The following is a 57,671-nucleotide window of genomic DNA, read 5'->3' on the forward strand; positions in this document are numbered from 1 at the left end:
CTGAACATTGTCAGGACGCTCCTCACGGCTGGATAGTAGTCAAAGACAGACATATGCACCTAAATTTTTAGGCCAATTAGTCATAATTATTACATTGGTTAGAAAGTTTTTTCTCAGTTTACCAAGATGATTATTAAAAAGTTACGGCAATTGCCGTAATACGGCCGGTTAATTCACTTTTGAAATAACGATCAATCAAATCAAAACCAAGTAAAGCAAAGTGTTTATCAACATTTGAACTCCAACTTAGCCGTTAGTGGTGGTCTGACAACGCTCAGGCATGAAATTACACTTAGCTGAGTGGTTTGCTCAGGTTAGTGTAAGGCCGAGTTTTGAGATTGCCAGCGGGTTCGGCTGGTGAGCTCAAAAGCGTGCCCATGGCGTTCCAGCGTTGTCAGACCACCCCGGTAGGCGGAAAAAGCAGCACATAGAGCAATGTAATTAGGATGAAATTTCAACTAGCATAATACGTAGTTATACAGATGGCCGAAACGTGATCCAGCAGGCAAAGACCTCCGCTTAGCTACGGCACGGTAACGATGGCAAAACACACCATCATCACCGTGCCTAGGCTATGCTCGGTCTCTGACCGCCTGCTGGCCCACTCTTATTTAAATCACCATATAAAAGTAGTAAGTCACGAACACACAGATCACCATACAGATTAAGTTCAGTGGAATCCCGACTTTGAAATAATCCGTAAACTTGTAATGGCCTGGTCCATAGACAATCAGGTTGGTTTGATAACCAATTGGCGTTGAAAAGTCCGCCGTCGCCGCAATTGTAATCAACATTACTAGCATCATGACGGGTAAATTCTCTAACTTAGCCGCCGAAACCACGATTGGGAACATCAAGGACAACGCTGCCGCATTGGATAAGATCGCCGTTAAGAAGTTGGTGACGAAATAAATCAAGAACATGTAGATCAACGGTGACGCATCACCCGTAATTGCGACCAGCGATTTGGCGATAAACTTATCCGCCCCAACGTTTGACATTGCCAGTCCCAGTGCGTAACTACTTGCAACTAAGAATAAGACGTTCATATCAACCGCTTTGACAATATCGCTGACCGAAACACACTTCGTTAAGAACAATACGACACATGAAGCAGCTAGTCCGACAAATAAATCAAGGATGCCCATCGTTGAAACAACAATCGTTGCTACCAACAAGAAAATAGGTAGAAAATCCTTATAAGTATGTTTACGTGTCTGCACATTTTGAACATTGAAAACGTGTAAGTCCTTTAACGTGTCCAACTCATCCGCTTCACCAGTTGTAAGCATGACGAGATTATCGCCACCCTTTAGCCGGATACTGCCTAAACGGTTTTCCAGATTTTCACCGTTACGACGAATCGCAACAACGACGCTACCAAAAACATTCCGAAAACGTGACGACTTAATCGTTTGGTTAACTAAACTTGAAGTATCAGGAACGGAGACTTCAACTAACCGAGCGCCTTCGCTAGTAATATCCGCCATATCAATCTTCTGCGTACTAGGCACTAAGCCCTTGATGCGCATCAAATCATTGATACAATCGAACGTTCCAGTAAAGTATAACCGGTCACCCAATCGCAAGACGGTGCTCTCCACTACGGGTACGATGGCCTGACCGCCACGATTGATTGCAACTAGAAACGAACGGGATAAGTTTTGAATCTTAGCTTCCGCAACCGTCGCATCAAGGTACTCAAAATCTGGTCCTAACGTCATTTCAATCATGTAGTCATTTGGATCAGCGACCACATCATCAACACTGCTACCATAATACGTTGGCAATAGCCGGTAACCGATTGTTAGCAGATAAACTAAGCCGACAATCGTAATGGGAATCCCGACAATCGCCAAATCAAACGTCCCAAATTTTTGTAAGTCATATTTTGACAGTAACCCTTGGGCCACTAGGTTGGTTGAAGTTCCTAAAACTGTCAACAATCCACTTAAAATGGTGGCATACGACAATGGAATCAAGAATTTTGAAACGGCCAGTCCCTTTTGCTTACACCATCGTTGAACCATCGGCGTTAAGGTTGACACGATCGGTGTATTATTCATGAAAGGTGAAATCAGACTGACACTTGCTAACAATCTGAACAGTGACCGCTTCTCACTTTTACCATCGCCTAGAATTCGATCAAACAGACGAGTAATTAGGTTACTCTTGGCGATTGCATAAGCAATGATATACATCAACGCAATCGTGGCTAAGCCATCGTTGGCAAATCCAGACAACGCATCACTTGGCGACAGAATCCCAACAAACATCAAAAATGCCAGTGCACAGAGGATGACTGCATTCGGCGTGGTGATTTCCATCGCCATTAAAACAAATGAAACTAGTAAGGTGATTAATACAATTGCAATATTCAGGGTCATAATCATCGCTCCGCTTCGACTAATTTCTAATTTGGTCCCGTTGAAGGTTCCTACTAAAGATTCTTGCTGAAAAGGCCTATTGAAATCTGCTTCTCCGTTAGCGATCTCGTCTGGTACTTGTCAGCTCCGTTCAACATAACCATAATTGTAAACTTGGAATGTGAACATAAATCCGACAGGGTATGAAATTATTTGTCAGTTAACAAGCTTTGATTGAAGAAAATTAGACCTTTTCATTAAGTTATTTATATTAAGTTAAAGTTCGTCGGAGCACTACAGCCATAAAGCTTTTAACCGATTTTTGGTCTAAGCCAACCGACTCCAAGCTTGTATCAAAGCGGCATTTTCTAAGCCGGCAATGCTTCAACAACCAACCTCAATCAGGACACAAAAAAACAGCTTAGCAATTGCTAAACTGTTCATAAACCAGTAACCTATTTAATTACTTTTTAGTCTCAAATTTCATATATGCGGCCTTAACATACTCCGTTTTACCATCTTTTTCATGAATGGCGACAAATCCCTTGTCATCTGGAAAGTCAATTTTAAGAATCTTTTTTCCATCCACCTTATATTCACAAATTGCTGCATCTAAAGCTTTGGCGCTAGTTGAATATTCAAATGATACGATTTCTTCCATATTTATCAATCCCCTTTTAAGGTCACTATAGACTCATCCACAGGTTATCTCAATCCCTAATTGGTTTCGTTAGGTTAACGTTTATTATATTAATATTGGTTGTTTTAAAATTACGATCAAGGCATCGTTCCAACAGCTGAACTAGTACTGACCATCGTGGCGAAGCTTGTAACTAGTTTTTTTGTTGTTAACCAATATATTATCAAAAAAAACAGTCTAGCATCTGCCAGACTGTTTAATCATTACCTATTCATCAATACCGTAGCTGTGCTTAGTTGGGTACAACGAGAACCGTTCTGCCCGGTAAACATAACCACCACTACCAAGATTGGATAACTCAACGTTATAGACTTCTTGCTTCGTCTTCGTATCGTATTCAATAATATTGGCAGACTTACCGTTATTCAACCAGCCAAAGTCAATGAGGCGATTAGAAGAACTCAAGTAGCGGTTAGAACCAATGATATTGGCAAAATTACTCTTACCTAGCGATTTACCGTAGCTACCTACTTGGGAAATCGTCTTAGTCTTTTCATTAATGTGGTATTCCACGCCTTCTGAATACTTACCAGAAGAATTTTGTAAGGACTTCTTAGTCGTCCCAACGGCCACGTTGTTGTTGAAAATCAACACGTTCAGTGAACCTTTATTGCCTAACGTTGAAGGATCAACGATGGCAGCGTGTTGCCCACCCGGCCATGAGATTTTACCACTAGATTTCAACAGATACTTCCTGTAAGCTTTCGGCCAAGCTGAAACCTTCTTGCTGGATAGAATCCATTTGATCTTTTCAGTCTTGTAATCGATCTTCATAACCAAGTTCTGATTACGACTAGAGATAATCAAACTCTTGTCCGTTGAATCATAGTAGACGGAGTTCTGATGGAACCAGTCCTTCTTACCCATGTATTTGTTGGACTTAGTTGCATTATATTCCGTGTAGAATTTCGATGGCAGGATATTCTTCATGTTGATGACTTTGGTGATTTTACCCGTCTTGTGCGAGATGACAATCATCGTATCTTCAACATAAGTCCGACCACCATCAGAAACGGTCGCAATCAGATCACCATTAGCCATTTCTGTTACATCATGATGGACTTGGTTATGGTTCTGCTTCTTAGACCCCTTCGCCTTACCCAAAGCTGTATGGTTAAACTTATAAGTCTTATAGACCTTACCGGTATAATCCATTTTAACTAACTCGTCAAAATACGAATTCTTACTATTAGATTTAGTCCAAATCAGTAAGTGCCCGTTAGTCAACTGCTTGAAGATATGCGAAGTTGGTCGTGTGGTATACCAACGAATATTACCGTCAGCATCCAAGCCAAACGACAAGTTCTTCGATTGCTTACTACCAGAGATCGTCGTCCGCACCATAAACGTTAACTTCGCGTTACCAGTACCTAAGACCATCTTTTGTTTGTTAGCTTTCTTAACGTTAATCTTAAAACTTGTGAGTGAAGCAGGTAATTTTTCCGTTTGTAAACGAATCGTCTTCGTAACAGATTTACCGCTCTTATACGTCACCGTAATCTTAACCTGGTTATTAGTGCCCGCGTACAGTCCTAAGACCGTCAGATCATGGTTAGTCGTATACGACTTAACCGTATTAGAAATTGACGTCTTGCTACTCTTACCAACGACCGTATAACTGACCTTAGCGGCCTGGCTCGTGTGGAAGATGACCTTAGCTGACAATGGTGAAGTCCCATATGGGTTCACCTTGGTATACATCTTATCAACCGTATAGTCCTTGTTAGCGACCGCTTTTTTCAACGTTGACGTTTCACTAGACTGCGCCTTAATCTCCGTCTGTACTAAACGGGTATTAATATCCTTTTTGACCGCACTATCCGACCGGACGTTACTAGTCGTTTTCGTCGTTGACGTTTGCTGATAATGATAATAACCCCAGCCACCACCAACGGCAACCACGATGACCACAACTAGTGCGATCAACCAATTTCTTTTTCGCATCCTGTTCACAACCCTCATTCATTTAATAACTCAATTATACCGAAGAAACCACCGTTTTTGCTACCACTTGTGCTCGCATTCGCTGAACGACTCGTTCAATTGTAGCAATATCCGGAACAAACGCTCCACTAGCTAACGGATGCCCACCACCATCAAAGACTTTGGCGACATCATTCACTGGAATGGCTCGTGAACGGAAATGGACACGATAGTTGCCTTCAGGAGTTTCAATGAACCACAACCACACTTTAGCGGTCGTTTGGTTACCTAAGAGCGGAACAAGAACATCTTCTTCACCGTACTGAAGCCCTAATTGTTCAAAATGCGTTTGCGAAATAATCACGTGCACCAAACCATCACCGTCATCAACCTGATGACTTAACGCATAGCCAGAAAGTTTACTTAAGGCTGGCGTCAAATCCATCTCATGATGACTGATAGCTGCAATATCGATTTCTTCGGTCGCAAGACTAGCCGCAATCGTTAGCGTTCGACTAGACGTTTCTGGCGTGGAGAACCGGACCGTATCACCAATAATACCGGCATACAAAGCAGTCGCTACCGCTGCCGTCATTGTCAATTGGCCGGTCGTATAGGCGTACAAGTCATAGATCATCTCTGAACAGCTGCTGTAACTTTCATCAACCCAGTTCAGTTGCCCGTATGGATCTCGATTTGGATGATGATCAATCTTAATAATCAATGCATCCGCGGGAAGCTGACCTTCTAAGCGCTCGGCATTAGCGCAATCCACTGCAATGACTAAATCAGTTGCTTGTGGTGTCACTGATTGTTCATCCGTCACACCCAACCAAGCCAAGCGTTGCGGAACTGCTGCCATTGCCACCACCGTTTTACTAGGAAAAGCCGTTGCCAATAGTTGGACCAAGCCCATCTGAGCACCGATGGCATCCGGATCAGGATTAGTATGTCGATAGACTAGGATGCGATCCGCATCAGTAATCCGACTCATAATCGTGTTTAAAACTAAGTTATCCTTCATTGGCAGTAGCCAATTGAACGTAGCCATGATCAGCCAAATAAGTTAAGACTTGATCGACGGACGTTGCTAGTGATTGACTCGATGTATCAATCGTGATTTCTGGATCTTCAGGTGCTTCGTACGGTGCGTCAATACCCGTAAAGCCCTTGATTTCACCACGACGAGCTTTAGCATAGAGCTGCTTCACATCCCGTTCTTCACACACGGCCAATGGCGTATCCACAAACACTTCAATGAATTCATCCGCTTCAACGTTAGCTCGTACTTGGTCACGATCAGCCCGGTATGGCGAGATAAAGGCGGTCAGCGTAACGACACCCGCATCCACAAACAACTTGGCAACTTCACCAATGCGGCGAATATTTTCTTCGCGATCCTCAGCTGAAAAACCAAGATTCTTATTGAGGCCAAACCGCATATTGTCGCCATCTAAGACGTAGCTGTGCACCTGTTGATCGAACAAGGCTTTTTCAACCGCATTAGCGATTGTAGATTTTCCAGAGCCGGATAATCCCGTAAACCATAGAACAACACTCTTATGGTCATTGACCGTCTGGCGCTGTTCCTTGCTAACTTGTGAATGGTGCCACGTTATATTGTCTGATTTCACCATCGTTAAACCTCCTGTTCGCGTTTACGCTTCAAGCCATCAATGAGAACTTGAGCAACTTCTGGACGAGAAACTTCCTTAGGTGGCACGATGCCGTCTGCTAACATCTGACGAACCTTGGTCCCACTGAGTGAAATATGATCTTCTTCACCATGAGGACAGGTCTTCTGAGTCCCCATTGACCCACATTTCTTACAATAGAAGGAATTATCAAACTTAAAGAAGTGCATGCCCATCTCTTCTTCAACTGAAGAGATTAATTCTTGGGCTTCATAAGTGCCATAATAGTCGCCAACACCCGCGTGGTCACGGCCAACGATGAAATCGGTACAGCCGTAGTTTTTCCGAACAATCGCGTGCAGGATGGCTTCCTTAGGCCCTGCATAACGCATAGCCGCTGGATAGATTACTAATCGAACCCGTTCTTCAGGATAGTAGTTTTTCAAAATTGCTTTGTAACTGTCCATCCGTACATCAGCTGGAATATCATCTGCCTTTGTCTCACCCACCAATGGGTTCAAGAACAAGCCATCAACATTTTCCAATGCTAATTTTTGAATATATTCGTGAGCTCGGTGAATTGGATTCCGGGTTTGGAACCCAACGATTCGTTGCCAACCAAGATCGTGGAACATTTTACGCGTTTCGGTTGGTTCCATGTAGTAGTCACTAAAGGCACCATGGTCAGGTTTTTGCAATAACTTGATTGCGCCACCTAAGTAAACGTCACCGTTTTCATAGAGTCGTTTAACCCCTGGGTGAGCTTCATCGGTGGTCTTATAGACGTTCTGAGCTTCTAACTGCTTGTCAGGAACGAACTTATCTTCGACTACCATCGTGCCGTAAATAGTACCGTCCGCACCCTTTAACGCAATCTCTGAATTCAGTTCAATCTGATCAGCATCCTTTTGACTGACACCTAACGTGATGGGAACACTCCAGATCACACCGCTCTTCAAGTGCATCGTATTAACAACGGAATGGTAATCATCACTGGTCATAAAGCCAGTTAATGGACTAAAACCGCCAATACCGATCAGTTCCAAGTCAGAAATATTCCAGTTATTGATCGTTAAACTAGGAAGTTGTTCGGCTGCCTGCCGGGTTGCTTCACTGAAGTCTTCTAAGTTAACTAACTTACCACCATGGGCTTTAATTCCGTATACTGTTTGCATATTGATCACCTTTCATCGTTGCGATTTCATCATAATTAACATTAACAAAATGGTTCAGTGCGACTTGTTGCTCAGGATCTTCACTAGCTGCCTGACAGAGTGCGGTCAACGTGGCCGCCACTTCTTGCCAATCTAACGGTGTCCGTAATTGCAACGCTTCATCCGGTTGCGTATCTGCAGCCAGCGTTTCTTTGGTCGGTTGTTCAGCAATAAATTCAGTAATCGCCGTTTGTGTGGCAACTTGATCCAATTGATCCGCCATTACAACTAGGTAAGGCGGTTGCTCGACGGCTCGAAGCGTGCGCATCAACTGTTGTACCGTTGTCTGTAACACGCGTTGATCCGTAATCGCTGTTAAGTCTTGGGCAATCACGATATTGTGTGTATCAGCGTTTAACTCCGCGCTGACCGTTGTAAGTATCTCCGCAATTTCACTATTCAAAACATCACCAACGCCCCAGAGCGCTTCACGTTTTGCATTTTTACGTAAATAATTATTCAGCTCTTCTTTTTGTTCAACAACTAAGAAGTCTCGTGAATAAGTCTTGGGATCTAAGACACCGTTATGCAGGCGCTCACTGAGATCAGCCGCTACTTCATGAATCGGTGTTTTTTGAGCGACCATCTTAACGTCATTAGCTGTTAAAACGTCGTTCACTTGATCAATCTCACTCTGATCAGTTCCAAATACATAGAAAGTTTTGCTGTTGATTTTGACATTGAAGTCCCGGTACAAGGCACCGTACTTTTGAAGGTAAGTCGTCGTCATCTCATCAATTTTTTGTTGGAATTCGGTTGAAGCAAAGAATTGGGGATCAGCCGCCGCTTGTCGTCCTAACAGGTAAAGTGCTTTGACGTCAGGATCAACATCGGTGCGAGCCTCAAAACCGGCTAAGCTTTCACCACTGTCACTCTTCTGTAATTCAGGATCGATAAAGTTATTAATCTGAACTTGAAGAGTAGTCTCATCTTCCGTCCATGGTAAGCCGAATTTAGTGGCGATACGTTTCAACGTGTTCAACGTTTGACCAAATAAATCTTCATAAGTGACTAAGATTCGTTGTTCAGGATCACTATCACGTAATGATAGTAAAGTCCGGACTTGCCACTGACGCATGGCTAAAGTCGTATCCCGTTTCCACGCTCGCGCATTAGAGTCGACAACGTCTAGTGGATTACGTAGGAGCACAATTTCAGCCGGCTTCACGTCGACGTCCGCCAAGACGTGTTGCCACAACTCAATGTAGTCATTCATCCGTGGATCTTTAATTGCCAGATATTGTTCATTTTCAAAAGTCTGTTTTAAATATTTAGTCAGTGCGCTACGGTCATTCTTGATCTTGGGACTATCATAGTAGCCCGTGAAAGCTGGACGATACCGCAGCTTGCCGCCAAGTGACTTATGAATCTTGATCACGTCTTTATTTTCAAAGTACCCTTTTGGATTAATTCGTTTGCTAGGCGCTAACAAATTATCCGTTCCGAGGGAAACTCCCATAAGATTGATACACTTCGTCATTACTGAAGTGCCCGACCGACCGCTACCAAGAATTAACACGGCCTGCTTGGGACGTTGGTGGTTAAATATTCGTTGCCATAAAGTTTGACTCATCTGCCATCATCCTAAACATAATTTATTTTTTATTCCGATACTTCGTTAGTGGGCTCGAGATATATCCTAGCAAGAATCTCGTACTAATTGATAACCACAACCTGAAAAATATGTGATGATTTCATGAAATCCGATTATAATTTGCGGTATAACGCTGGCAATCAGTTGGCTAATTTCGGCCGCTATCCTAAAGTGTTCTCAAAAATTTCACAGTTCTGAAACCCACTAGTTCCAGTGATTCATGCACTCACACTTGACCCATTGAAGGCTCTTTTCAACACAAGTGATACTGGTCATTAATCAACCAATGAATCGCTATTTTAGACACATACTGTGCTAATCTTCTATTCAAATAACAATCAGTCAATTCAAATTCAGATCAACTAGTATCAATATTCTAAATTCTAATTGGCACAACACATTTCAGACATCATGACATTTATATTTAGTCAACTCTCATAAACTAATCATTTAAACACCAGCTAATTGACAAAATAAATGGCATAAAGATTAAAATTAAATTTGACTAAATTAGAAAACGGTGGTATTTTCTAATCAACAGAAAAAAACAGAACGTTTTGACGAGGAAAGTAATCATCGCACGCCGCCCAGTGAGTTTGGATCAGTGAGAACCAAACCGGTAACCGATGCTGAAAAATGGCCTCCAAACGGCACCACTGAGCAATTGCTAGGTGATGACAGTTAGCTACCGTTAACCAGCCACCGTATAAGTTATACGGGTTAAGGTCATTATTGCGAGGTAATGACAAACTAAGGTGGTACCACGAACGGCAGCTTCGTCCTTTAATTAGGATGAAGCTGCCGTTTTTTATGATTTATTAATTTAAAGGAGTGGTCATGATGACAATTATTAATAGTAGCTTAGGATACCCAAGATTAGGTGAACATCGCGAATGGAAACACTTATTGGAACATTTCTGGAAGGGCCAGTTAGATAGTACGACCTTCCATGCAACGGCTAAGCAATTACGATTAGCTAACTTGAAAAAGCAGCAGTCACTGGGTATCGACTACATCCCCGTCGCTGACAATTCCGACTACGACCACGTCCTAGATACCTTAGTTGCATTCGGTGCCATTCCAACCCGCTTCGGTCATTTCGATCATCAATTAGACCTCAATGATTACTATGCGATTGCTCGTGGAACCGATACGGCCGTGGCCGCTGAAATGACGAAGTGGTTCAACATCAACTACCATTACATCGTTCCTGAATTCGACGACATCACATTTAAACTACTGGACAATCGTTGGTTACGTTATTACCAAGAAGCTAAGGATGAGCTTGGCATTGACGGCAAACCCGTTATCTTAGGTCCCGTTTCTTTCTTGAAGCTTGGCAAACGCAATGGTCAATACTTAGACGACGCTGGCGTTGCCGAACTATTACCCCAACTCCTACCACTCTACCAACAAGTCTTGACAGAACTGGCTGCCGCTGATGTTAAATGGATTCAGCTTGATGAACCTACTCTGGTGAAGACGACGGCTGCCAGTGAATTAGCCCCCTATCGTCAAGCTTTAACTACTCTGCACGAAGCAGTACCAGCACTCAATATTGAACTCCAAACTTATTTTGACAGCTTGGATCTGTATGACCAGATTGTCGACTTGCCCGTTCAAGCAATCGGTTTAGACCTCGTTCACGATCACGGTGAGAATTTAGATCACTTACTAACGCGTGGCTTTCCCGCTGACAAGATCTTGGCTGCCGGGATTATCGACGGTCATAACGTTTGGGCCAGTGATTTACAAACTAAACTAGCCCTAGTTCAGCAGCTACAAACGGTCGTTGACGATAACCATCTCTGGTTACAACCGGCTAACTCACTGTTACACGTTCCCATTACGACCGTCAATGAAACCAAGGCCGACCCGATTCTACTCGGTGGTTTAGCTTTCGCTGATCAAAAACTACAGGAATTACACACGTTGACAATTGCAGCTAACCAAGGTGTTGCGGCGGTCCAATCCGCTTTTGACACTAACCAGGCTAACTTAGCCGCACTAAACCAGTCTAGTCACCGAAACAATCAACGTGTCAGAGAAGCCGAAGCCCACTTAGCCGACCAGACTTTTGAACGCCAAGCACCATTTGCCACTCGGATCAAAACACAACACGAGCGCTTAAACCTACCATTACTACCAACTACCACGATTGGCAGCTTTCCACAGAGTCCCACTGTTCGTGCTAAGCGTGCGGCTTGGCGGAAAGGTAACCTTTCCGATGAAGACTACCAGACCTTCTTGCACGCTGAAACTAAACGCTGGATCAAACTCCAAGAAAAACTCGGTATCGACGTCTTAGTGCATGGTGAATTTGAACGTACTGACATGGTCGAATACTTCGGTCAAAAACTAACGGGCTTCTATGCGACCCAGAATGGATGGGTTCAATCATATGGTTCCCGTGGTGTGCGGCCACCCGTGATTTTTGGGGACGTTGACTACACCGAACCAATTACCGTAGCTGAATCCGTTTACGCCCAAAGTTTAACGGATAAACCGGTCAAAGGGATGCTGACGGCACCCTTAACGATTATCAACTGGAGCTTTGTTCGTGATGACATCCCTAGGGCACAGGTCCAAAACCAAATCGCCCTCGCCCTACGTCAAGAAGTCCAAAACTTAGAAAAAGCCGGCATTAAGATTATTCAAGTGGACGAGCCCGCTTTAAGAGAAGGCTTACCACTCAAACAACGTCATTGGCAGGCCTACTTGGATGAAGCAGTCTACTCATTTAAGATCACGACAACTGGCGTTCAAAATGATACTCAGATTCACACCCATATGTGCTACTCGAACTTTGCCGATATTATTGACACGATCAAAGCGTTAGACGCCGATGTCATTTCGATTGAAACCTCACGCAGTCACGGTGAAATCATCAGTGCTTTTGAACAGACCGGCTACGATCAAGAAATTGGCTTAGGCGTTTACGACATTCACAGTCCCCGCGTTCCAAGTGTTGACGAGATTGAAGCCAATATTCAACGAGCCCTACGCGTCATCGACGTCCACCAATTCTGGATCAATCCAGACTGTGGTTTAAAGACCCGCCAAGAACCTGAAGCATTGGCCGCTTTGAAGAACATGGTCGCCGCTCGCAACGCCATCCAAGCACAATTAGCAACTAAGAATTAGGAGGCACCGCGATGGATTTACGACAAGCTTTACAACAACGCGTCCTCGTTGCGGATGGTGCCATGGGAACGCTGCTATATGGTAACTATGGCATCAACTCCGCTTTTGAAAATTTGAATTTAACGGATCCTGCAACAATTCTACGGGTCCACCAGTCCTACATTCAAGCTGGTGCCGATATTATTCAGACCAACACTTACGCAGCAAACCGCTTGAAGTTGACTCGTTATGACTTGCAGGATCAAGTCACGACTATCAATCAGGCCGCGGTCAAACTGGCCGTTCAGGCTCGACAGCACGCTGATCATCCCGTCTACATTCTCGGTACAATTGGTGGACTAGCCGGTGATACCGACGCGACTGTTCAACGAGCAACTAAAACTGAAATCGCTGCTAGTGTTACCGAACAGTTGACAGCCTTACTGGCAACGAATCAGCTTGACGGGATTCTACTGGAAACTTACTATGATCTCAACGAGTTACTTGCAGCGCTAGCCATTGTCAAAGCCCACACGGATCTGCCCGTGATTACGAATGTCTCTATGCTTGCTGCTGGCGTGTTACGTGACGGGACCAGCTTCACCGATGCCATCGTTCAACTCAATGCAGCGGGCGCTGACGTCATCGGAACCAATTGTCGCTTAGGGCCTTACTACTTAGCCCAGTCGTTTGAGAATTTGGCGATTCCGGCTAACGTTAAACTAGCCGTTTATCCCAACGCTGGCCTTCCCGGCACTGATCAAGACGGTACCGTCGTCTACGATGGTGAACCGGATTACTTTGAAGAGTACGCTGAACGCTTTCGTCAGTTAGGATTAAACATTATCGGTGGCTGTTGCGGGACCACTCCCTTACACACCAGCGCGACTGTTCGTGGCTTGAGTAGTCGAGCCATTATTGCTCATAGCACCCCGGCGCGCCAGCCACTAACACCGACGCTCGTCTCCACTAAGAGTCAACATCGCTTCCTGCAAAAAGTTGCGACGCAAAAGACAGCGCTGGTTGAATTAGACCCACCGCGAGATTTTGATACGACTAAATTCTTTCATGGAGCAGAACGTTTGAAAGCCGCTGGGGTTGACGGGATCACGCTATCTGATAATTCGTTAGCGACCGTTCGAATTGCTAACGCGACGATTGCCGCTCAACTCAAGCTCAGTTATGGGATTACACCGATCGTTCATTTGACGACTCGCGACCATAATCTGATTGGGTTACAATCCGAAATCATGGGCTTACACAGTCTAGGCATCGAAGACATCCTTGCTGTTACTGGTGATCCAGCCAAGCTTGGTGATTTTCCCGGAGCGACTTCAGTCGGTGATGTTCGCTCGGTTGAACTCATCAAACTGATCAAACAGTTCAACAGTGGCATCGGTCCGACGGGGAAATCGTTGAAGGAAGCTAGTGACTTCCGGGTCGCCGGCGCTTTCAATCCCAATGCCTATCGGACAGACGTTTCAACCAAGTCGATTGAACGTAAAATCAGTTACGGCTGTGATTACATCATTACCCAGCCCGTTTACGATCTCGATAACGTCACTGCTCTAGCCGAAGCTTTAAAAGCCAATCACGTGGACATACCAGTATTTGTGGGCGTAATGCCCTTAGTCTCCAAACGCAACGCTGATTTTCTACATCACGAAGTCCACGGCATCCGGTTACCTCAGGCCGTTCGTGATCGGATGGCCCAGGCCGAGTTAGATGGCAACGAGCACGACATCGGTATTCAGATTGCCAAAGAATTGATCGATGGCATCTGTGACGTCTTCAACGGTGTTCACATCGTCACCCCATTCAACCGCTTCAAAACCGTGATTGAACTGGTTAATTACGTCCAACAGAAAAACTTAATCAACACCAAATAAAACAAACCGCCTCCACCCTGGTAATTCATGCTAAAATGAGACATGAATTACTCGCGTGGAGGCGGTTATATGTTTTTATTGGGACACATTATCGGTTGGATATGGTTATTAATCACGGTGATTGCGGGACTTACTCGCAAATCAGCTAAAGCAGCCAACCGCTTTTTAATTTTGAGTCGGATCGGTTACGTCTTAATCATCATTACTGGCGTCTACTTAGCCACGAAGACGTTCAGTGGTAACTGGTGGCTCACACTGATCAAGGCCATCTTAGGCGTTGGCATGATTGGTATTATTGAAATCGCATTTGCACGCCAGCAGGAAAGCCATCTTAACCGGCAAGTATTAGTTTTACTCGGCGTTGTTATGGTCGCTACCGTTATTTGTGGCACCCTACTTCATTGGCAATTAACTGGTAATTGGGTTTAAAAATTCAATTGCAAAACGCTAAATTAGCACTAAGCTAAAAATACTGAATTTAGGTTCTATTTCAACTAATTCTAATGATATTAAAAAAACGTGCTTGCGAATTCGCAGCACGTTTACTAAGTTTTGTTTAATTATTGCGATTACTAAGTCGTTTCATCAAATTACGTCGCATCCGCATCTTCTGGTTACGTTCCATGAAGATTAACCGGGATGTGCCATAATTAAAAATACCCACTAGGATTTGATCAATAATTTTGACTAACATTGGTCCCCAGAACAAGAGGGAAATCCCCAAGAACATCAGAAAAGTATCAAAAAAGTAAGATAGTCCCCGGGCCAGCATGAAACCCGTAAATTCCCGGCACCAGTGCCAGAAACTCTGTGATTTAGACTTAAACACAACTGCTTTGTTGGTAAAAAAGCTAAACAAAGTTGCGATAATCCACGCGATCGTATTTGAAAATAAATAATGTTCTGCTAGAACTGAGTGCAAGACCCAGAACGCTACAACGTTCATTAACGCTGCCATGAAGCCAAACACAGCGTATTTCCAAAAATAGCGATATCGCTGGTAGACCTTTGTCAACCACTGCACTGCCGTTCGCCACCGTTTCTTCAAACTGAAAGTTATTATACAATAGCAATATCATACCCTATTAACGGGACTACTGACAAGCACAGCCGTAAAAGTGGCGCTTAACTGGCCAGTCATCTATACTTAAACTAATCTGCAATTATTTTTGGAGTGAATACTTATGAGAACCTATCTATTTGTCGCTGGGCTGATCATGGCCTGCCTTATTTTAATCATTATTTTAATTGCGGTGCTAGTTCATCTTCATCACGTTAAACAGGAAGCTGTACAGCAGGATGAAGTTCTAAAATCCGTTCGAAAGCGTCTGGTCCACCAGACGTTAGCGACTCAGGAACAAGACCGTCAGATCATCAAATTGCAGACGCAAAATGACGGTTTTCGTACCCGCCTCAACCAGGCAACACCACATCCAGTTGAGGTGCCGCATGCACGCCGCATCAAAGCTAATTCACGAGCAATTTTCCGTTCATACGTGATTGGCCTTGACTACTATCAAAAAGAATTCGAAGCTGCTCTAGCCGATGCAAGTGATCGGGGTTACTTTAAACCCTATGGCAACTACAATGATTCCGGTCTAAAGGCCGATTACCTCTACGCCAAGAAGTATCGCGTCGATGGCAATGCTAATGTCGGTGAGATCCAATTGGTTGAAGAAGTCGATGGTGCCCAACGCTCCGTTCGCGTGGAACTAAAGGTCGCCGATCATGGTTATACCATTGGTTACCTACCTAAGAAACAAGTTGACGAGGCCTTTAACGTCATCGACATCTATGCTAATTCAGTGATGACATTGTCCTCAAAAACCAATATGACTGGTGGCGAGTGGAAAATGGCGATCGATGCGGTTGATGAGATGCAGTATCTCAACGATCCTAACGCACAACACCGGGCTTTACCGGATTACGGTGCCATTGATACCCCATTGAAGATCAAAACTGGTAAAAAGTCTTACTTTCTCCAGTTTACACTCTACGAAATGGATATCAGTAACAACGAGATTCCGCTCTACAGTTTAGTCGATACCAATGACGGCCAACGCGGTTCCATCGTTGAAGTCGATGCCGGACCAGTCTCATACGTCATCTCAGTTGAAGCGGGTTCTAAGATTGGCACTAAGATTCGCGTCATCCCTGAACAAATCGACCGGGTTATCTGGGTCCCTAACTGGAAATAACGAGGTTAATCAATGAAAAAATTAGTATTGTCTATCCTACTCTTATTCTCGATTGGCGTTATGGCCTACACCGATATGCAGTTCATTCAACGGTCACCCTACACCAGTCTGTCACAAACGCAAACTAAGTAAGGAGCTTACTTATGAAACGGCTAATGATGATTAGTCTCAGCAGCCTCTTATTACTAGCAGGCTGTACGTCACAAGCCGAACCAAGTGTCTCCACCAAACAGGCCAGCTCAATTGCCGCAATGAACCGTGCGGATGAAACGAGCCGGAAAAATAAGGCGGCGGATGCCAGCGCAACTAAATCAGATGGTCAACAGTATCGAGCTACTGATGATCACATCACCAGCGCTGATAAGGCGGCCCAGGCCGTAAAGCAAGTCTTGAAGAACCCGCAGCAACAGATCTTCGTTGCGGTGCCAACGGTTAATCTGGATGCCCAGAACCACCATTACTATCAGGTTGATGCCTTTGCTAAGACCAGTTCTGGTAATCGTGGACACTATTTAGCCAGCTACTTTGTCTATCTTGATGGGAACATCACAACTAAACAAGTTAACTAAACCGCTCACTGGTTGAGCGGTTTTTGTTTGAATTAAACTACTGACATGGTACGGAACCTATACTTACTAAATGATTGCAGTTACTGAAACTTTCCTGTAAATTATAATTAAAACCAAATACTACTATTACTTGAATTCAAAGTAGCTAGATATTTACTGAAATAGGCTCAAGCATCTAATTATTATTTGGGAGGAACCACCATGAAAAAAATCAACATGCTGATACTGGGGAGTGTCATCTTACCAAGTTTGCTGCTAACTGCCTGCACTAATCACACTCAACAAACGGCTAATTCAAAGACTAGTGCATCGATTGCTAAAAAAACGGCTAAAGAAGTCGCTTCTACCAAACCCAGTACGGCGGCTGCTAGCAGTACCTCAAACACTGATACTGACAGCACTTCTCAGTCAAGTACGGTACAAGCAGAAAGTACTGATTCTGATGATCACCTACAACTAGTTCAAGATTATTTATTAGGCAAAAGCTTTACTATCTTTCCAACTCAATATGATGGTGAAGATGTCGGCAAGGCTATGGACGAACAGAAAGCTCCTCAGAGCACCGTTCACGATGGTGGCACCTACTTATACTTTGAAGAGGCTTCACGCGTCCATGAAACTGGTAGTATGATGTCTGATAATGCTTGGTATGAAAACTATACGATTACTGATGATGCCGTTCAAATTGGTTCGAAAGTTACGATTCCTTATGTGATTAACGATAACACTGTTAACTTCCAAGATTGGACAACCACTACTGATGATGGTCACACGCTCACTTGGCGGCTCAACTTAGATGATAGCGCTAAAGGTATCATTACATCTAAAGCTAACCAAGATTGGCACCCTTCTAATTAAACAAAGCAATCTTTTTAGTCTTCATCCCTTAAAATATTACACACTGATAGAAAAGGCTTTATTTTTAGCCCACTCTTCGCTATAATAAATAATGTTGTTAAAACACCACTTGCCCTAGTGGCGGAACTGGCAGACGCGCAGCGTTCAGGTCGCTGTATTGGCAACAATGTACAGGTTCGAATCCTGCCTGGGGCACTTTTTAGCACATTAGACAAAGCAAGAATCTCGTTAAACGTTGGTTTAATAAGGTTCTTGTTTTTTTGTATGTACTACGAAACACTAGTTTTAGGAGGACAATACCGTTTGAAATATGCACACAAGACTTATGAACTACTAATTGGAATATTAGCCTTATTTTCTGTAGCAATTACCATATTTGACTTTTCAGGCGCAATCAATCTATATAGCAAGCCTTGGATCATTGTTAATAATGGAATACTAATAATTTTTACACTGGACTATGTCACTAGATTTATAGGTGCCACGGATAAAAAATATTTCTTTAAACACAATATTTTTGATTTGTTAGCAATCATCCCCTTCAGTTCAATCTTCAGTCTATTCAGATTTTCGAGAATATTTAGCGTGTTACGCCTGTTTAAACTATTTAAATTTGTGAGACTTGTCGGTTTTATTGGTACGGCTCAAGCTAAGCTTAAAAAATTTTCAAGGATCAATGGCTTCATTTATCTACTTTGGGTATGCCTAGCGATCCTATTTATCTCTGCAACCTTATATTCAATAGCAGAAAATGTTTCGTGGGGTGAAGCTATGTGGTGGGCAATCGTGACCTCTACAACTGTTGGGTACGGTGATATTTCACCGCATACATTAGTTGGAAGATTTGCAGCTGTATTATTAATGCTAATTGGGATTGGTTTCATCGGTATCCTAACTAGTACAATCACTAGTTACTTTTCGCAAGAAGATACTTCAAAATTCGACAAATTATATGCTGAAATCAAAAAATTAGAAGCACAAAACGAAATCATCAACGCTAAGCTTTCAAAGCTAGAAAATAAACAGGAGAATAAATAATGGCTTTGTTTGGATTTACAATCATTGGTATCTGGTTAGTATATAAGTTCTTCACCAAGTGGCTGTGGTGGTGTATTGGCTTTGGGATCCTAGTCAATGTCATTGCATGGTTTATGACGTTTGGCTGGGCCATAGTTATGTTAGACACTTTTGCAGCAGCAATTGGACTGTTTGCCCTAGCTATTCGCAACTATCGGAGTCAACATCAAAGTAAATAAAAGGATGACCAAATTCTGATGTCTTTAAAAGCTGAAACGTTAGCGGGGTCAAAATGAAAAAGATTGTTATGTTTAGCACTGTAGTTCTAGGGGGGAATATTGCTTGCGGGATGTGGTAATTCTAATAAAAATACTGCGTCCAGTTCAAGTAGTAGTGTTATAAAAGAAACTACATCACAACTAAACAAATTTAATACTTTTAGCCTTAATTATGCTATTATCTAGTGATGCGTATTTAGTATAAGCATAATTCATCTATGCGTTAGGAGTTTTACAACTATGAACAATGGTATCCCCGCCAATCTGGTTTTGATCATCAGGTTTTTTGAGATGCTGACCACTTTCTTAATTATGATATCGTTCACGAAACCATTACGGTCTAAACGTAATTATTTGCGTGTGACATTCTTCAGTCTGGCTGTATTTGCCATTGCTTGGCTATTTGTTACCTCAATTAATTTCGATATTCCACGTGTTTTTATTGATATTATCTTTATCATTTTTTGTATCAATGGTCCCAACATCACTATTTTAAAAAAGGTTGCTATCTACCTAACCGTCTTCTTTGTTGACGCACTTGCAGAAGGCATTGCCAAAGCGATTACTTTTAAACTAATCAATATTGACCACATTACGAGTACGACGAACGGAACACTCTTTTTAGTCGTCAACTTGACTATCTTTAGTCTCATTCTGCTTGGATTCGTTGCCGCCAGCTATTATGCATTGCGTTGGTTACAAAGCCATCTTGACTTTAATGATTCAAAAATCAGTAATGTTTTTTCGATTAGTGCCATCTTATTAGTGACTTTATTTCTCGTCATTGTCTTTCTCTCAACCTTTCTCACGAAAGAACCCATGATTCTAACAATTGATCTGCTCATTACCCTCAGTGTTGCCCTTCTCATCAGCATAACAGTTTATTTTTACGTTTCAAAATATTTGAAACAACTAAAAATAACCCAACAACTCGCTCAAGCTGAGAATAACGCACTCTACCTAACCGAACTTCAAAAAAATTATAATGAGCTGCGGGCCTTTAAGCATGACTATAATAATCTGCTACTAACCTTAACAGTCCTGCTCAAAAATCAGCAGACAGACGAAGCTACTAAGTTAGTTTCTAAATTTATGGAGACTGATGAACAAAGTACCCAGCGGATCGGCATCTATAATACTGACTTGACTAAAATCACTGATCCTATTATCCGCGGCTTAGTGCTTTCCAAAATAATTGCGCTGCAAAATGCTCAGATTGTTTTTGACTTAGAAGTTTCTCAACGAATCGACGAATTGGGAACAGAAGTCACCGACTTAATTCGTATCTTAGGAATCTTATTCGACAACGCGATTGAAGCCGCTACTAAATCTGAACACCCTACTATTCGTTTAATTATTTTTAAAACAACTATCGGGACTGATATTACACTAGTCAATTCCATTGCAGACGAATCGATTAACTTATCCCAGATTACAAAGTGGGGCTATTCAACTAAAGCTGATCACACTGGTTTAGGTTTAGCGACCGTCCAAAAACTCTGTCATCAGAATAAGTTTGCGATTCGGTATCAATTAAAAAACACCGAATTCATTGCAACCTTAAGCTTACCGAAAGACCTTTAGTCTTTTCCAAAAATTAAAAACAACTTCTGATTGATGAAGTGAACCCCCAAGGTTGGACACCAAATCCAACCTTGGGGGTTTTACTATGTCCAGATTTAATTTTGAATTTCGTACCGAAGTTGTTTCCGCCTATCTTGCTGGAAAAGGTTCAACCACTTTAGCCAAGGAATACGGCGTCAGCAATGCCTCACTAATCCTTAATTGGGCTCACCGATTTGAAAGATTTGGCATTGAAGGTTTAAAATATCGTGCCATGGATCAAGATTATTCTAGCCAGTTCAAAAGCGCTGTATTAAACTGGAGAAAACAGAATCAAGCTTCGCTTCCAGTCACTGCACTACAGTTCAATCTGCCGTCTCCCAGTACTATTTGGCAGTGGGAACAGCGGTTTGAGAAGCTAGGAATTGCGGGCCTTGAACGAAAACGAGGAAATCCAAAAACGATGGCAAAGCATAAAAACAAACCGGCTGCGAGCAAGTCAGTATCAGCTTCAGATGATGCCCAAGCACAGCTGAAACAACTAGAAAAAGAGAATGAAATGTTAAAAATCGAGAATCGTTTCCTAAAAAAACTCGATGCCTTAGCACGGAAAAAATCAGCACAAAAGAACTCACGGGACTAGTCACCGAGTTAAGGCAAGAATTTCAGGTTTCAACCAAACTGATTCTCAAAATCATTAAGATCCCGCGTAGTACGTATTATTATGCGAAAAGCCATGTTGGACGTCAATTTGATGATGATCAAGTCATTGAAGCTATCGATGAGATCCGGCAGCAAGATTCCAAGTATACGCAAAAATATGGGTATCGTAGATTAACTAGTGCGTTACAAGAACTAGGTTTTAAAGTTAATCATAAACGGGTCTTACGTCTCATGCACGACCATGACTGGTTATGTCGGGCTTTTAATCGTCAAAAGCGTAAATATAACTCTTATAAAGGAACTGTTGGCAGAATTGCAGCAAACCGACTTCACCGACGTTTTAAAACAGATCGTCCGTACCAAAAGCTGGTCGCCGATGTCAGTGAGTTTAGATACGGTAGCATGAGTCAGAGCGAACGGGTCTATTTAGAACCAATTTTAGATTTATTTTCAGGTGAGGTTTTAGCCTTTAACATTAGTAATCACCCAACTGTCGAGTTCGTCGTAAAGCCACTCAAAGAAGCCATTAAACGACTACCGAATCTTAAGTACCGAACCACCGTCCATACGGATCAAGGATTTCAATATCAGCATCAGAATTGGCAGCAAGTGCTTAAAGATCATCGTATCTTTCAAAGTATGTCTCGTAAGGCGACCTGCCTTGATAATGCCGTAATCGAATCATTTTTTCACATCATGAAGGTGGAAGTTATGGATGAGCATTTTGAAGATAAGGATTCACTAGTACAAGCCATGACTGACTGGATTGATTTCTATAACAAACGACGGATCAAAACAAAACTGAACGGCAAGTCCCCGAAAAAACACCGGGAACTCACCGTTCAGAAAGTAGCTTAAATATATTTGTCCAACTTTAAGGGTTCACTTCATGATAATAAATAATCAGAAGTTGTTTTTAATTGGAAGCTTTATTAGCAGCGCTATAACTGCATTTCAACACCAAATTTCCGAAGTAATAATCGTCTTTCACTAATTATTTTCATGAAACTTCTAATTTACCTTTTACAAACGGCCAAACTGGTGTATAGTAATGTATGTTGATGAAAAGTTAACGTGATGGCGGTATTGGCGAAGTGGTTAACGCACCGGATTGTGGTTCCGGCACGCGTGGGTTCGATTCCCACATACCGCCCTTCTAAAAAAAGACTCGCAACTTGCGGGTCTTTTTTCGTATCTAGCTATTGCTAAAATTCGTCATAACAGTCTAACTTAGCCATCGTCTATACGGACTCATCCACTAATTTAACAACGGTTCCGTAGCCAGTGACTACCAAGAAACGTGGCGCTACACTCATCTGCGCCACTTCCGTATTAAAGTTCACGTAGATCAAACCGTCACCGTCTTGCTCTTCTGCCTTTTTTAACAATAATGGTTTGACTTGTTCAATCAAATCATCAAAACGTTCAAATTGATCGATCCCATCTGATTCAAACATCAGGTGTTGTGTAACCGAAACCACACCTTTAATCATGTGGGAGCGCTGTAAATCGCCAGTCGTCATAAACATTTCATTAACCCCCTATTTATGTCTCTAATTTTACTTGAATTGACACTGACTAGCAAATACACTCAACTATATTATGCCTAACTTAGACTTCTCCACTTTAGAATAAGTTCATCCTAATCGCGCGTCATCCATCAACAGCTTCTGTAGCAAAACACTAATAAATAATTCAATAACGTCATTTTATAAATATTGATATTTAAAATATAAAACAGCGTTATATTAATTGCATTTCGCCAATTAATTGCGTACAATATACTAAATAGATAATAAAAGGAGGCACTTTAATGGCTACACCAACCAAACCAATTTTACTTGATGAACAGCTTTGCTTCGCGCTCTACACTGCTAGCAAACGCTTCAATCATTTTTACGCGGAAGCCTTAGCGCCATTCAAGCTGACCTATCCACAATTCATCACGTTACTCGCATTGTGGGAAACTAGCCCGATGACCGTACGTGAGCTGGGCTCACACGTTAATCTTGATAGTGGTACCTTGACACCATTGCTCAAACGGATGCAGACACAGGGCTGGGTCGAACGTAAACGTGACGTTAATGACGAACGCCAAGTCAACATCTCTTTGTCCCAAAAAGCAATCGATGCTAAACCAGAAATCTTTGCCCACGTTAATACCTGTATGGAATTACTTGGTATGGACGAAGAAACTTACAAACAGACTCGCGATACGGTCAAGTTTGCTTCTGAACGCATTAATGCCGCCGATCCCGAAAAGATCGACTACACGGGTAATACGTTCTAACTTAATAGCAACACTTTGAGGTTAGGACTATTGCCCTGACCTTTTTTAGTGTCATCATAAATTCATTTTATACAAAAAGCAGATTCCTAATATGAAACTAGGAATCTGCTTAATTACGATTCAACTTAGCTTATAAAATTACTGTTTGCGCATCCAAACATATCCAAGACCAAATAACATCACACTACCAATCAACACTGCGTACCACGGCTCTGATTGCTCATCAGTCTGTGGCAAAGTCGCACTTCCTGAATTGGCCCCCGTGGGTGTTTTACCCGTTTGATTCGAATAAATCGGACTGGTGCTATTCGCTCCTGTCGTACCTGATGAAGATGATGCGTTAGGGTTAGATGTGCTTGGTTCTTTCGGTGTCGTAGTATTTGGAGTTGTTGGCTCAGTTGTACTTGGAGTCTCTGGCTCTGTTGTTCCTGGTTTCTCTGGTTCTGTCGTACCTGGAGTTTCCGGTTCTGTCGTTCCTGGTTTCTCTGGTTCTGTCGTTCCTGGAGTCTCTGGCTTTTCTGGTTCTGTCGTTCCTGGTTTCTCAGGCTCAACTGGCTTTTCAGGTTCGACCGGTTTCTCTGGTTCTATCGGCTCATCGCTCTGTTCCAAAATAACTGGTGTTAGCTGACCAGATTCAATTGTAAACACCAACGGTTCTGAATTGAGCTTATAACCAGTTGGTGCGGCCGTTTCAACTAAGTGATACGTCCCTGGCTCAAGGTCATCAATGAATAATTCGCCGTCCGCATCCGTCGTCAATCCTGCCTGAAGAACTTGACCACTTATTGTTTCTAATTGATAAGTAGCTCCTGCCAATACTTTAGCCGTTGTGGCATCTTTCTTGATTAGTTTTACCGCACCAAGATCCGGAATATCCCCCTGACCTTCGCCGGTACCACTACCACCCCAATTAACGTTACCACTGACGGTCGTACCGTCCATTGATGCCGAGTTCGTCCATTGCCCACTGGCACCAGACGTATTCTTTAATCGTACTTGATAAACCATGTTGACAGCTTGTGTGACGTTACTGAACGTAAACGTCACTTGTTGACCGTTTACAGCAACTGTTGGTGTCGTCGTCCCGTCTGACATAAACATGCCATAACTATCGTACTCACCAACATATGCCGTTTCGCTATTTGGAATATAGGTCTGGTTAGGTCCCAACGTATCCGTCACAACGACTGTTCCTAATTGTTTTCCAGTTGGATTAAAGGCCACATTCCAAGTTAATCTGGTTGGAACCCCGTTATCGTCTTTTTCTGATATCCAACCAATTTTATTTAAGGTCCAATCAAAATGAACGTCACCAGTCTCAGTCCCTTTAGCATAAAAGTGTAGCGTTCCCTTGCGACCAGATGTTGTATTGGCCAAGGTATCATTAAATGTAATTATCCCGCTAGTCTCGCCAGCTTTAATAGTGAATGTCCCAATAGTTGCACCGCTAGCATCGACTATTGGAAAATCTAGGTCATTATCAGCAACTAACCCTGTCGGTAATTCAACCGTTGCGGTATCACCCGCTTGAATCTTTACATCATCCGCGATTGACCAATTATAATTTACATTATAATCTTCCCACTTACTGAATCCCTCAGTACTGGTAATCGTCTGACCATTACGATCAGTGACCGTCGCTTCAGATGCCGTTAATCCCGTTAGTGAAATCGTTGCTGCCCTAACAACAATTGTTCCCGTCAATACTAATAGCGCGGTTAATAAACTGAATAGCACTGACCTTGCTTTTATGTGCACAGTGGCTCCCCCCTTAATTCAAACCTAACCTACTACCACTAAGGTTAATCATACTTCACCGATCATCCTAAGTAGTCCTCAATAGCTTTCATTAAGAAACCGTGCAAACCAAAGCCGCTTAACCTTACTAACAATTTACTTAAACCAGTAATTCTCTAACAGGCGTTATCAAAACTAATTCAGTGTACGATTCTTTTAAACCTTTCATAATCATATGCTTTCAAAATTTTTAATGCTCGATAAGTATTAAATCGCCCAAATTTAGTTTTTTCCAATCTAAAATGAGTCTTTCCGCCATGCTTCTTTCCAGTCCTAATACGGCCGTCATCTAATTGATCTGTTATCAGTGCTAAGGCCTCATACATCCGGTTGTCATAAGAAATAGCGCTATCTACGAAATATTCCAAAGCACGAAAACTATCATACTTGTATCGCGGTGGGTAAAAGAACTGATCGAATTCAGGATGAGCAAGCTTATGCGTATTTAATGAATACATTAAATGTCTAGATAACAAGTACGCTTGCCCACGTTGAATTACATTTTTAATCTCTTTTAGCCGATAATCATAGCCGTACTTTTGATAATCAGCAAAACATTCAAGAACACAAATTGTCGTATTAAATGAACTGCGCTTTGATTTTCGGGTTGTGGAATCCCATGCGCAATTCCAACCACCATCCGTCATTTGATGTGCCAAAAGGTAATCAACTATTTCATTAATTCTTGTATCATCAAAGCGGCCGTAAACGAGAATGCTTACCAACATTGCAGATACACACGTGTCTTGATACCGACTTGTAGACACCTTCCCTTTGTTGAACCAGAGACCATCTAATACTTTCTGCGCACCCAATTGATAGTAACAATGTGTATAATCGGCCTCCATATATTTCAGTTCTAGCAACGTATAATGACTAGACGTCCAAAGTGGTGAATAGATACCACCACCCCATTCACTAGTATTTTCATCAAATAAATCAAAATAGCATTGAATATATCCCTTATTGCGCTGCTTAACTTTTTGTCCCAACAGATACTTTTCTGTTAAGTACCTCAAAACCTCGTCACCGGAGCATAGCCATGAAATAATCCCCACATTCTTCATACGTACGACCACCCTTACACTTATTTATGTATAAAATTTTAACTATGCAAGGATCAGATATTCAAATAACTATACCTTATACATTAAATTCAATCATCTTTAAAGCGTTCAAAAATATCAGAGTAACTTAAAAAGTTTTACCCAGTTATTTATATAATAATTACTATATCTATTCAGTGATTGATTCAAGAGTATGCTTACATAACTAAGATTTTGGCGTTCGTTTGGCGTTCGTCGGCATAAAAAAATGACCTTACCGCTTACTAGCAGTAGGGCCAAAGAGTTAGGTTTAAGTACAATATGGGGGATTGTACTTGCTTGTCCATCCACTTTAGGGGAGTAAAATGAACAAGTGTATAACTATTAGGTACAAGTATATACTATTACATAATTGTGAAGAAATTGTGAAGATTGACTTGAAAGCGTTCATATTTATATCACATTTTTTTAAACGCATGATTATTAAACTAGTTCATAATTTATTAAACGAGTTTAATAAATTAATTTCCGACCCATACCGGCAACCGGAATTCCAGTTGCCGGTATGCGAATTCGTGCTAGTCCCCATTAACTGCGGTAAAATTAATCCAAGAGGTGAATCCATCATGAAATTGATTGACCGGGGCTTAAATTGGCTTTGGCGTGTTATCCTAATGGTCGGCTTAACTATTGGCGTCCTGATACCGCCAATGTTATTAAGGCTAATTAACCAACTGAATCACCGTAATACTATGTTACCGTGGCAAATTATCTTAGTGATCACTTACTTTATTGTATTTATTCTATTGATCTTTGCGGCTAGTGCAACTATGCGGCATTATACCGGCCAATATCAAAACCAGCGATTACACCGGTCAGACTGGGGAATCATTATCAGTGGCTATCTGACCATCCTGATCTTTGAAACGGTCTTCCAACTCATCAATCAACAAATCTATCATCAAAGCCAAACTCAGAATAATCAGGCCATTAAAACCCTAATGAATGGGAGTCCCTTGTCACTCTGGATGATGGCAATCAGTGCCGTCTTCCTGACACCGATCGTTGAAGAACTAGTCTTTCGGGGTGTCTTAACTAATCTCTTCTTCAAGCAGGAATGGTTAAAAATCGCTTTGAGCGGGCTCGTCTTCGGTAGTCTACACAGCAGTTCAACCATACCCAGCTTTTTGATCTACGTCACAATGGGCCTCGTACTCGCTACCGTGTATCGCTTAACCGGCAAGATTCACGCATCAATTGCCCTACATTTTCTGATTAACGCCCTGGCGATGACGCTACTGCTCACGTAAGCTAAAATTGACTTATAGCTATCATACAAAACTACGGCTGGTCCCTTTGAGTTAAAATCAATTAACTCAAAGGGGCCGTTTTTTATTTAAAGCTATGACTGCTTATTGTAAGACTTCAATTTCAGAATCAAAGTATTTTTCCATGAAGTGTGTCATCGATGCTATCTGTACCTCTGATAAAGACTCACCCTCACCAGTCACAACCCATTTATCTTCGATATCGTCATGTCGATGAATAATCGCAACCAGCACCCCTTCAAAGGCAGTAATAGGTTCAGTCACCTTTTTTGAAATAATATAGACGTCTTGCTTTTCGGAGTCACCACCAATAATATCTGGAACAAAACCATAGTTGATTGGATAGGTGCCAAAACGATCTACAAAACCTTTTGGCCGATCCACGACAACCCTCAATTTTAATCTTTCCATTGTGCCCCCTCCTTACCATAATAACTTAATTCATTTTAGTAAACTAAAAGCAGGCTGACCAAAATCCTAAGATTATCGCCAACCTACTTGAAAACCATTATTCACATACGCTTAGCTCTAACTAGCCCGCATAACCACCCAGCCATACCAGCAAAATATCAAAAATTAAAAATAAGAGATTAAATTGCAATAACCACCAATTCATGAGGCCCTTTTCTCGCACCATGCCAAGAATCGATAATCCAATCCCAATAATTGGAATCAGACCGCCTTGAAACAGCCGGTAAATCGGTAGGTAGGCCCCTGCCAATAGGATTGGCCCCGTTAGTTGACTCAATAATACGAATAATAGAAATACCCCAATATTTAATAACGAACAGGCAAACGCCGTTTCAGTCAGCGTTCCCATGGACAGTCGAAAATGGTAACGGAAACGCAACACTAACGTTCCGATGAGACCAACGCCCAAAATAATGCCAATCACAATCATCCTTCACGACTCCTTTTTCGATAGTCCTTACTTACGATACGGTAAAAATCAGCTGGTGCCTACTAATAAATGACAAGCTTAATGGATTTTTAGCAAAAGCAATCCTCATTTTCCCAACAAAAAAAGAGCTAGACACCCCCGTCCAGCTCAAAATCCTACTCAATCTAACTCTTCGACCCCGTTGGTACCGTTAAAACTTTGGCCTTTAAACCGACCACTTTAACACTAACGCGCTTATCGACCGGCATCTTAACGTAGAAGCGGCCGTCTTGCTTATTCGAGATAACTTGGCGGAGGTGTTTACCACTACGCAATGTAATGATTACCCCATGTTTCGTTCGCCCACTGATGGCAACCGCTTTGGCATTCTTCTGATAAGTAACTTTCGACAATACCAACTGGCGATCATGCCGACGATAGTCCCCCTGCAAGCTGTATTCTGAACCTAAGACTAACAAACATCCCGCAACAATCATCAACACTAACGACCAAAACTGCTTCATTATCTCACCTCCTGACCAGTCCCCATAACTGGTATCTTGATGACTATAGAATACTCGTTATTAAGCGCTGATAACTAAAAAAGGTGCAAAGCCTATAATAGCCTGCACCAACGTTAATATTATTTAATTCATGATAACGATTTTGTTACATTAGAGTCGTTAAATCAATCCTAATCCAATTTAACTGCCCACTGTGACTGTTTGATCAATGCCAATAAATCGTGCATTTTCCGAATCGCAATATCCACGGACTCACCATTTTCAAAGTACCCGAGTTGCTGTTGTTTATCAACGCGCACCAACATCTGTGGGTTGACCAAGAAACTCTTATGCACCCGGAAGAGTTCGGGATGGGCCACCGTTTCGTCACTGATCTTACCATTATACTGTACTAAACGTTCGGTCAAATGAAGAACCAGCTTGTTACGACTGGTACCCGTCTCAATAAATAGCACTTGTTCCAACGGCAGGTTAAACAACTGACCACCCTTGGAATACGAAAACATCGCTTTACTGGTCACATTCTGTTTCGTATAACGATCATAGGCCACCCGAATATCCGTCTCAACCTTAGCTTTGACCGTCGCCTGTCCCAAGTCCTTAACGATAAAGTCCAGCGGTTCAATTCGACGTTCGAACGTGAGGAAGGCCATTTCTGAGTGGGTTGAAACGAAGACAATCCGTGCATTGACATCATGCTCCCGAATCTTAGTCGCTAACTCCAAACCGTTGGTGTCCTGACCAGGATACTCAATATCTAAAAAGTACAGCCCGTCCATGGCTTGACTATCGATCACGTAATCCAGCAGTTCTTGCGCCTGACCGGTTGCGAGTGTCAATTCCATGTCAAAATCATTGATCATAATATGATTCGTAATCGTTTGCTTAAGTGTCGCTAACTGTTCCGGATCATCTTCCACAATAAAAGTCTTTAACACGTGACTCACTCACTTTCAATACTAATAATAAATTCAAACTGCTGCCGCGCACTGATCTCGTACGTCACATTATCAATTGGATCGAGCAGTTCACGTACTGTTGCTAGTCCCTGGCCATGCCCCGCACCTTTCGATGTGTGCCCTGGTGCCATCAACTCATCCAATCGATCGATGGGGTGCCGCAAAGAGTTCGCTACAAGTAGTTCGACCATCTTAGGGTATTTAACCACGGCGACCGCAATCTGGCTATTAGACTGACCCCTAACTGCTTCAATCGCGTTATCCAGTAAGATTCCGCTAACTCGCGCTAACGTTACCGGATCAATCGCAATCTCCGTGACCGGTTCATTGGCTTCCAGACGAACCTGAATACCTGCCTGGCGAGCTACTGAAAATTTATTTTGGATGATCGCCTTTAATGAACGTTCCTTGATGCGTTCCAGATTATCAAAATGGCCGAAGTCGCGCGTCAAACTCTGTTGTGAATTGGTCACCACTTCATCAAAGTAACGCTGTAGCTGCGGATCATCACCGGTATGAATATACTCACCTAACGATAGTAGAATATTTTGATAATCATGGCGGAACTTACGGATGTTCTGGTAACTACTCTCCAAGTTGTTCACATAAATATCGTACTGCTTCCGCTCTAAAGCTTGGCGATGACTCTGAACCCGCATCGTGTAGCTGTAGAACAGGTATATAAACGTCCCACCGTTAATCAGTAAGATAGCCACCATAATTAGCATCAGGATTCCTAAGAAGCCAGAACCAATGTTGTAGTTATCTGCGGCGGTCGTAATTGCAAAGAAGGCGACGGCAACCACAGCAAGCGCACTGACGATCACATTTAAAGCGACCTTATCGTTAAATTGCCGCGGATACCGTTTTTGTAAGAATTTGAAACTGGCAACGACTGCTAACATGCAGGCCGTTACAATGATTTCACCAATAATTTCAAATAACCAGCCACTCCACTGATCCAACCCGAAGTCGAATGTCCTGAAAATAGCCTCGGTGGCGTAATTGCCAAAAAAACTAAACAGAATGTAAGCTAGTGTCGCCGTTAGACTGGTCACAATGAAGAATTTCTTACGCCGTACAAACGCAAGGAGGCCCAGATTGACGACGAACGTCATGATATCCGAATAATCATCATATAACATGTAGATTCCAGTTAACGCCAGCGCCATTAAAATGATACTGAAGTAAACTCGACGCTGCCGTAACTCACGATTAATCAGAATTTGTAGCATAAAGACCAGCATGACCGAGTACCAATGGTCAAAAGCGGCAATATACCAATAGACATAAACGATGACGGCTCCCCTCCCCGCATAAATAGTTCAATACTCTTATTGTAGCGAAAGAAGCGGCATTTGTATATTTGCTCGGCAAAAACTTAATATTCTTTAACCAAACGTTGCTTTCTCACCTATCGCTCGTCCTCATCGACCATCGACGTAAAGGTAGGCTTATCAGTAACTTTAACGACAGCTTATTTAAAATTCAGCGTACAAAAAAGGAACCCCCGTTCACAATTGAGGTTCCGTGATCATTCATTCTTAATGAAAATCTCCAGGCATGAAGTTTTCGATAACTGCAGTCGTATTGAAAGTTTCAAAGCTATGGAAGCTAGCTTCGTCAATTTCAGCATAACGAACCGCAATTTGTGGACGTTGCTTCAAATCAAACATGTCCACATAATTAAATTCGACATACTTTTTATGTTCACTATGAATAAAGCCGGTATAACTATCACCATGCTTCTTGATCCGACCAGCTAATTGAATCACTTGATCGTGTTCGAAAGCTAACTTCAATAACGTTTTCAGTAATGAATGCTTAGCTTGCTTCTTCATGAACTTCGCTACTAATCGTTCCGTATTCCAAACGTCGTAGTAACCACGTTGTTGCGCTAAAGTAATGATGGTCGTCATACTCTTCAAGTAGTCCGTGTCACTAATTACCCGGGCTAACGATGCCTTACGAAAAACAACTAACCCATCAAGTTCACCGTCAACATTAACCGCTTTAACCAGCACGAATTTTTCATCCTGCTGAATGATGTAGCCGACACCAAATTGTTCGTTAGTTCCTTTGGAATAAATCTCAACAAGATTTTTATTCTTAATCGCTTTAGCTAGATCGTCGTGAATCGCACTCATGCGCGTTCCCCCATTCGGTGATTTGTAGCATCAATAAAAAAATATCGTGCTAACATATTTTCAGTTACCATCATACCACTTGTAAAACAGTGAATTCAAACAGAGGTTACTCAGTTTGGACAAATAATATTAAAGAATAAATTTATTAATTATCTCAGCCAGTGCATCATGATTATTATCGGCCTGAGTCACATACTTGGCCGTCTCTTTGACCGCTGGAATCCCATTGGCAACACTGATTGGTAAGCCAACCACGTTTAGCATTGGCAAATCATTCCCATTATCACCGACTGCAATAATTTCATCCGCTGTAATGTTCAGTAACTTGCCTAATTGCAAAGCTGAAGTCCCTTTATTGATACCAGCAGGGTTAAATTCAACGTAGCGGTCAGATGAATACGTTACGGCTAACTGACTAGGATCAACTTCGGCTTCAACCGCGGCACGCATCTGCTTGCGTTCATCCATCGTTGGTAGCGCCATAATAATCTTCATGACGTTTTGATCCTTAAACTGACTGAAATCAGTCGTGGTCATTTCAGTATAATCAACGCCGCGATTAGTCAAGTAGGCCGTGTCATCGACAATTGGGTGATAGATATAGAGCTGGTCCTGCGTATAAATATGGGTTGATGCGATGGTATTAGTTACCCCCGCAGCAAAGACCTTTTTGGCAACCTCGTAATCCATTGCATTAATAGCCATTGGTCGGTTACCCGCATTCTCAGTAATCAACCCTCCATTATAAGAGATCGAATACTGTTGCGCTTGATCACGCAGATGCAGCGTTTCAAGGTCGTTCTGAAATGAAGTATAGCTCCGACCTGAGTTCGGTACGAAGTAAACACCCTGCTTACTAGCTGCTTGAATCGCCGCCGTATTTTTGGCAGACAACGTTCCATCATCGTTCATCAAAGTTTCGTCAAGATCACACACAATCATTTTATACATATCAAAAGCCCTCTCCGTCTTAAGTTTACTATTATTTACTCTAGCGGAGAATACGCAGAATTGCAAACGCTTTATTTCATAAACACACCGTGACTGCACATCACAAATACGATAAAAATAGGACTTAGCTATCAGAATATAATAGTTAAACCCTATTTTAATTTACTAAAAATCAATCTATTCCTGCAATTACTCACTGTTTATACCGGCTAAAAGGTGTGACAACTCTCAATAATCTCATAATGCCATCCTTCCAGTACCTAAAAACTAGACTACCGTTATTTAACCGTTCAGTGACTCGTTAACAGTGCTAAGGGTAACGCGCATCATCGTTGTTAGTTGATCCGGCGTTTCTCGACGATCGTGCTTAATCCAAGTCGCCAAAGCTCCAATCAGTGCTGACGTCGCAATGTTTATAAAAAAATCAGTTTCATAAGGTGACAGTTCAGCCTTTGGAGATAACAACTTTCCTAATTCTGCAGCATGTTCTCTAAAGACTACGTACAGTAACTCACTATTGCCACTAGTCATCAATGTTTCTAACAATACATCATGCGTCATCCAATTAGTAAAGAATGCGATGAACTGATCACTAGTATTTACTAGCGTATTGCTTTTGATGAACTGACAAAGCACATTATCACACTCGTATGACAGAACGTCTGGCAAACGATCAAACAATCGATAAAACGTTGCCCTACCTACCGATGAAGCTTTTTGAATATCAGCAATCGTAATCTTCTCAAATGGTTTGCTTTCCAGACATTGATATAACCCTGAAACGACTAATGCAGCTGACGCCTGTGATCGTTTATCTTTTTTTATATGAAACATATTACCCCTTCTTATGGAACAAAATTTCTAAAAACGTATTACATCATATGGAACAGTTGTATCACACAACACCTAATGATACATTAGTTCCATAGAAACGCAAGGAGGAGTTAACATGTTATATCCAAATATCAATCCAGCCTTAATGACCCAGAACGCAAAAACACCACGCCTGGGGGTCGTCCCACAAGTCAATCTAAATAACGATCTGCCACGTAAACCGGATTACTCGGTCGATTCATTCTTCGTTATCGGTCGAGTTGAAGAAAATGGTCATAAACTAAACTACCTATTTCATATCATGGCAATGCACATGCCAATACCGATACCTCGTGTTGCAAAAAAATGGCAAGTCTGCTTTTCAGTACTCGATGAAAGTACTAACTATTATGTTTCTGGAGACCATATTTATAGCGATGATCAGGTCGATGCAAGTACTGACCACTTCAGTATAAAAGCACCTAATTGTGAAATGTCAGGTACATGGGATAATATGAAAATCTGGTTGAAAGAAACAGATTTTGAAATTGATACCCAAGCTTCCGCGGTACATTATCCGGTATTTACTCGCGGTAGTGCCGTATTCGACTTATTTGGTATGGTTGTTCATCAATTTTCGATTCCATACATGAAAACCACTGGTACGTTACAAGTTGAGGGAAATACTTATCATCTTGATGGTGATAATGCGGTATCTTGGTTCGATCGTCAGTGGCAAAAACAAAATTTCAAGCTGACAACTGAGTGGTCTTGGATGGCTATCTATTTGGATAACGGCGATATCATTAGCATTTTAGATAGTGTTGGCGACACCGATACCCCACGTTTCATGTCAGTCTTGCATACTGATGGGACGCTAGAGCACGCGACCGATGCCCTACCATTTAGCGAAAGTGCCACGCGTAATTGGACTTCTAAAGAATCTGGACAATCTTACCAAACACGTTGGGATCTTGTCATGCCAACGTTCGACGCCAAGTTGCATATTGAACCCGCAATTGAAAAACAAGAAATTATGTCTGCCATGAAAAAGCTTGCTAAATACGAGGGTAGCGCTAACGTAACTGGAACTTATAAAGGTGAAACAGTCACAGGACGCGCGACTGTTGAATTGATCAAAATCTAATCCGCTTTATGCGCTGTCCCTACGGCGAAACAATGCCTAATATTACTTATCAACCGATCTGCTATAACTAACCTGTACCGCGGTTCAAAAAGCCACTGAGTAATCTCAGTGGCTTTTTCATTATGTCAATGGGCTTAATCACATACTTATATCCTACTAAAATATGATACAATTGTGTCATAAAAGTCAAACAGAGGTGATATCATTTGTATCATATAAAATCCGATAAACGGATGCATACTTCAGCTAGATTAATTATTGATGGCTTAATGACTTGCTTACAAACAAAAAAATTTGATAACGTCACAATCACTGATGTTCAACGAGTATCAGGTGTTGGTAGATCCACCTTTTATCGTCTGTTTGACAATCTAAGTGATGTTTTAATGTACCAAACAGACCAGTTATTTGCTTCAATGATAGCTGAGCAAAGGACTAAAAAGGATATTGACTCAAATACCCTCATGAACTTTTTCGTCCGACAATGGCTCGACAATACTATCCTATTAGAAACACTGATTGACTCTCATCGAGACGATATTCTGCTGGCAGGTTTTGAAAATAGCTTCACAAATCTCAAAGACTTTTTATTGCCTGACAAACAACTCGATTCAATCTCCACTGACTACTTTATCGGCTTTGTCGCATCTGTCGTTGTTGGTGGTTTAAAGACTTGGATCAAACGCGGTAAAACTGAATCACCAGCAATTTTGTTAGCACAAGTTCGCCAAGCGTCGGATACCTTTCTTTTAGCACAAAAGACTAGTCATTAGCAAAAAAACCAGGTTATGAGAATTTTCTCACAGCCTGGTATTTTATTTAATACGACTATATTTAATTAGTTTTTGGCAAAGTTAACTTGGCATCAAATTCGCCACCGAAATGAACAATATGACGGCCACGATTAAGATTTGGTGTCGGTGGTAATTGTGGAAACTCTGGTCGAATAATTTTATCCTTCGAACCGATCGTTAAAGCTAGTGTTTCACCCGCTTCCCATCGCATCCCAAACGGCCAAAATGGGATATTTATAGCAACAATTTCACCATTCGTTAACTTTTTCGCTTCATCCTGTGCTAATTCTAAGTGATGACTATTTGATTCAGTTGCATCTATTTTACGTTGTGAAACTCGCAATCGACCATTAGGCCCTGGATATGCACGTTCCGTAACGACATTGGTTTCTAACGGTTTACCATTGGCATCCAGTTTACGAGCAAAGACAAATAAGTCCATATCATCATTACCGTCAGCCTCAACGTACAGCTTAAGCGATAATTCACCGACAATCTCAGTTGCTACTGGCATCTTAACGGTAAAGGTAACTCCCTCACTATGATCAACATCATAGGCCACGCTCGCCTTAGTTTGCTGAGGATCTTTTTGTAAAACCAAATCATCCGCTTGTTGAGCTAAATATAAGGTTTCTGCACTCTTAGCACTCAGTGGATAGTTTTTTTCTGGACGATTAACAATATCCTCATGTCCAGGATTGAGAATAGATAGGCGAACTCTGGGAGTCTTTTCCCAGCCATTATTTACACCTTTGAGGTAATAGTCAAAGAACTTTCGTAAATCAGCAACGTTATCAGGATTATAATAGTCATTCCATTCGTGTGTATGATGCACCCGCAACCATTTTTCAGTTGAAGCCAACTGTTCATAAGCCTTATAGGTGCCTGAACTATGCACCGCATTTGTCCAAGAGCCGACTAAATAGGCGGGGATCGTCACCTGTCGTAAATCAGGTGTTTTATCTTGCCAATAGCTATCATAGAAAGGATGCTCTTGTCCAAGGGTTGCCATATCTTCAACCTGATTATTCGTAAAAATTGCCGACGATAGCGATGCATTAAATGAGGTATCACTAACACCACCACGAGCAAGGGATTCTTTATATGGATTGAATGCCCCTTCCCAAGGTGCAATTGCCGTAAGATGTGGTGGCTGAATCTCTGCGACCGCGTATTGAGACATTGCTAAATATGACGTCCCAGTTAAACCGACCTTACCATTTGACCAGTTTTGTCCCCCAATCCATTCAATTACATCGTACTCGTCTTTTGCCTGTTGTGATCCCCAGGCATAAGCATTTCCTTCAGATGAACCGACACCACGTGGATCAGGTGAGACGACCACATAGCCATATTTGACCCAATCAGAAGGATTAGGCGCCTCAAAAGAATTCAAACCATCTTCCCATTCAGTTGGGACATCCATTCGAGTCGGATGTTTGAAATTATCCATATTCAAAAAACTACCACGTTTACCATAAGGTGCATACCACATGATGGTTGGATAGTTTCCTTCAGCAGTTGGCCGATAAATATCTGCTCGAATAATGGTCCCATCTCGTAGCGGAACCGGTGTGTCTTGATCTACTCGTACATCGACAGGTAAAGACTTGACGCCTTCTTTTTGAATGCTACCTGCCTTTAAAACATAGGTATGTTCATCTAAACCTGGATACATTGACTTTTCCAGAGGTAATCCGTTCGTAAATTTCATTTGAAACTGGTTATCCATTCTCATAGTAGTATACGCTCCTTAATTATTTTATGGCACATATGTACCGTATCATCGCAAAAAAGGCTTTACAAGCAATCAAAGACAAACGATACAAGTTGCGTAATTAATGTAGCGTATTTAAAGATAGTAGTAATTGAGCCTCAATTCTACGAACAAAAAATACCGACAAGGTGGCCGTTTAAAGCCAACTTACCGGTATATTTGGATGAATGTTCATCACTGATGAACAAAATAAAGTTTAAAAACCTTCATGGCAACAGCAACAATCAGGTCATCTTTCCATACTGGTGACAAACTTCAATCAAAGCGATTCATTGAAGTAGTCAAAATACCAAACAAATCATTCTTTATTATTAGATAGCAAAACGAAACAGTAAGTCTAAAACAGCTTGAACCGCGTCAACATCAAAACCAGCATCAGTCATGATCTTAGTGGCTGCTTGGGCATGTGCTAAGTTATGGCCAGCAAAGATCAATTTCATATTTGAACCCATCTGCCGAGCAATTTCACCAGTACCTAGAAGTAACATAACATCTTTTTCATCTGATATTTTTCTTCTTTAAAGGTCATGTACTGATAACACATATTTAGTAGATTGAACTAACTTTGAGACAAACGGCTTAGCGTGCTTATGCTTCTGGCATAACTTCATTTACAAGGCTGACCGCAGTTAACGTTCGAGGGTAACCAATGAATGGTAATAAGACCGTAATCACGTCAATTAAGCGTTGTTTATCGTTACCAACATTTTGGTTTGCAGCAATGTGGCCTTTGACCTGAGGATCGGCACCACCCATTGAAATCAACATCGAAAATGTTAACAGTTCACGTGTCGCATCGTCTAGCCCGTTACGAGTATAGAAATCGCCAAAACAGTTGTCAGCTAAGAAAGTTGCAAAATGCTTTTGGTTATCGGGAGCGGTTGCCAACATGTCATCGACTGCCGACCCAACGATCCGACGTACGGTTGTTAAGCCGTCATCCATGCGTGTCTCTGGTGTGGTCGTACTCTGTGGCGCCAATGGTAAGTCGATGCCTTTTTCTTTAAATACCTCGTTAGTACCGTTTAAGAAATCAAAGACTTTCCCTAAGCCCGCATATGGCACTGCTTGGTAGACAATTTCTTTAATTTCAACTGGCGTCACACCGACATTCAATGCGGCCGTCACCATTGCTTTGTATTCATTTAAACACTGCATTGCAATCAATGAAGCTAAGGTCACTTTCATGCGGAGCTTCGTTTCTAAGTGACTGTGTTGTAAGACTTCATCGAAAGCAAAGTTATCGAATACATCAATAAACTCAGGATCTGTCTGCTTTAATGTTGAGACATGGTTAGGAAACATCTCGTCATGATTTTGTTGTGCAATTTTATTAGGCATCTCAGTAACTTCCTTTCTTATTTACGGTTAATTCCCAGACTATCCCGTGAGCCATACTGATCATCGTGTGCTAATTTAATCACTAAATCAGCAATACTGCGGACAGACACATCATGACCACCGAACGCTTCGTTACGATGCGTTACTTGATAATCTGTGTCGCCGCCATTATCAAACCACCCCGGACGAATTGTCGTGTAATTTAGATCAGAGGAAGAAATCACATCTGCCGCATCGCGATAGGTTTGAAGAACTGGGTTGCTAGATAAGTTACCACTGGCACCGACTGAAGCTGGAATTTCATCGTAAATCCCCATTGAGGTAATGAACAATAAACGTTTCACACCTGCTTGATCCATACCATCGACTAAGGCTTGAGCCATTTGGCGTAAGTTACCGCTTAGTGCTGCAAAGACCACGTCTTGACCAGTCAAAGCAGTTTGTAACGCGGCCGCATCCGTCACACTACCCGTTACTACTTTTTCGCGTAATTCATCAATTGATCCTAAACGTTTAGTGTTACGCGCCATCAGTGTCAATTGATCGTCCGTGTTGTCCAAGAAGTATTTCCGAGTCGTGCTACCAACCGTACCGGTAGCCCCAATAATTAAAACGTTTGTCATCTGTAATTCCTCCAATTCATTTCTTCAATTAAGTTATTTTTCCATTGCTGATAGTATGCTCTATCAGTTGATGAATCTATCATAGGACCTTCAAGTAACTTCAAGGCAAGGCCTTTTTTTAATTTTTTTACTTGGTTGTAAGTTCAACCGTCATTGATTGTGGACCTTGTGCCAATGAAGCAATCAAGTTAGCGTCATCAAAGGTGCCGATTTCAATCACTTCATATGGTGCAATGTTTTTATCCGCAAAGTTAAGCGAGAACGCGTTGCTACCAGCAAAATAATAGAGATGTCCGGCCTGCACTTGACTCGTGCCTTGTGCAGTCGCCTGAATTGGGGTTGGCAATGATTGATAATATTCATTTTCACCACTTCTATTGATTGTTAACGTCACGGGTAATTGTGCCAAAACTGCTTGTGCTACTGGATTCTCAGTTAACGTTGCGGTAAATGTTTGGTTCAATAATGTTAAATTTAATTTTGTCATTTCAATAGCCTCCTAGGCTGAATCTCAACTATGAAGTTAGTATAGAGCCTTGTCCTTACTGCAAGGCAAGGACTATTAATAAAAAAACGAAATTCTGATTTTTCAGAATTTCGTTTCATTTATTGTTCATCAGCCGAAAAATCAGTCGAAGCGGCTAATTCTGTTTCACCTTTGTATTCAGCAACCCGTTCTTCTAATCGTTGAATCGTGTTCTTTAAAGCTTCAGAACCTAAAACCATGTGTAATGGTGCTGGCGTTTGAACTGCACTTTCGATAATCCGGGCAGCCATCCGTTCTGGATCACCAGGGGCTAAGCCGTTGGCAGGATCAAGCATCTTCATAAAGGCATGTGCTGGACCATCATAAGCAGGCATTAAGTCAGCTACCCGAGCACTCCCATAACGGAATTCTGTCCGCGCGCCACCGGGTTCAACGATGGTTACACCAATATTAAAAGCAGCAACTTCTTGCGCAACAGATTCACAGAATCCTTCAATTCCAAACTTAGCCGCGTGATACATGGAGTTACCAGGATAAGCAACTTGACCACCGTATGATGAAATCTGAATGATACGGCCGTGTTGTTGTTCACGCATATAAGGTAGGATCGAGCGAATCATTTGAATCGAACCCGTTAAATCAGTCGCAATAATCTTATCGACTTCCTTATCGCTCAATTCTTCCGCAGCCCCAAACAAACCGTAACCAGCATTATTAACGAGAACATCAATCGTGTGTTCTTTGGCAATCTTATCGACCAACTTATGAATGGCTGGCACATCCATCACATCAAGTGTTTCAGAAATGAACGTATCAGGATATTGTTCAACTATATCTTGAACTTTAGCCGTATTTCGAACTGTCCCAATTACCGTTTGACCTTGTGCTAATAATTGTGTCGTTAATGAACGACCAAAGCCACTGCTAACACCTGTAATTAACCATGTTTGTTTTGTCATTATTCTTACTTCCATTCCCTGATTTAGACTTTCAAGGCATCATGCCTCGACAACAAAACTTAGTTTAGACCCTTGCAGTAACTTCAAGGCAAGGCTTATTTTCAATAAAATAATTTGCTTTAAATAATTTCACTATAGCTTGATACCCCCTACCCTAGCTGATTTAAAGATTAATATTCTACACGAATCTAATTTTCAATATCACAGGCCACAAAATTAGGTGCTTTATCTAAGAATAAAAAAATGTACTCTATTCTGTTTTAGAATAAAGTACATTTTATGATCAAGTTTGAAAAAATCCAGTTTTATCCAGATACTTTCATAATAGCAACTTACTGTTTATCTTTAAGCTGTTCTTCTAAACGTTTGATCCTTTGTTGCTTACGGTGAATATACCAAGCAATCAATAGTAGTAGGACAATCAATAATCCCAGACTGATCCACAACCACCAATTGACATGGTGTTCAATCACTGCGGTTTTATTTAACTGTTTCGCACGATCACTCGTTATTTCAAAGTCCTTCGTAAATGTCCAGTGCTGCTTTTTCGACGTTACAGCCAACTTAGCCGTATACTTTCCTGGCTTTAGCGCATCCCGCTCAACCCGTAGTGGTAAGTCATAAATTGAGTTAGGTGCTATCTGCCCATGTTGCTTGGATTGCTTATAGAGCACCTTGTGGCCGCCACGTCGATAAATTTTAACATCGGTTTTAACTTGGTTTAAGAATGCTGCTGTCCGATTTTGCAAAGCTAGACTAATTTGGTTATAGCCATTATTCTGAGTTGCGTCAATCTTACCCAAACTCAAGTGATTCTTAGTGAGTGGGTGGTCTCCGTGCAATACGACCGCAACTGAGTACGCGTATTGATTCTTAATTGCCATTGCGCTCTTACTCTGCTGTTTCGCCGCTTTTTTTAAGAAACTCAACCCACCGACCACGACCCCATCATACTTATCAGCTGGCATCTTTACTTCGAACGTTACAATCTTGCTGGTCCCTTTAGCTAAGGTCAATTTGTCATCGGTTGTCGTAATTAATTGACTAGCATTAGCCGGTAAATCAATATTCTTGCCCGCAGTCGTCGCCTGATACTCAACGACCCCATTAGGATTAGTCGTCGCCGGTGCAATACCCGTATGCACCGTAACTTCTTGCGTGCTGGTATTCGTTACCCTAACCTTCAGTGTGGTTGTTTGACCAGGCTTCAACTTCAAATCATAGTATGAAACAGACTTGTCTACTTGATACTTTGACGCCACCGGTGCAACTTCAAAACCAACCGTATTGGCCGAGCCAGAATATCCCCAACTGAGACTAGCTAATCCAATCAACAATACAATCCCTAACTGCCACCATTTTTTCGTTAACATCATTTCTCCCCCTGATCCTGATTCGGAAAAATGACATTAACTAGTGCTGTCCCTTATTTTTCCGATCAGTATCTATTAGCTATTGGCTGGTGTCGCGTTTAAACTCCAAGTTAGAGTCGTACTGTAACTGCCTTCAGCCCGCGCCGTTGTCTTTGGTACCATTAATTGTGACTTCGTAATATCAGCCACGTTTTTACCATTACCCTTACCCGTAGTTGCGGCCATCAGAGACTTATCGCTATTGACCGTGTCTAAAGAAACACCCGTATTAACAGTTGCATCTGCAGCAGTTGTCGAAGCATTAGCATCCAAGACCCCATTCAACGTCAAGATTGCACCCGTTAATTCTTTATTAGCTACGGCCTTATCATTCTTAAAGACATCATTTTGTTTAACGCGCAAATCCCAACCAGCAGCCGTTCCTCGTAAATCTACCACGGAAACCGCAGCCGATTTATTCGTGTTATCGTAGTTATCATCTGTATTAGCTGCTTGAATCTTATTCGTCCCAAAGTCCAGACTAGCACTTGATAAGTTGGTATCACCGTTATCAATGGTGATCGAGCCCCCTTCAAAACCAACTGTTCCGTTTGATGTTTGAGGTGTAGCATCCGCCGCACTTGCCGTTAACCCTGATGTTGCAATCAATGCTGCTGAGAATAAAAGACCTAATAATGTTTTTTTCATAATAATGAACTCCTTTTTTTTAAGTAAATAATTAATTGCCAACTAATTAAGATCACCAGTAGTCCAATACCACCTATGAAAGCCCCTAACCACCATTGTTCACTGGTTTGTGGTAACCAGCCAAAACCTTGATGCTGTACGGACTGCTTATTATCTGACTCAGGGGTAACTGTACTACTGGATTTTGATGTTTCAGTAACATGTATCTGCTTATTGCCAGCACCTTGATTTGATGGCTCAGTCTTACCATCAAACCGGATAGTCGCCGGACTGTCAGCTGTACTAGCCACACCGACGATCGGTGTTGACAACCACCCCCACCAAAGTAAGGTACTGATGACAATCATGATGAATCCATAGCGCTTCACCAACACCACTCCTTTTTTATATCGTCATTGTAGAGTGAAAAACCAAGCCTATAATTTCAACTGCAGTTAACCACAAAATGATTCCAGCTTATTGTAAAAATGCCTAACTAACTTTTCGGATAATAACTAAATCAGAATTATAAATATTATATTTAATAGATCTTACTTTTTATTACTGATTAGACACAGCTTGGTTAATCGTCCAAGTTATTGTAGCTTGGTACGTATCCGTTAAAGCACGATCAGTTGGTACCTTTAAATATAGCGCGCCGAGCGCCGTGGACGACCCAAGCACGTTAACACTCTGACTAGAGACTGTTTGATGACTCTCAACAATTGGATTGGCAACTCCCGGAACTAGCGTCGATTCGCTACCCGTTTGTTGGTCTTTATAGCCGAGAATTGCTGCTAATGGTTGCGCTGACTTCTCGCCCTTAAACCCTCCATCTGCAAGCGTTGCAGTTAATGACCACGTCGAACCAATCGGCCGATTATCCTGAATAACTAGCCCAGTGTCATATGCAGCACCATAATTTTCTGATTTACCAGTAATTGGATTGTGACCAAAATCTATTGTTTTCGGTGCTGAAACGAACTCTAAGTTTCCAGAGCTGTACACTAACGTAACTGTTTCATCTTTGTCCGTAAAGTTCCCCTGAATGCCATCTGGTTGATCAGGTTGATAACCCTCAATCTCGATTGGCTTAACATGGTAAGCTTCGCCAGTTGCACCCGAAATTTTAGTGTCCGCAGCCAAGGTCTTTCCATTAGCATCTACGTGCTTCACCGTAATTGTTTTGCCCGTAGCCCATTCAAACTCACCAACGATGGTCTTGCCATCATATTTAGTCATCAGATCAGTCGACGTATAAACCTTATCATCGTTTAGACTACGCCATCTTCCAATGTATGGTGATTCCTTACTAGGATCTGGTAATGTCCAGTTAGTACTATTAAAGAAATTAAAGCTTTTTCCTAACAAAAGTCGTTTAGGTGGCAACTTTCCACTAAAAGTATCAGTGTAACTTTGGGCACTACCGGTATTCCAACCCGACAAGTCTAGTTTTTCCAAATTGGTATCCTCAAATACAGCATTGAAGTTAGTTACTTTAGCCGTATTCCAGGCACCAAGATTTAACTCCTTGAATCCCGAATCTCCTGCAAACATCTGTGAGATATTTGTTGCCGAGCTGGTATTCAAGTTATCTATTGGCAAATTCGTTAATTGCGGATTACTAGAGAACACTTGTGAAAAATTAGTCACTTGGCTCGTATCCCAATTACCAATTGGAAGATTAGCCATTTTATTGACCTGTTTAAAGGTCCCCTCCATTGTCGTGACCTGTCCCGTCTGCCAATTATCAATTGGTAACGTCGTGATACTACTCATTCCTGAAAAAGCGAAGGCCATATTTTGAACATTTTTGGTATTCCACTTAGCTATCGGCAATGTCGTTAGCCCACTACAATCACCGAATGCTGAATTCATATCGATAAGACTGCTAACATCCCAATTACCAATTGGCAATGTCGTTAACTTCGACGACTTATAAAAAATATTTCGCATCGTTCCAAGGTTACTCGTATTCCAATTAGCAATTGGTAATGTGGTAACGTCAAGGCCTGCAAAAGCAAAATCTAACCCATTAACTTGACTCGTATCCCAATTAGCAACATTTATATTTTCTAAATCTGCGTCTTCATAGAAGATGAGTTGCATATTATGGACCCGACCCGTTTGCCACTTATCAATTGGTAACGATTTTACCTTGGTCATCCCCTTAAACGTCGCCGACATGACCATCACTCGACTCGTATCCCAATTAGCAACATCCACCGAAGTCAACGAAGAACAATTGGCAAACGTTCTTATCAGGGTCCCAACTTTGCTTATATTCCATTTACCAACAGGTAGCGCCGTTAATGCACTTGCACCGTTAAATGTATCCTCTAAAGTAATCAACGAACTAGTATTCCAATCGGTGACATTTAATGTGACTAACTTAGAACAGCCATTAAATGTTGCTACCATCTTTGTAACTTGACTAACATCCCAACCATTTAGGTCCAGCGCCACTAATTGTGAACACCCCTTAAACATTTGCGAGATATCCGTTACACTCGTGGTCTTCCACTGACTAATACCAGCAATATTGGTTAACGACGAGCATTGATTGAACATTCCTTTGAAACTCTGCACTTTGGAAAAGTCTTGCTGCCCAAAATCAATTTGTTGCAGTTGACTATCCCCATTGAATAAATATTCCAAGCTGGTTACATTAGAAAGATCCAGGTTAGCTAACCCATCAACATTCGTTAAGTTGGTTAACCCTGCAAATAAGTAATTATAGCTGCTAACATTACCGGTCGTAATTCGCCCATCAATCACAATTTTTAAAACATTGGTCGGACTATAGCCGTTATCTGTCAGTGTTTTAGCAATCCAGCCCCCAGTATCATCTCCGACTGAACTCCCAAACGAACCACCACTTAAATGTAATACCCCGTCTGCATCCAACGTCATCTTAACAGTGCCGTTGATCATCTCTACTGCCCTTGTTGCTCGCGTAATAGCCGTTTTAGAATGTGGCTCGTTATCATTCTTTTCCAGCGTTGTACTGTAACTACTATCACTGACTGATTCTGAATTAGAGTGCTTTCCCACTTTCTCACCCATTTGAGAATCAGGTAATCCTTGTCCTGTTTGACTACTAGTTGCACTTTGCGATACCAAGCTTTTTTCAGAAAACACACTAGTAGTCGACGACATCGCTTGCTCAATTCTTGCTTGCGATTGGGGTGCCGCTCGAATAATTGTTTGCGGTTCCAGGTAGCCAATCACACCTATTGCAAATGCCAGTCCTAGGCCGCCCCGGTACCATCGTTGCATACTCATCACTCCTCTCAATATCTTGTATTCTAACATCTCTTAACATCAATTATCATACATTATTTCAAGTTGATAACAATGTAAAAACGGCTTACAATTTTCATTCACATTCAAATATTAAATTAGCTTCATGTTAATATTATTAAAATTAATGTTAGTAATCACTTAACAATCGTGCTTTATACTGTCTATCAAAAGTAAATAAATTGAAGGTTACCATACCATCTTCGATTCTGTTTTTGACCGGTTGTCGTCAAAGACTATTCAGTTGAACTTCTTCACACTCCAACTCAACGATGCGGCAACATAATCGATGAGAATGTTGATTTCACTGAACTCTACCGATCTTGACCTCATTAAGCAGAATCCATCTCGTTGAACTTTAGCGTAAAAAAGATCGCAACGACAACATACTAAGAATCAAAGTGTTCCTTGTTGTGTAACAAGTGTTCTCTCATGAAAAATATCACCGCTATAAGACAGCAAAATAACGATCTGTTGCGTATTAAGACTAACTGATCGTCATTTTTAAGCAACTTATTTAATCACCTTTGATTACTAGTCCCTATAAATTATAAAATATCAAAAGCAAACTTTAAATCATTTCTAGAATTTAAAATGGCTAACTATAAAACAACTTGGTCAGAGGCTTGATCGAATTAATCCAGTCGAACAATTAACGTAGCTTGTACTACCTCAACATAGCCCATATTTTTTGTTGCAATTACAGCAAATTAGTTTTATGCTAGCAACTAGTTAATCAGTAGGAGGTTTTTATCCATGCCCGAAATTCTACGTTCGATCGGCACCATTGCTCGAGCCCTAGATTCAATTAGTAATATTGAATTCAAACAGTACGACTTAACCAAGGGCCAGTACTTATACCTAGTCCGCATTTATGAACACCCCGGCATCATTACCGATCATCTAGCTAATCTATTAACAGTAGACCGGACAACTGCGGCCCGGGCCGTTCAGAAACTAGTCAACCAAGGTTTTGTCCGTAAACAATCAGCGACCAATAACCGAAAAAATAAGGAACTCTATCTTACCGAGCAAGGTGCCCAAGTGTACCCGCACATTCAACGCGAAAATACGTACTCGAATCAAGTTGCCTTGACCGACTTAACACCTAGTGAAGCCACCGAACTAGCAGCCTTTTTAGCCAAAGTCAGCAATCGTGTAACGGCTGATTTTGAACAAGTCAAAAAGGGACAGACTCGTCCCTACCCACATTAATGAAAGAAGCTTAATAACATATGACTACTGAAATTAAAGTTGCAACCGTCGCTGACGCAGAAGCGTTACAAGACTTAAGTATTACCGCCTATCGTGATACTTTTGACGAATTCAATACCACCGAAAATATGCAAGCTTACTTAGAGGATGCCTATAATCTACCTAAAATAACGCGCGAACTTCAAACATCAGATACACAATTTCTACTATTAAATAAGGACCAGCAACTCGCCGGCTATATTAAGCTCAACATCAACCAAGCTCAAACGGAAGATGTTGATCCACTAGCCCTAGAAGTTGAACGCCTGTATATTCATCCAAATTTCAAATACCACGGACTCGGCAGCCAACTCATGCAACTAGCCTTAGATACCGCACAAACAGCTGGCAAAACTCAGGTCTGGTTAGGCGTTTGGGAACATAATGAGCCTGCTCAGAAGTTCTACCACAAATGGGGCTTCGAACGTTTCAGTCAGCACGACTTTTATATGGGTGATGACCGGCAAACGGACTACCTGATGACACACCGATTCTAGTATCCGTGAAAACAACCAGATACTCAAAATTTATCGTAGCAGACGAAAAATACGGTTAACTCTCATTCCAAGAGTTAACCGTATTTACGTCAATCACTAAGCCTGATTGTTTTTCCATTCACTTCAATCATCTTGTCTGCCGCTAACAGCTTGAATTGCCGGCTCAAAGTCTCCGGCGTAATACCTAAAAAGCTCGCTAATTCTTTCTTTTTCACTGGTAATTCAAAGGTATCAGCGCCCCGTTCCTGACCCAGCTGTTGCAAATACATCAGTAACCGTTGCTTCGATCCCACATTACTGGTCAAAGCACTCATTGATTCCAAGGCCGTCAACCGATCACCTAAAATATTCAACAAGTTAAACGCTAACGCCGGTACTTGATGTAATAATTGTTGAAAGTCCTGGCTACTGATTGAACAAATCCGGGTATCCTCAACCGTTTCAGCGTAGTTATAATGTGGCCGTTGAGCAAATAGCGCGGCTTCACTGTCGATGGCACCGGGCCGCAGCATGTAGAGAATCTTCTCTTTACCGTTCTCATTCAACTGATAGACCTTCACACGGCCAGAGTCAACAATCAGCATTTGATCTAATAGCGTCGTTGGCGCATACAGAATCGTCCCCTTCGGATAAAGCTGTTGATGTGTCGAGATCGTAGTTAAAGTTTCAATATCCGCATCGGGCAAGCCTTGAAAGATCGCTGCCGACCGCACGCAAGTAAAAGCAGAATGTGACATCCTTTTTCTCCATTTCTTGATATATATCAATTTTAATTCAGTAACTCCAGTATATACTAAGTTCATCAAAAAGAAATCTGGAGGCACTTATTATGAAAATCTATCAAGCAAACATCGTTCCCTTAAACGCCGAGGCAATTGGCACTTCCGCTCACGGTCAAGCCCTATTCGTCGTCAATGGCAACCAACTAGTTGTTACCATTGAAATGTTCGATACCCCAGCTAACCAGCAACATTGGGAACATTTCCACGGATTCCCAGACGGTCGCCCCGCAGCGATCGCAACTATGGCCCAAGATACTAATCACGACGGCTTTGTTGACTTACCTGAAACAGAACCCGTCTCAGGGACAACGATGGTACCGTTCAACGACACACCAGAAACAATGGATATTCCAAATGACGAGTATCCCATTGCGGATGCTAACGGTCACTTCAGCTATACCAAGATCGTACCTTTAGAAACACTAGACGCGCAATTCAAACAAGTCTTCAATGATAGTGAATTAGCATTAGACCAACGTGTCATCTACATCCATGGCGTTGCTAACAGCTTGAAAATTCCCGCTACCGTTGCTGGTGAAGTTGCCACTTATGACGCTCACGTTACGCTACCGATTGCAGTCGGTAAGATCGAACGGTTAACACTTGATTAGCCGCTGGTGGGTCTGGGGAAGCTTTCTACTTAACGCTTTAGTCCTGATCCTAACACTCATTCATCAAGATATGACCGCAATGGTTCTGATGGCTGTCAGTATGTTGCTCGGTTCCAGTCTACAATTGTTAAAAGTTGCAAGTAACAAATAACCATGCTACTGCGACACTAAAACGGATCACTAATCCTTACCTTCATAAGGACTAGTGACCCGTTTTTTTAATATCTGTTAAATTTAAGAATCTGGCCTACATCTAGCTAGTCTGTTAACACCAAGGCCTTAATAACTTCACGGTTGACCATTGCTTGATAGGCTTCGTCAATATCATCCAATTTGAACTGCTTAGTGAACACCTTTCCCGGATGAATATCCCCATCCAAGACAGCCTTCAATAAGATCTGTTTGTCATAAGTGGTCACAGAAGCTGGACCACCAGCGATAATTGTGTTGTTGTAGAATGAAGCAGTCATGTCCATCTTAGGCTGATGTGGCAATCCTACCCGACCAACGATTGCGCCTGGACGAGCGACCTTCATCGCCGTTTCATTAGATAATTCAGTACCAACACATTCTAAGATTGCGTCAGCTCCCGCGCCAGCCGTTAATTCACGGACTTTCGCTATGGCTTCATCACCACGTTCAGCAACAATGTCAGTGGCGCCGAATTCAATCGCTAGTTGTTGCCGATCTTCATGACGACTCATGGCAATAATCTGTTTAGCACCACGCATCTTAGCCGCGATCACACCACACAGTCCAACAGCGCCATCACCAACCACAACAACGGTATCGCCCCGTTTGACGTTAGCGACCCGAGCAGCGTGGTAACCCGTAGCCATTACATCTGCCAGACTCAAGAGTGAGTTCAACATCTCATCACTATAATCAGCAGGTTGACCAGGGATTTTAATTAACGCCCACTCGCCATGTTGAAAACGGATGTATTCTGCTTGAACGCCGTTGCTGAAGTTATCTTGATGATTTTGACAATCACCATCGAAACCAGCCAAACAAGCCGCACAATGCCCACAACCATGGGTAAAGGGGGCAATCACAAAGTCCCCTGGTACCACCGTTGTAATATCCGTACCCACGGCTTCGACAATCCCAATAGCTTCATGTCCTGAGTTGTCAGAATGGTTCGCTTTGGCTTCCAAATCACGATAAGCCCACAGGTCAGAACCACAGACACAGGTCCGCACAACGTGAATAATCACGTCATCGGGTGCTTGAATGGTTGGTTTATCTATATTTTCAATCGCTACTTGACCAGGTTTAACAAAGACAGTTGTTTTCATATTTGATCTCCTCTAAGGCTTAGTAATCAGTTATTTGTTATTTGTTATTTGTTATTTTAATAATAACCATATTTCCCTGATGATTACCAATTTTAACAATCAATTCATTACACATTATGATTTTTAATATAAATTAATTACAATAATCGCAATCAACATGAGTATCAATCCCCAAATTTGTAACCTAGATATAGGCTTCTTGACTGCCGAAAGCCAACCAAAATCATCAATTAAAGCACTGACCAATAGCTGGCCAAACAAGGCAATGATGATTACCTTTTCAGTACCAATCACTGGTACTAATTGCGCACTTAGCATCACGTATGAACTACCTAACAGCCCGCCAATCCACACCACCAATTTTTAGATGTTACGTGTGTAGCACTCCTAATCCCTTTGACAATTGAGACCTCTAATACCAAATCTACAACAAGCAGACTAGCAAATGCGACTAAACACGTCACCCATGCCGTTAAAGGTGAAGAATTAAGCACATGCCCTAAACCGACCATTGACCGCTGCTTGAATGGCTAAAAGTGCCCCAGCAATCAGCCCTATCAGTTGCCAAGACCAGTTATTAGCGGGCCTTTTTCTGTGTGTTCGAGCGGTGATCGCTTAATGCCAATATTTGCACTAAATAGTGCCCCAAGTAGTAGAATTAGGAGACCAATGATTTTTACTGGATTCAGACTTGTCTGTGGTGATTGAAACAAGCCGAACTGATCGATGATGACACTCATGATTATTTGACCAACAATCGGTAACACCGAAGTTTGGACACTACCTAAGTGAGTAAACAATAATACGTTGGCCGTCAATGCAAAAGCGCTCGTAAAACCGCCAATCCAGACCCACCAAGGATTATTCACAATCAGCGTTGCTGATAGGCTTATCGTCGGTCTCATAAACGCTAGTAGCACAGATAAGAAAATGGTTCCAACAAAAAATGAGATTGTCGACGCTAAGAAAGGCGATCCCACTTCATTTTTCAACTTAGTATTGATTGCAGATTGAGCCGCAATTTTGCCACCCATCAACATTGGAATAAGACTAATCCATAACAAACAAACCCGCTCCTCATGCAAGAAAATTTTAACTACTACCAATAATTTTTGTAATCTTAACCTATGGCAGTACCTTCTAAAGTTATCCTAGCATCAGCGTAAATAATTTAAATAAACAGCATCAGTAATCTGTTCAAAATTGAATAAAATCGCAATATTGTCCAGTAAGGAAGTGTGATAAATGAGTAGTCGACAACGTATGATCAGTAGCATGAGCCAACTATTGCAACAAAAAGAAATTAATACCATCACCGTTCAAAATATTATCGATAATGCCGACTTTAGCCGTGGCACGTTCTATGCACATTTCACGGATAAATACGACGTTATGAACGCCTACTTTCGCGATGAAACCAAAAAACACATGGAAAACATCCACGATGCGCCTTGGGTAACCATGTTAACTAGTGGTGCGACCTTCATGCAGCAAAATCGCAATTATTTTTTAACAGCTTTTAAATCCACCGGTCAAAACTCTTTTAATGAATTCTGGTTCGCCGATTCACTTGTAAACGTCACTGACGGTGTTAAATACCGTGCTCAAAAAACAACCCTCACTGACCAAGAAGAACAGGCCAGTCGCTTCTTCGTTGCCGGCTATATGCAACTAATGCGCGACTGGATTGAACAAGATACGCCAACAACACCTGAGAAAATTGCGGAGACTATCTATGCTTTTATGCCCGCCGTTATAAAAATAAATTTATGGTAAATTTGTCAAAAAATAGGACTAGAATATCAAAATCACTGATATTCCAGTCCTGTTTTTTAGATTAATACTTTTTACCTCAGGCCATTTTCAAGATACGCTTTATTAATACGGTCTTGCTAATCTTCAGACTAAAAAATCTTGTTTTTCAGTAGCTAAGATCTCAAAGCTTGACTTATAGTTAAGGCGAAGGTGTTCAATTATACTTATAAGAAAGGTGGAAAATTAAAATGAATATTAAAGAAGCATCCAAACTGACAGGATTAACCCCTAATACGATTAGATATTATGAAAGAATTGGCGTCATTCCAGCTATTCCTCGAGATAAAAATGGCAACCGCATATTTAATGATTTAGAGATTCAATGGTTAGATCTTAGTCGTGACTTGCGACATGCAGGTGTGCACGTTGAAACCATTATTGATTACGTCCAGTTAGTCGCACAAGGCGAAAGTAAAATTCCAGCTCGCATCAACTTACTCAAAGAAACTAAAGAGGAAATTGAAGGGACCGTCGCTGAATTAAACGCTACGCTAGCGCATTTACAATATAAAATCGATAACTATGACACTCATATGGTGAAGCTAGAAAATAATATACTAAAGACAACGGAGGAACAATAATATGAACTGGACACCAGAAGAACTAAACATAATTGATCACGAAGAGTCTTTATTTATTTCCATCCGTGATGACCAAGGAATCATGCATAAGCCTACCTATATTTGGGGTGTGAGTGCCAACGGTGATTTTTACGCTCGCGGTGCTAGCGGCGTTGACTCTAAATGGTACAAAGCTGCCCTACTGGAACAAAAAGGCCACATCACAATCGGTAAAATCGAAAAAGACGTGCTGCTGACCTTCCCACATGATAATCAGACACGGCTTGCGATTGATCAAGCATACAAAAATAAATATGATTCCGTGATTGAACTTATGACGAGTGATAAAGTGGCCGCAGCCACCGTTAAAATCACACCCGTTCAATAATTTTTTCACTCAAACTAAAATTAATTTCAAAAAAAGCTTGCCCTATAGTTAAGGCGAAGGTTTTAAATAGTTATTACAGATAGCGATAACTTAAAAAGAAAAGGAAGTTTATGATGACTTATAAATTTTTAGAACCCCTGACCCTGAAACATGGAGCAACTTTACGAAACCGAATTGCCATGGCACCAACGACACTAGATTCATCTTTCTATGATGGTCACATCTCAAAAGACGAAGTTGATTACTACGCACTCCGCTCTGGCGGTCCTGGCATGATTGTTGTCGAAACGGCCTACGTGAATAACTTAGGTAAAGGTTTCCCCGGCCAAATCAGCATTTCAAATGATGAGCTAATTCCTAGCCTATCTAAAATCGCCCACGCAATTACCAACAATGGTGCTAAAGCCGTCTTGCAATTGCACCACGCCGGGCGTTTAACTAATCACCAACTATTGGATGATTCACAGCCAGTAGCTCCTTCAGCAATCCAAGATCCTAATGGTGGTGAGTTACCCCGTGAGTTAACGGCTCTCGAAGTTGAACAAACGATTGATGACTATGGTCAAGCCGTTCGCCGGGCGATTCGCGCTGGTTTCAGTGGTGTTGAAATTCATGGTGCCAACCGCTTCTTACCACAACAATTTTTCTCACGGCAAGCAAACCACCGTACCGACAAATGGGAAAATAAATTTGCATTCCCCGTTGCCTTGATCAAAAAAATTGCTGAAGTTGTTGCTGAATACGCATCGGATGACTTTATTATCGGTTACCGAATGAGTCCAGAAGAAACTTATGAAAATGGTTATCACTACAACGAAGCCATTGAGCTAGCACAAAAGTTGACCGAAGACGGCTTGTTAGATTATATCCACCTTTCACAATTCAGCGCTGTTGGCACCCCATTTGTGGATAAGGATGTTAAGCGCCCCTTAGTTACAATGTTCAGAGAATCCCTACCTGAGAACGTTGCCCTGATTACCGTTGGTGGGGTTCGTAATGCCCAACAAGTCACTGAAGCCTTAGATGCCGGCGCCGACTTAGTTGCCATGGGCGTTCAATTAATTATTGAACCTAAGTGGGTCGAAAAGCATGCTAATGGTGAAGAAAGTGCTGTTCGTTACGTGCTCTCACCTACTGACTATGAAGAACTACAAATACCCGAACCCGCAGTCAGAATGTGGATTGAAGGCGCATTGAAACAATTTGTCCGTTTCGCAAAGGATGAAAAATAATTTTAATGTCAAAAGGCAAGACTCGTACATAAGTCTTGCCTTTTTGGTCTACCCTATATCAATTTAGACAGTACCATCAGACTTTATTTTTTGAAATCATCCAATCAAAACATCCGTCATAACTATTACTCCAGAAAACATAATAACTTGCATTACAAATAACATCTACGCTATTGTTAGGTAAACGGTGGTGTAATCCAGATGAATTCTTACTTTAAACAACTATTAACAAAAACCGGCCTTTCTTGGGATGACTTAGCACCCTATTTCCACCCCCAACAAGTTCCAGCCGGTAAAACACTGGTTCAAGCTGGTGACGTAGCCGATACTGTTTATTTTATCAATACGGGCGCCCTGCGCCTCTGGTACAACGATGATGGCCGCGATATCAGTGTCCAATTCTTCTTTGAAAATCAAATGGTGGCAGCTTACCAGAGCTTGATTACTCAACAACCTAGTTCACTTTCACTTGTAACGTTTGCGCCTTCCGAACTAATGACTTTAGCAGCTGATGATCTGTTGCAACTACGCCAACGCTATCCCCAGCTTGATCAAGTGATTATGTCTCAGCTCAGCACTCGCTTCATTGACTATATGTCTTATTTTCTCGTGCGCATCAAGGATAATCCCGAACAACGTGTCCAGAGTATTCTAACCAATGAACCTGAATTATTCGAGCGAGTTCCTAAACAAGATATTGCGTCATACTTGGGAATAACCCCGGTCTCCCTGAGTCGCATTTTAAAACGGCTGACTTAACATTTGTTAAGGTGCTTCCAGTTCAACCTCGCTATACTAAGTTAAAACTTAGATATGAAAGAGGTTTTAACCATGTTAACTGTTATTATTTTTGACCACCCATACACTGCAAGCGCCTGTGACAACGTCCCTCACCATCGTTCTTTTCTTGCCGCACTATTGAAAGCAACTAAGGAAAAGTGCCAAGCTAACGGCGAAACCGTTGACCTTATTGACTTACATGCCGACCACTTTGATCCGGTCATGACAGCTAGTGATCTAAGCAAATGGCGCCGGGGACAACCGATCAATGACCAGTGTGCAGATTATCAACGCCGACTGCTCGCTGCTGACCGCATTATCTTCATGTTCCCAATTTGGTGGGAAGCAATGCCTGCGATGACTAAGGGCTTTCTGGATAAAGTCTATGCCAAAGATCGCTTATACACTGGTGCATCAATGCAAACGAAATTAGTGAAACATCCTAAAATTGATGTCATCACGACCATGAGCACCCCTAATTGGGCCTACCGTTGGTTATTCGGCGCACCAGTCATCAAAATGCTCTTTCGGGGCACCTTCATCAAGACCCGACTCTTTAAATTCAAATGGCATAATTTTGCTCAGGTTGAGAAGCGCACGCCTGCCCAACGTGAACATTTACTACAGAATTTAAAAATCTAAACACATCCCCAGACCGGCTTGTAGGCATATAAACTTGAAGACGCCTTAAAATAATTCGTACATTTTATAAGATATAGAAGTAATATGATCATCAAAAAGGCAAAGCCAGTAATTGGTTTTGCCTTTTTGATGTTCCTGACTAACCTATTTATTTAGAACTAAACTTCAACTTCCGCTTAATCCATGGCAGCGTCGCATTAACTCCCGTCACCACAAGTCCAACCAATGGCAAGTAAAAGATGATGTGATAGCGCCCTTGCACTTCGAATAGCAAGGTTTCTATAACCAGACCATCTAATAGTAGCGCGTTGTAGAAGAAATGGTTCGTTAACCGTTGCCGGCCAGCGATTAGTCGGACAAGTGCAATCAAGATGCTGATAAACGACAAGACTAGTAGTACGTCAAAGTAGCCAAAGGATAGCAGTAATAACACGGTCCGTTGATTATACCAGCGATCATTACTCTGCCGTAGCGCCCGACTGTGACTGAGGTTGTAGACTGTCCAGTCAAAGCCATAATCTTCGGACATTAGAATACGCATCTTCGTGTTAACAAAGCCCGGTAACTTTCCAGATGGAATCATGGCTTGCAGATTATGTTGCGTCGTCTTATCCAGGCTTGAAGCTACTTTTGGATAAGCCTTAGTTAAAGATTTACTGCTTCGTAACTCATGGATAACGTGATCACTAATTGGAACACTGTACTGACCATCCGTTTTGGCATCCGTCCCCGTCGCTAAACTGTAGTCCACACCATCCGAGTCTGAAAGATTGATTCCATACATCCAGTTATAGAGCAACGGCGTACTGAGCATTAAGACTAATATCAGCCCAATAAAGTAACCTAATTTGTGGAATGGCTGCGACTGTTTTGGATGAACCTGCAACGCTAACGCAATTAGCATGATGATTAATGCTATCGGCCAAACTAAGATCGTCGGCCGCAACATATAAGCCGCTAACGTTGCGACACCACCAATTGCAAGGTTGACCCACTGATCATTGCGGCCGGCCGTTGG

58 protein-coding genes and 2 tRNA genes (1 of these 60 only partly in view) are annotated in these 57,671 nt (G+C 41.8%); 26 read left to right on the plus strand and 34 right to left on the minus strand.

Annotated elements, in window-relative coordinates:
* Positions 1-611: 611 nt before the first annotated feature.
* From ACG95_RS11290 to ACG95_RS11320, 7 genes are all read right to left on the minus strand, one after another.
* Entirely contained in the window at positions 612-2,387 is a 1,776-nt protein-coding gene (locus tag ACG95_RS11290; protein ID WP_048000612.1) for an SLC13 family permease, read from the minus strand.
* Positions 2,388-2,829: 442 nt separating this feature from the next.
* Complete coding sequence (locus ACG95_RS11295; protein WP_048000613.1) at positions 2,830-3,027, minus strand: hypothetical protein; 198 nt, start codon at positions 3,025-3,027, stop codon at positions 2,830-2,832.
* Positions 3,028-3,273: 246 nt separating this feature from the next.
* Positions 3,274-5,010: an aryl-sulfate sulfotransferase gene (locus ACG95_RS11300; protein WP_048000614.1), complete on the minus strand. Its 1,737-nt coding sequence runs from the start codon at positions 5,008-5,010 to the stop codon at positions 3,274-3,276.
* A gap of 34 nt (positions 5,011-5,044) precedes the next feature.
* The gene (locus ACG95_RS11305; RefSeq protein WP_237756503.1) at positions 5,045-6,040 is read right to left on the minus strand and encodes a DHH family phosphoesterase; all 996 of its coding nucleotides are present in this window, start codon (positions 6,038-6,040) and stop codon (positions 5,045-5,047) included.
* The gene (gene cysC, locus ACG95_RS11310) at positions 6,003-6,626 is read right to left on the minus strand and encodes an adenylyl-sulfate kinase (RefSeq protein WP_048000616.1); all 624 of its coding nucleotides are present in this window, start codon (positions 6,624-6,626) and stop codon (positions 6,003-6,005) included. Before cysC ends, ACG95_RS11305 begins: the two co-directional genes overlap by 38 nt.
* A gap of 2 nt (positions 6,627-6,628) precedes the next feature.
* Positions 6,629-7,798 carry a sulfate adenylyltransferase gene (gene sat / locus ACG95_RS11315; RefSeq protein WP_048000617.1) on the minus strand — a complete coding sequence of 390 codons (1,170 nt, stop codon included), beginning with the start codon at positions 7,796-7,798 and terminating at the stop codon, positions 6,629-6,631.
* Positions 7,776-9,410, minus strand: coding sequence for a sulfotransferase family protein (locus ACG95_RS11320; RefSeq protein ID WP_048000618.1), 1,635 nt, complete (start codon positions 9,408-9,410; stop codon positions 7,776-7,778). Before ACG95_RS11320 ends, sat begins: the two co-directional genes overlap by 23 nt.
* A gap of 861 nt (positions 9,411-10,271) precedes the next feature.
* Between ACG95_RS11320 and metE the strand changes: the two genes are divergently transcribed.
* The 3 genes from metE (at position 10,272) to ACG95_RS11335 (ending at position 14,872) form a co-directional block, all read left to right on the plus strand.
* On the plus strand, positions 10,272-12,575 hold the full coding sequence (gene metE / locus ACG95_RS11325; RefSeq protein ID WP_048000619.1) for a 5-methyltetrahydropteroyltriglutamate--homocysteine S-methyltransferase: 2,304 nt from the start codon (positions 10,272-10,274) through the stop codon (positions 12,573-12,575).
* Between the two features lie 11 nt (positions 12,576-12,586).
* Positions 12,587-14,443: a bifunctional homocysteine S-methyltransferase/methylenetetrahydrofolate reductase gene (locus ACG95_RS11330; protein ID WP_048000620.1), complete on the plus strand. Its 1,857-nt coding sequence runs from the start codon at positions 12,587-12,589 to the stop codon at positions 14,441-14,443.
* A gap of 69 nt (positions 14,444-14,512) precedes the next feature.
* Entirely contained in the window at positions 14,513-14,872 is a 360-nt protein-coding gene (locus ACG95_RS11335; protein ID WP_048000621.1) for a DUF1516 family protein, read from the plus strand.
* 127 nt (positions 14,873-14,999) lie between these two features.
* Here the strand turns inward: ACG95_RS11335 and ACG95_RS11340 are convergent, their stop codons facing one another.
* Entirely contained in the window at positions 15,000-15,467 is a 468-nt protein-coding gene (locus tag ACG95_RS11340; RefSeq protein ID WP_053072787.1) for a GtrA family protein, read from the minus strand.
* Between the two features lie 160 nt (positions 15,468-15,627).
* Between ACG95_RS11340 and ACG95_RS11345 the strand changes: the two genes are divergently transcribed.
* The 10 genes from ACG95_RS11345 to ACG95_RS11390 all read left to right on the plus strand — a co-directional run bounded on the left by ACG95_RS11345 (position 15,628) and on the right by ACG95_RS11390 (position 22,742).
* Positions 15,628-16,641, plus strand: a complete 1,014-nt coding sequence (locus tag ACG95_RS11345; RefSeq protein ID WP_048000623.1) for a hypothetical protein — start codon at positions 15,628-15,630, stop codon at positions 16,639-16,641.
* A 143-nt stretch (positions 16,642-16,784) separates the two neighbouring features.
* On the plus strand, positions 16,785-17,210 hold the full coding sequence (locus ACG95_RS11350; RefSeq protein ID WP_048000624.1) for a hypothetical protein: 426 nt from the start codon (positions 16,785-16,787) through the stop codon (positions 17,208-17,210).
* Positions 17,211-17,411: 201 nt separating this feature from the next.
* Positions 17,412-18,068: a hypothetical protein gene (locus ACG95_RS11355; RefSeq protein WP_048000625.1), complete on the plus strand. Its 657-nt coding sequence runs from the start codon at positions 17,412-17,414 to the stop codon at positions 18,066-18,068.
* A 111-nt stretch (positions 18,069-18,179) separates the two neighbouring features.
* A tRNA-Leu gene (locus ACG95_RS11360) sits at positions 18,180-18,263 on the plus strand.
* A gap of 108 nt (positions 18,264-18,371) precedes the next feature.
* Entirely contained in the window at positions 18,372-19,106 is a 735-nt protein-coding gene (locus tag ACG95_RS11365) for a potassium channel family protein (RefSeq protein ID WP_053072789.1), read from the plus strand.
* Positions 19,106-19,324, plus strand: coding sequence for a hypothetical protein (locus ACG95_RS11370; RefSeq protein WP_048000626.1), 219 nt, complete (start codon positions 19,106-19,108; stop codon positions 19,322-19,324). Before ACG95_RS11365 ends, ACG95_RS11370 begins: the two co-directional genes overlap by 1 nt.
* Positions 19,325-19,603: 279 nt before the next feature.
* Positions 19,604-20,947 (plus strand): sensor histidine kinase, encoded by a 1,344-nt coding sequence (locus tag ACG95_RS11375; RefSeq protein WP_048000627.1) that lies wholly within the window; start codon positions 19,604-19,606, stop codon positions 20,945-20,947.
* A gap of 85 nt (positions 20,948-21,032) precedes the next feature.
* Positions 21,033-21,569, plus strand: a complete 537-nt coding sequence (locus ACG95_RS14820; RefSeq protein WP_048000628.1) for a helix-turn-helix domain-containing protein — start codon at positions 21,033-21,035, stop codon at positions 21,567-21,569.
* Positions 21,542-22,447, plus strand: a complete 906-nt coding sequence (locus ACG95_RS14825; protein WP_237756508.1) for an IS3 family transposase — start codon at positions 21,542-21,544, stop codon at positions 22,445-22,447. The genes ACG95_RS14820 and ACG95_RS14825 overlap by 28 nt, the downstream gene beginning before the upstream one ends.
* A 222-nt stretch (positions 22,448-22,669) precedes the next feature.
* Positions 22,670-22,742: transfer RNA gene (locus ACG95_RS11390), tRNA-His, on the plus strand.
* Positions 22,743-22,830: 88 nt separating this feature from the next.
* On the opposite strand, the gene ACG95_RS11395 is transcribed toward ACG95_RS11390, so the two are convergent.
* On the minus strand, positions 22,831-23,118 hold the full coding sequence (locus tag ACG95_RS11395; RefSeq protein ID WP_048000630.1) for a hypothetical protein: 288 nt from the start codon (positions 23,116-23,118) through the stop codon (positions 22,831-22,833).
* A 284-nt stretch (positions 23,119-23,402) separates the two neighbouring features.
* Between ACG95_RS11395 and ACG95_RS11400 the strand changes: the two genes are divergently transcribed.
* On the plus strand, positions 23,403-23,879 hold the full coding sequence (locus tag ACG95_RS11400) for a MarR family winged helix-turn-helix transcriptional regulator (protein ID WP_048000631.1): 477 nt from the start codon (positions 23,403-23,405) through the stop codon (positions 23,877-23,879).
* 138 nt (positions 23,880-24,017) lie between these two features.
* Here ACG95_RS11400 and ACG95_RS11405 read toward each other — a convergent pair whose 3' ends face one another.
* Complete coding sequence (locus ACG95_RS11405) at positions 24,018-25,637, minus strand: SpaA isopeptide-forming pilin-related protein (protein WP_152668337.1); 1,620 nt, start codon at positions 25,635-25,637, stop codon at positions 24,018-24,020.
* Positions 25,638-25,816: 179 nt separating this feature from the next.
* On the minus strand, positions 25,817-26,743 hold the full coding sequence (locus ACG95_RS11410) for a prenyltransferase/squalene oxidase repeat-containing protein (RefSeq protein ID WP_048000633.1): 927 nt from the start codon (positions 26,741-26,743) through the stop codon (positions 25,817-25,819).
* Between the two features lie 605 nt (positions 26,744-27,348).
* Between ACG95_RS11410 and ACG95_RS11415 the strand changes: the two genes are divergently transcribed.
* Entirely contained in the window at positions 27,349-28,032 is a 684-nt protein-coding gene (locus ACG95_RS11415) for a CPBP family intramembrane glutamic endopeptidase (protein WP_048000634.1), read from the plus strand.
* Positions 28,033-28,134: 102 nt separating this feature from the next.
* Here ACG95_RS11415 and ACG95_RS11420 read toward each other — a convergent pair whose 3' ends face one another.
* The 8 genes from ACG95_RS11420 to ACG95_RS11455 all read right to left on the minus strand — a co-directional run bounded on the left by ACG95_RS11420 (position 28,135) and on the right by ACG95_RS11455 (position 34,345).
* Positions 28,135-28,461 (minus strand): inorganic diphosphatase, encoded by a 327-nt coding sequence (locus ACG95_RS11420; RefSeq protein ID WP_048000635.1) that lies wholly within the window; start codon positions 28,459-28,461, stop codon positions 28,135-28,137.
* A gap of 121 nt (positions 28,462-28,582) precedes the next feature.
* Positions 28,583-28,951, minus strand: coding sequence for a hypothetical protein (locus tag ACG95_RS11425; protein WP_048000636.1), 369 nt, complete (start codon positions 28,949-28,951; stop codon positions 28,583-28,585).
* 164 nt (positions 28,952-29,115) lie between these two features.
* On the minus strand, positions 29,116-29,454 hold the full coding sequence (locus ACG95_RS11430; RefSeq protein WP_048000637.1) for a hypothetical protein: 339 nt from the start codon (positions 29,452-29,454) through the stop codon (positions 29,116-29,118).
* Positions 29,455-29,624: 170 nt separating this feature from the next.
* Complete coding sequence (locus ACG95_RS11435) at positions 29,625-30,392, minus strand: response regulator transcription factor (RefSeq protein WP_048000638.1); 768 nt, start codon at positions 30,390-30,392, stop codon at positions 29,625-29,627.
* 5 nt (positions 30,393-30,397) lie between these two features.
* Complete coding sequence (locus ACG95_RS11440; protein ID WP_237756504.1) at positions 30,398-31,648, minus strand: sensor histidine kinase; 1,251 nt, start codon at positions 31,646-31,648, stop codon at positions 30,398-30,400.
* Between the two features lie 309 nt (positions 31,649-31,957).
* The gene (locus ACG95_RS11445) at positions 31,958-32,560 is read right to left on the minus strand and encodes a hypothetical protein (RefSeq protein WP_048000640.1); all 603 of its coding nucleotides are present in this window, start codon (positions 32,558-32,560) and stop codon (positions 31,958-31,960) included.
* Positions 32,561-32,689: 129 nt separating this feature from the next.
* Positions 32,690-33,511, minus strand: coding sequence for a Cof-type HAD-IIB family hydrolase (locus ACG95_RS11450; protein WP_048000641.1), 822 nt, complete (start codon positions 33,509-33,511; stop codon positions 32,690-32,692).
* Between the two features lie 282 nt (positions 33,512-33,793).
* Positions 33,794-34,345, minus strand: a complete 552-nt coding sequence (locus ACG95_RS11455; protein WP_048000642.1) for a TetR/AcrR family transcriptional regulator — start codon at positions 34,343-34,345, stop codon at positions 33,794-33,796.
* A 115-nt stretch (positions 34,346-34,460) separates the two neighbouring features.
* Here ACG95_RS11455 and ACG95_RS11460 point away from each other — a divergent pair, with 115 nt between their 5' ends.
* Together ACG95_RS11460 and ACG95_RS14060 are read left to right on the plus strand one after the other, a co-directional pair.
* Positions 34,461-35,471 carry a lipocalin family protein gene (locus ACG95_RS11460; RefSeq protein ID WP_048000643.1) on the plus strand — a complete coding sequence of 337 codons (1,011 nt, stop codon included), beginning with the start codon at positions 34,461-34,463 and terminating at the stop codon, positions 35,469-35,471.
* A 206-nt stretch (positions 35,472-35,677) separates the two neighbouring features.
* A complete protein-coding gene (locus ACG95_RS14060; protein ID WP_152668338.1) occupies positions 35,678-36,244 on the plus strand; it encodes a TetR/AcrR family transcriptional regulator in 567 nt (188 codons plus the stop codon).
* A 61-nt stretch (positions 36,245-36,305) separates the two neighbouring features.
* Here ACG95_RS14060 and ACG95_RS11470 read toward each other — a convergent pair whose 3' ends face one another.
* The 10 genes from ACG95_RS11470 to ACG95_RS11510 all read right to left on the minus strand — a co-directional run bounded on the left by ACG95_RS11470 (position 36,306) and on the right by ACG95_RS11510 (position 46,770).
* Positions 36,306-38,003: a CocE/NonD family hydrolase gene (locus tag ACG95_RS11470; RefSeq protein ID WP_048000644.1), complete on the minus strand. Its 1,698-nt coding sequence runs from the start codon at positions 38,001-38,003 to the stop codon at positions 36,306-36,308.
* A gap of 350 nt (positions 38,004-38,353) precedes the next feature.
* On the minus strand, positions 38,354-38,530 hold the full coding sequence (locus ACG95_RS14550) for a hypothetical protein (protein ID WP_160300368.1): 177 nt from the start codon (positions 38,528-38,530) through the stop codon (positions 38,354-38,356).
* A 100-nt stretch (positions 38,531-38,630) separates the two neighbouring features.
* Complete coding sequence (locus ACG95_RS11475; RefSeq protein ID WP_048000645.1) at positions 38,631-39,383, minus strand: carboxymuconolactone decarboxylase family protein; 753 nt, start codon at positions 39,381-39,383, stop codon at positions 38,631-38,633.
* 17 nt (positions 39,384-39,400) lie between these two features.
* Entirely contained in the window at positions 39,401-40,021 is a 621-nt protein-coding gene (locus ACG95_RS11480) for an NAD(P)H-binding protein (RefSeq protein WP_272946177.1), read from the minus strand.
* A 112-nt stretch (positions 40,022-40,133) separates the two neighbouring features.
* Positions 40,134-40,493 carry a cyclophilin-like fold protein gene (locus ACG95_RS11485; protein WP_048000647.1) on the minus strand — a complete coding sequence of 120 codons (360 nt, stop codon included), beginning with the start codon at positions 40,491-40,493 and terminating at the stop codon, positions 40,134-40,136.
* A 119-nt stretch (positions 40,494-40,612) separates the two neighbouring features.
* A complete protein-coding gene (locus ACG95_RS11490; protein ID WP_048000648.1) occupies positions 40,613-41,452 on the minus strand; it encodes an SDR family oxidoreductase in 840 nt (279 codons plus the stop codon).
* A 332-nt stretch (positions 41,453-41,784) separates the two neighbouring features.
* Positions 41,785-42,828, minus strand: coding sequence for a WxLIP family cell surface protein (locus ACG95_RS11495; RefSeq protein WP_048000649.1), 1,044 nt, complete (start codon positions 42,826-42,828; stop codon positions 41,785-41,787).
* Positions 42,829-42,900: 72 nt separating this feature from the next.
* The gene (locus ACG95_RS11500; protein ID WP_048000650.1) at positions 42,901-43,512 is read right to left on the minus strand and encodes a WxL domain-containing protein; all 612 of its coding nucleotides are present in this window, start codon (positions 43,510-43,512) and stop codon (positions 42,901-42,903) included.
* Entirely contained in the window at positions 43,509-43,880 is a 372-nt protein-coding gene (locus tag ACG95_RS11505; protein WP_048000651.1) for a hypothetical protein, read from the minus strand. The genes ACG95_RS11500 and ACG95_RS11505 overlap by 4 nt, the downstream gene beginning before the upstream one ends.
* Positions 43,881-44,052: 172 nt before the next feature.
* Positions 44,053-46,770 carry a BspA family leucine-rich repeat surface protein gene (locus ACG95_RS11510; RefSeq protein ID WP_420324102.1) on the minus strand — a complete coding sequence of 906 codons (2,718 nt, stop codon included), beginning with the start codon at positions 46,768-46,770 and terminating at the stop codon, positions 44,053-44,055.
* Between the two features lie 780 nt (positions 46,771-47,550).
* On the opposite strand from ACG95_RS11510, the gene ACG95_RS11515 reads away from it, so the two are divergent.
* Entirely contained in the window at positions 47,551-48,009 is a 459-nt protein-coding gene (locus tag ACG95_RS11515; protein ID WP_048000653.1) for a MarR family winged helix-turn-helix transcriptional regulator, read from the plus strand.
* A gap of 20 nt (positions 48,010-48,029) precedes the next feature.
* Positions 48,030-48,545: a GNAT family N-acetyltransferase gene (locus ACG95_RS11520; RefSeq protein ID WP_048000654.1), complete on the plus strand. Its 516-nt coding sequence runs from the start codon at positions 48,030-48,032 to the stop codon at positions 48,543-48,545.
* 89 nt (positions 48,546-48,634) lie between these two features.
* Here the strand turns inward: ACG95_RS11520 and ACG95_RS11525 are convergent, their stop codons facing one another.
* On the minus strand, positions 48,635-49,282 hold the full coding sequence (locus ACG95_RS11525) for a Crp/Fnr family transcriptional regulator (protein WP_048000655.1): 648 nt from the start codon (positions 49,280-49,282) through the stop codon (positions 48,635-48,637).
* Between the two features lie 89 nt (positions 49,283-49,371).
* On the opposite strand from ACG95_RS11525, the gene ACG95_RS11530 reads away from it, so the two are divergent.
* Positions 49,372-49,938, plus strand: coding sequence for a hypothetical protein (locus tag ACG95_RS11530; protein ID WP_048000656.1), 567 nt, complete (start codon positions 49,372-49,374; stop codon positions 49,936-49,938).
* A gap of 257 nt (positions 49,939-50,195) precedes the next feature.
* Here ACG95_RS11530 and ACG95_RS11535 read toward each other — a convergent pair whose 3' ends face one another.
* From ACG95_RS11535 to ACG95_RS11545, 3 genes are all read right to left on the minus strand, one after another.
* Positions 50,196-51,236 (minus strand): zinc-binding dehydrogenase, encoded by a 1,041-nt coding sequence (locus ACG95_RS11535; RefSeq protein ID WP_048000657.1) that lies wholly within the window; start codon positions 51,234-51,236, stop codon positions 50,196-50,198.
* Positions 51,237-51,359: 123 nt separating this feature from the next.
* Positions 51,360-51,593: a DMT family transporter gene (locus ACG95_RS11540; RefSeq protein WP_337588707.1), complete on the minus strand. Its 234-nt coding sequence runs from the start codon at positions 51,591-51,593 to the stop codon at positions 51,360-51,362.
* A 200-nt stretch (positions 51,594-51,793) separates the two neighbouring features.
* The gene (locus tag ACG95_RS11545) at positions 51,794-52,300 is read right to left on the minus strand and encodes a DMT family transporter (protein WP_082137362.1); all 507 of its coding nucleotides are present in this window, start codon (positions 52,298-52,300) and stop codon (positions 51,794-51,796) included.
* 181 nt (positions 52,301-52,481) lie between these two features.
* On the opposite strand from ACG95_RS11545, the gene ACG95_RS11550 reads away from it, so the two are divergent.
* The 6 genes from ACG95_RS11550 (at position 52,482) to ACG95_RS11575 (ending at position 56,653) form a co-directional block, all read left to right on the plus strand.
* Positions 52,482-53,012, plus strand: coding sequence for a TetR/AcrR family transcriptional regulator C-terminal domain-containing protein (locus ACG95_RS11550; RefSeq protein WP_048000659.1), 531 nt, complete (start codon positions 52,482-52,484; stop codon positions 53,010-53,012).
* 227 nt (positions 53,013-53,239) lie between these two features.
* Entirely contained in the window at positions 53,240-53,632 is a 393-nt protein-coding gene (locus tag ACG95_RS11555) for a MerR family transcriptional regulator (RefSeq protein ID WP_048000660.1), read from the plus strand.
* Between the two features lies 1 nt (position 53,633).
* A complete protein-coding gene (locus ACG95_RS11560) occupies positions 53,634-53,999 on the plus strand; it encodes a DUF2255 family protein (protein WP_048000661.1) in 366 nt (121 codons plus the stop codon).
* A 110-nt stretch (positions 54,000-54,109) separates the two neighbouring features.
* Entirely contained in the window at positions 54,110-55,231 is a 1,122-nt protein-coding gene (locus tag ACG95_RS11565; RefSeq protein ID WP_237756505.1) for an NADH-dependent flavin oxidoreductase, read from the plus strand.
* 201 nt (positions 55,232-55,432) lie between these two features.
* Complete coding sequence (locus tag ACG95_RS11570) at positions 55,433-55,990, plus strand: Crp/Fnr family transcriptional regulator (protein WP_048000663.1); 558 nt, start codon at positions 55,433-55,435, stop codon at positions 55,988-55,990.
* Between the two features lie 72 nt (positions 55,991-56,062).
* Positions 56,063-56,653, plus strand: coding sequence for an NAD(P)H-dependent oxidoreductase (locus ACG95_RS11575; protein ID WP_048000664.1), 591 nt, complete (start codon positions 56,063-56,065; stop codon positions 56,651-56,653).
* A gap of 148 nt (positions 56,654-56,801) precedes the next feature.
* On the opposite strand, the gene ACG95_RS11580 is transcribed toward ACG95_RS11575, so the two are convergent.
* Positions 56,802-57,671, minus strand: the 3' portion of a protein-coding gene (locus tag ACG95_RS11580; RefSeq protein WP_048000665.1) for a glycosyltransferase family 39 protein. The gene runs 687 nt beyond the window's last position; only the last 870 of its 1,557 coding nucleotides appear in the window; its start codon lies beyond the right edge, outside the window; the stop codon is at positions 56,802-56,804.

The sequence above is a fragment of the Lactiplantibacillus herbarum genome, from assembly GCF_001039045.1.
Classification (GTDB): domain Bacteria; phylum Bacillota; class Bacilli; order Lactobacillales; family Lactobacillaceae; genus Lactiplantibacillus; species Lactiplantibacillus herbarum.

Excerpts from the sequence above, each read along its gene's own strand:
- ACG95_RS11565 (WP_237756505.1), top strand. The coding sequence starts at position 54,110 with ATGATGACTTATAAATTTTTAGAACCCCTGACCCTGAAACATGGAGCA.
- ACG95_RS11535 (WP_048000657.1), bottom strand. The coding sequence starts at position 51,236 with ATGAAAACAACTGTCTTTGTTAAACCTGGTCAAGTAGCGATTGAAAAT.
- ACG95_RS14550 (WP_160300368.1), bottom strand. The coding sequence starts at position 38,530 with ATGTTACTTCTAGGTACTGGTGAAATTGCTCGGCAGATGGGTTCAAAT.
- ACG95_RS11455 (WP_048000642.1), bottom strand. The coding sequence starts at position 34,345 with ATGTTTCATATAAAAAAAGATAAACGATCACAGGCGTCAGCTGCATTA.
- ACG95_RS11485 (WP_048000647.1), bottom strand. The coding sequence starts at position 40,493 with ATGACAAAATTAAATTTAACATTATTGAACCAAACATTTACCGCAACG.
- ACG95_RS11295 (WP_048000613.1), bottom strand. The coding sequence starts at position 3,027 with ATGGAAGAAATCGTATCATTTGAATATTCAACTAGCGCCAAAGCTTTA.
- ACG95_RS11445 (WP_048000640.1), bottom strand. The coding sequence starts at position 32,560 with ATGAGTGCGATTCACGACGATCTAGCTAAAGCGATTAAGAATAAAAAT.
- ACG95_RS11460 (WP_048000643.1), top strand. The coding sequence starts at position 34,461 with ATGTTATATCCAAATATCAATCCAGCCTTAATGACCCAGAACGCAAAA.
- ACG95_RS11500 (WP_048000650.1), bottom strand. The coding sequence starts at position 43,512 with ATGAAAAAAACATTATTAGGTCTTTTATTCTCAGCAGCATTGATTGCA.
- ACG95_RS11560 (WP_048000661.1), top strand. The coding sequence starts at position 53,634 with ATGAACTGGACACCAGAAGAACTAAACATAATTGATCACGAAGAGTCT.
- ACG95_RS11520 (WP_048000654.1), top strand. The coding sequence starts at position 48,030 with ATGACTACTGAAATTAAAGTTGCAACCGTCGCTGACGCAGAAGCGTTA.
- ACG95_RS11330 (WP_048000620.1), top strand. The coding sequence starts at position 12,587 with ATGGATTTACGACAAGCTTTACAACAACGCGTCCTCGTTGCGGATGGT.
- ACG95_RS11475 (WP_048000645.1), bottom strand. The coding sequence starts at position 39,383 with ATGCCTAATAAAATTGCACAACAAAATCATGACGAGATGTTTCCTAAC.
- ACG95_RS11350 (WP_048000624.1), top strand. The coding sequence starts at position 16,785 with ATGAAACGGCTAATGATGATTAGTCTCAGCAGCCTCTTATTACTAGCA.
- ACG95_RS11400 (WP_048000631.1), top strand. The coding sequence starts at position 23,403 with ATGGCTACACCAACCAAACCAATTTTACTTGATGAACAGCTTTGCTTC.
- ACG95_RS11490 (WP_048000648.1), bottom strand. The coding sequence starts at position 41,452 with ATGACAAAACAAACATGGTTAATTACAGGTGTTAGCAGTGGCTTTGGT.
- ACG95_RS11300 (WP_048000614.1), bottom strand. The coding sequence starts at position 5,010 with ATGCGAAAAAGAAATTGGTTGATCGCACTAGTTGTGGTCATCGTGGTT.
- ACG95_RS11450 (WP_048000641.1), bottom strand. The coding sequence starts at position 33,511 with ATGTATAAAATGATTGTGTGTGATCTTGACGAAACTTTGATGAACGAT.
- ACG95_RS11395 (WP_048000630.1), bottom strand. The coding sequence starts at position 23,118 with ATGTTTATGACGACTGGCGATTTACAGCGCTCCCACATGATTAAAGGT.
- ACG95_RS11525 (WP_048000655.1), bottom strand. The coding sequence starts at position 49,282 with ATGTCACATTCTGCTTTTACTTGCGTGCGGTCGGCAGCGATCTTTCAA.
- ACG95_RS11305 (WP_237756503.1), bottom strand. The coding sequence starts at position 6,040 with ATGGCTACGTTCAATTGGCTACTGCCAATGAAGGATAACTTAGTTTTA.
- ACG95_RS11345 (WP_048000623.1), top strand. The coding sequence starts at position 15,628 with ATGAGAACCTATCTATTTGTCGCTGGGCTGATCATGGCCTGCCTTATT.
- ACG95_RS11470 (WP_048000644.1), bottom strand. The coding sequence starts at position 38,003 with ATGAGAATGGATAACCAGTTTCAAATGAAATTTACGAACGGATTACCT.
- ACG95_RS11415 (WP_048000634.1), top strand. The coding sequence starts at position 27,349 with ATGAAATTGATTGACCGGGGCTTAAATTGGCTTTGGCGTGTTATCCTA.
- ACG95_RS11575 (WP_048000664.1), top strand. The coding sequence starts at position 56,063 with ATGTTAACTGTTATTATTTTTGACCACCCATACACTGCAAGCGCCTGT.
- ACG95_RS11425 (WP_048000636.1), bottom strand. The coding sequence starts at position 28,951 with ATGATTGTGATTGGCATTATTTTGGGCGTTGGTCTCATCGGAACGTTA.
- ACG95_RS11370 (WP_048000626.1), top strand. The coding sequence starts at position 19,106 with ATGGCTTTGTTTGGATTTACAATCATTGGTATCTGGTTAGTATATAAG.
- ACG95_RS11555 (WP_048000660.1), top strand. The coding sequence starts at position 53,240 with ATGAATATTAAAGAAGCATCCAAACTGACAGGATTAACCCCTAATACG.
- cysC (WP_048000616.1), bottom strand. The coding sequence starts at position 6,626 with ATGGTGAAATCAGACAATATAACGTGGCACCATTCACAAGTTAGCAAG.
- ACG95_RS11355 (WP_048000625.1), top strand. The coding sequence starts at position 17,412 with ATGAAAAAAATCAACATGCTGATACTGGGGAGTGTCATCTTACCAAGT.
- ACG95_RS11510 (WP_420324102.1), bottom strand. The coding sequence starts at position 46,770 with ATGCAACGATGGTACCGGGGCGGCCTAGGACTGGCATTTGCAATAGGT.
- ACG95_RS11335 (WP_048000621.1), top strand. The coding sequence starts at position 14,513 with ATGTTTTTATTGGGACACATTATCGGTTGGATATGGTTATTAATCACG.
- ACG95_RS11290 (WP_048000612.1), bottom strand. The coding sequence starts at position 2,387 with ATGACCCTGAATATTGCAATTGTATTAATCACCTTACTAGTTTCATTT.
- ACG95_RS14820 (WP_048000628.1), top strand. The coding sequence starts at position 21,033 with ATGTCCAGATTTAATTTTGAATTTCGTACCGAAGTTGTTTCCGCCTAT.
- ACG95_RS11440 (WP_237756504.1), bottom strand. The coding sequence starts at position 31,648 with ATGCTACAAATTCTGATTAATCGTGAGTTACGGCAGCGTCGAGTTTAC.
- ACG95_RS11495 (WP_048000649.1), bottom strand. The coding sequence starts at position 42,828 with ATGATGTTAACGAAAAAATGGTGGCAGTTAGGGATTGTATTGTTGATT.
- ACG95_RS11420 (WP_048000635.1), bottom strand. The coding sequence starts at position 28,461 with ATGGAAAGATTAAAATTGAGGGTTGTCGTGGATCGGCCAAAAGGTTTT.
- ACG95_RS11410 (WP_048000633.1), bottom strand. The coding sequence starts at position 26,743 with ATGAAGAATGTGGGGATTATTTCATGGCTATGCTCCGGTGACGAGGTT.
- metE (WP_048000619.1), top strand. The coding sequence starts at position 10,272 with ATGACAATTATTAATAGTAGCTTAGGATACCCAAGATTAGGTGAACAT.
- ACG95_RS11375 (WP_048000627.1), top strand. The coding sequence starts at position 19,604 with ATGAACAATGGTATCCCCGCCAATCTGGTTTTGATCATCAGGTTTTTT.
- ACG95_RS11430 (WP_048000637.1), bottom strand. The coding sequence starts at position 29,454 with ATGAAGCAGTTTTGGTCGTTAGTGTTGATGATTGTTGCGGGATGTTTG.
- ACG95_RS11570 (WP_048000663.1), top strand. The coding sequence starts at position 55,433 with ATGAATTCTTACTTTAAACAACTATTAACAAAAACCGGCCTTTCTTGG.
- ACG95_RS11550 (WP_048000659.1), top strand. The coding sequence starts at position 52,482 with ATGAGTAGTCGACAACGTATGATCAGTAGCATGAGCCAACTATTGCAA.
- ACG95_RS11515 (WP_048000653.1), top strand. The coding sequence starts at position 47,551 with ATGCCCGAAATTCTACGTTCGATCGGCACCATTGCTCGAGCCCTAGAT.
- sat (WP_048000617.1), bottom strand. The coding sequence starts at position 7,798 with ATGCAAACAGTATACGGAATTAAAGCCCATGGTGGTAAGTTAGTTAAC.
- ACG95_RS11320 (WP_048000618.1), bottom strand. The coding sequence starts at position 9,410 with ATGAGTCAAACTTTATGGCAACGAATATTTAACCACCAACGTCCCAAG.